Origin of the sequence: Arthrobacter sp. NPDC056691 (genome assembly GCF_042791415.1) — a bacterium.
Classification (GTDB): Bacteria; Actinomycetota; Actinomycetes; order Actinomycetales; family Micrococcaceae; genus Arthrobacter.
Map to the genome: position 1 here is coordinate 1 of NZ_JBHTXX010000024.1, position 55,970 is coordinate 55,970.

Annotated in this window: 51 protein-coding genes, 1 pseudogene and 2 riboswitches (1 of these 54 running past the window's edge); of the genes and pseudogenes, 21 read left to right on the forward strand and 31 right to left on the reverse strand. The window is 67.9% G+C overall.

Annotation, left to right across the window (positions count from 1 at the left end; all coding sequences use genetic code 11):
• Nucleotides 1-150: 150 nt before the first annotated feature.
• Nucleotides 151-471: a hypothetical protein gene (locus ACFRAU_RS17500; RefSeq protein ID WP_377994765.1), complete on the forward strand. Its 321-nt coding sequence runs from the start codon at nt 151-153 to the stop codon at nt 469-471.
• 49 nt (nt 472-520) lie between these two features.
• Nucleotides 521-1,483, forward strand: a complete 963-nt coding sequence (locus ACFRAU_RS17505) for a D-2-hydroxyacid dehydrogenase family protein (RefSeq protein ID WP_378000872.1) — start codon at nt 521-523, stop codon at nt 1,481-1,483.
• Nucleotides 1,484-1,562: 79 nt separating this feature from the next.
• On the opposite strand, the gene ACFRAU_RS17510 is transcribed toward ACFRAU_RS17505, so the two are convergent.
• The 8 genes from ACFRAU_RS17510 to ACFRAU_RS17545 all read right to left on the reverse strand — a co-directional run bounded on the left by ACFRAU_RS17510 (nt 1,563) and on the right by ACFRAU_RS17545 (nt 12,049).
• On the reverse strand, nt 1,563-3,248 hold the full coding sequence (locus ACFRAU_RS17510) for a DUF222 domain-containing protein (protein ID WP_378000873.1): 1,686 nt from the start codon (nt 3,246-3,248) through the stop codon (nt 1,563-1,565).
• Between the two features lie 349 nt (nt 3,249-3,597).
• Nucleotides 3,598-6,324: a PEP/pyruvate-binding domain-containing protein gene (locus ACFRAU_RS17515; RefSeq protein WP_378000874.1), complete on the reverse strand. Its 2,727-nt coding sequence runs from the start codon at nt 6,322-6,324 to the stop codon at nt 3,598-3,600.
• A gap of 153 nt (nt 6,325-6,477) precedes the next feature.
• Complete coding sequence (locus ACFRAU_RS17520) at nt 6,478-6,900, reverse strand: heat shock protein transcriptional repressor HspR (RefSeq protein ID WP_377994761.1); 423 nt, start codon at nt 6,898-6,900, stop codon at nt 6,478-6,480.
• Nucleotides 6,901-6,915: 15 nt separating this feature from the next.
• Nucleotides 6,916-7,893, reverse strand: coding sequence for a DnaJ C-terminal domain-containing protein (locus tag ACFRAU_RS17525; RefSeq protein WP_377994760.1), 978 nt, complete (start codon nt 7,891-7,893; stop codon nt 6,916-6,918).
• A 94-nt stretch (nt 7,894-7,987) separates the two neighbouring features.
• Nucleotides 7,988-8,644 (reverse strand): nucleotide exchange factor GrpE, encoded by a 657-nt coding sequence (locus tag ACFRAU_RS17530; protein WP_377994759.1) that lies wholly within the window; start codon nt 8,642-8,644, stop codon nt 7,988-7,990.
• 2 nt (nt 8,645-8,646) lie between these two features.
• Nucleotides 8,647-10,518 (reverse strand): molecular chaperone DnaK, encoded by a 1,872-nt coding sequence (gene dnaK, locus ACFRAU_RS17535; RefSeq protein ID WP_378000875.1) that lies wholly within the window; start codon nt 10,516-10,518, stop codon nt 8,647-8,649.
• Between the two features lie 237 nt (nt 10,519-10,755).
• On the reverse strand, nt 10,756-11,199 hold the full coding sequence (locus ACFRAU_RS17540; RefSeq protein WP_377994757.1) for a hypothetical protein: 444 nt from the start codon (nt 11,197-11,199) through the stop codon (nt 10,756-10,758).
• 127 nt (nt 11,200-11,326) lie between these two features.
• Nucleotides 11,327-12,049, reverse strand: coding sequence for a TetR/AcrR family transcriptional regulator (locus ACFRAU_RS17545; RefSeq protein WP_378000876.1), 723 nt, complete (start codon nt 12,047-12,049; stop codon nt 11,327-11,329).
• A 144-nt stretch (nt 12,050-12,193) separates the two neighbouring features.
• Between ACFRAU_RS17545 and ACFRAU_RS17550 the strand changes: the two genes are divergently transcribed.
• A complete protein-coding gene (locus tag ACFRAU_RS17550; RefSeq protein WP_378000877.1) occupies nt 12,194-13,174 on the forward strand; it encodes an NAD-dependent epimerase/dehydratase family protein in 981 nt (326 codons plus the stop codon).
• Here the strand turns inward: ACFRAU_RS17550 and ACFRAU_RS17555 are convergent.
• Complete coding sequence (locus ACFRAU_RS17555; protein WP_378000878.1) at nt 13,171-15,351, reverse strand: MMPL family transporter; 2,181 nt, start codon at nt 15,349-15,351, stop codon at nt 13,171-13,173. The two genes, ACFRAU_RS17550 and ACFRAU_RS17555, sit on opposite strands and share 4 nt — an antisense overlap.
• A gap of 157 nt (nt 15,352-15,508) precedes the next feature.
• Between ACFRAU_RS17555 and ACFRAU_RS17560 the strand changes: the two genes are divergently transcribed.
• The 5 genes and pseudogenes from ACFRAU_RS17560 to pabB all read left to right on the forward strand — a co-directional run bounded on the left by ACFRAU_RS17560 (nt 15,509) and on the right by pabB (nt 20,518).
• Nucleotides 15,509-16,024 carry a MarR family winged helix-turn-helix transcriptional regulator gene (locus ACFRAU_RS17560; RefSeq protein ID WP_378000879.1) on the forward strand — a complete coding sequence of 172 codons (516 nt, stop codon included), beginning with the start codon at nt 15,509-15,511 and terminating at the stop codon, nt 16,022-16,024.
• Nucleotides 16,025-16,075: 51 nt separating this feature from the next.
• Nucleotides 16,076-16,891, forward strand: a complete 816-nt coding sequence (locus tag ACFRAU_RS17565; protein ID WP_377994753.1) for a methyltransferase domain-containing protein — start codon at nt 16,076-16,078, stop codon at nt 16,889-16,891.
• A gap of 143 nt (nt 16,892-17,034) precedes the next feature.
• On the forward strand, nt 17,035-17,658 hold the full coding sequence (locus ACFRAU_RS17570) for a LysE family transporter (RefSeq protein WP_378000880.1): 624 nt from the start codon (nt 17,035-17,037) through the stop codon (nt 17,656-17,658).
• A 116-nt stretch (nt 17,659-17,774) separates the two neighbouring features.
• Nucleotides 17,775-18,308: pseudogene (locus tag ACFRAU_RS17575) on the forward strand (low molecular weight protein-tyrosine-phosphatase); the annotation flags it as partial.
• Between the two features lie 134 nt (nt 18,309-18,442).
• Entirely contained in the window at nt 18,443-20,518 is a 2,076-nt protein-coding gene (gene pabB / locus ACFRAU_RS17580) for an aminodeoxychorismate synthase component I (protein ID WP_378000881.1), read from the forward strand.
• A gap of 99 nt (nt 20,519-20,617) precedes the next feature.
• Here pabB and cls read toward each other — a convergent pair whose 3' ends face one another.
• Entirely contained in the window at nt 20,618-22,093 is a 1,476-nt protein-coding gene (cls, locus tag ACFRAU_RS17585) for a cardiolipin synthase (RefSeq protein ID WP_378000882.1), read from the reverse strand.
• A gap of 93 nt (nt 22,094-22,186) precedes the next feature.
• Here cls and ACFRAU_RS17590 point away from each other — a divergent pair, with 93 nt between their 5' ends.
• From ACFRAU_RS17590 to ACFRAU_RS17600, 3 genes are all read left to right on the forward strand, one after another.
• The gene (locus tag ACFRAU_RS17590) at nt 22,187-23,119 is read left to right on the forward strand and encodes an aminodeoxychorismate lyase (protein WP_378000883.1); all 933 of its coding nucleotides are present in this window, start codon (nt 22,187-22,189) and stop codon (nt 23,117-23,119) included.
• Between the two features lie 99 nt (nt 23,120-23,218).
• On the forward strand, nt 23,219-24,766 hold the full coding sequence (locus ACFRAU_RS17595) for an FAD-dependent oxidoreductase (RefSeq protein WP_378000884.1): 1,548 nt from the start codon (nt 23,219-23,221) through the stop codon (nt 24,764-24,766).
• Between the two features lie 251 nt (nt 24,767-25,017).
• On the forward strand, nt 25,018-26,019 hold the full coding sequence (locus ACFRAU_RS17600) for an EAL domain-containing protein (protein ID WP_378000885.1): 1,002 nt from the start codon (nt 25,018-25,020) through the stop codon (nt 26,017-26,019).
• Between the two features lie 53 nt (nt 26,020-26,072).
• Here ACFRAU_RS17600 and ACFRAU_RS17605 read toward each other — a convergent pair whose 3' ends face one another.
• Genes ACFRAU_RS17605 through ACFRAU_RS17615 form a run of 3 tightly spaced genes read right to left on the reverse strand, consistent with a single transcriptional unit; the run spans nt 26,073 to nt 30,124 of the window.
• Entirely contained in the window at nt 26,073-27,122 is a 1,050-nt protein-coding gene (locus ACFRAU_RS17605) for a PLP-dependent cysteine synthase family protein (RefSeq protein WP_378000886.1), read from the reverse strand.
• The gene (locus ACFRAU_RS17610; protein ID WP_378000887.1) at nt 27,119-28,825 is read right to left on the reverse strand and encodes an aromatic amino acid ammonia-lyase; all 1,707 of its coding nucleotides are present in this window, start codon (nt 28,823-28,825) and stop codon (nt 27,119-27,121) included. Before ACFRAU_RS17610 ends, ACFRAU_RS17605 begins: the two co-directional genes overlap by 4 nt.
• A 3-nt stretch (nt 28,826-28,828) precedes the next feature.
• The gene (locus ACFRAU_RS17615) at nt 28,829-30,124 is read right to left on the reverse strand and encodes an NtaA/DmoA family FMN-dependent monooxygenase (protein WP_378000888.1); all 1,296 of its coding nucleotides are present in this window, start codon (nt 30,122-30,124) and stop codon (nt 28,829-28,831) included.
• A gap of 197 nt (nt 30,125-30,321) precedes the next feature.
• A riboswitch (SAM riboswitch) is annotated at nt 30,322-30,437 on the forward strand.
• A 13-nt stretch (nt 30,438-30,450) separates the two neighbouring features.
• Between ACFRAU_RS17615 and ACFRAU_RS17620 the strand changes: the two genes are divergently transcribed.
• From ACFRAU_RS17620 to ACFRAU_RS17640, 5 genes are all read left to right on the forward strand, one after another.
• Nucleotides 30,451-30,759: a DUF1737 domain-containing protein gene (locus tag ACFRAU_RS17620; RefSeq protein ID WP_378000889.1), complete on the forward strand. Its 309-nt coding sequence runs from the start codon at nt 30,451-30,453 to the stop codon at nt 30,757-30,759.
• Nucleotides 30,756-31,166: a rhodanese-like domain-containing protein gene (locus tag ACFRAU_RS17625; RefSeq protein WP_377994742.1), complete on the forward strand. Its 411-nt coding sequence runs from the start codon at nt 30,756-30,758 to the stop codon at nt 31,164-31,166. The genes ACFRAU_RS17620 and ACFRAU_RS17625 overlap by 4 nt, the downstream gene beginning before the upstream one ends.
• 1 nt (nt 31,167) lies before the next feature.
• Nucleotides 31,168-32,376 (forward strand): O-succinylhomoserine sulfhydrylase, encoded by a 1,209-nt coding sequence (locus ACFRAU_RS17630; RefSeq protein WP_378000890.1) that lies wholly within the window; start codon nt 31,168-31,170, stop codon nt 32,374-32,376.
• 387 nt (nt 32,377-32,763) lie between these two features.
• A complete protein-coding gene (locus ACFRAU_RS17635) occupies nt 32,764-33,144 on the forward strand; it encodes a YegP family protein (protein WP_377994740.1) in 381 nt (126 codons plus the stop codon).
• Between the two features lie 54 nt (nt 33,145-33,198).
• Nucleotides 33,199-34,362, forward strand: coding sequence for an aminotransferase class V-fold PLP-dependent enzyme (locus ACFRAU_RS17640; protein ID WP_378000891.1), 1,164 nt, complete (start codon nt 33,199-33,201; stop codon nt 34,360-34,362).
• 38 nt (nt 34,363-34,400) lie between these two features.
• Here ACFRAU_RS17640 and egtD read toward each other — a convergent pair whose 3' ends face one another.
• From egtD to egtA, 4 genes are read right to left on the reverse strand one after another with little or no spacing between them, the layout of a single operon-like run.
• The gene (egtD, locus tag ACFRAU_RS17645) at nt 34,401-35,387 is read right to left on the reverse strand and encodes an L-histidine N(alpha)-methyltransferase (protein ID WP_377994738.1); all 987 of its coding nucleotides are present in this window, start codon (nt 35,385-35,387) and stop codon (nt 34,401-34,403) included.
• Complete coding sequence (gene egtC / locus ACFRAU_RS17650; protein ID WP_378000892.1) at nt 35,384-36,148, reverse strand: ergothioneine biosynthesis protein EgtC; 765 nt, start codon at nt 36,146-36,148, stop codon at nt 35,384-35,386. The genes egtD and egtC overlap by 4 nt, the downstream gene beginning before the upstream one ends.
• A gap of 3 nt (nt 36,149-36,151) precedes the next feature.
• Nucleotides 36,152-37,501 carry an ergothioneine biosynthesis protein EgtB gene (gene egtB / locus ACFRAU_RS17655; RefSeq protein ID WP_377994736.1) on the reverse strand — a complete coding sequence of 450 codons (1,350 nt, stop codon included), beginning with the start codon at nt 37,499-37,501 and terminating at the stop codon, nt 36,152-36,154.
• Nucleotides 37,491-38,783, reverse strand: a complete 1,293-nt coding sequence (egtA, locus tag ACFRAU_RS17660; RefSeq protein WP_378000893.1) for an ergothioneine biosynthesis glutamate--cysteine ligase EgtA — start codon at nt 38,781-38,783, stop codon at nt 37,491-37,493. Before egtA ends, egtB begins: the two co-directional genes overlap by 11 nt.
• 190 nt (nt 38,784-38,973) lie before the next feature.
• Between egtA and ACFRAU_RS17665 the strand changes: the two genes are divergently transcribed.
• Nucleotides 38,974-41,517 carry an AMP-binding protein gene (locus ACFRAU_RS17665; protein ID WP_378000894.1) on the forward strand — a complete coding sequence of 848 codons (2,544 nt, stop codon included), beginning with the start codon at nt 38,974-38,976 and terminating at the stop codon, nt 41,515-41,517.
• On the opposite strand, the gene ACFRAU_RS17670 is transcribed toward ACFRAU_RS17665, so the two are convergent.
• The 3 genes from ACFRAU_RS17670 to ACFRAU_RS17680 form a co-directional block, all read right to left on the reverse strand.
• Nucleotides 41,505-42,158: an aspartate/glutamate racemase family protein gene (locus ACFRAU_RS17670; RefSeq protein ID WP_378000895.1), complete on the reverse strand. Its 654-nt coding sequence runs from the start codon at nt 42,156-42,158 to the stop codon at nt 41,505-41,507. The genes ACFRAU_RS17665 and ACFRAU_RS17670 overlap by 13 nt on opposite strands.
• 215 nt (nt 42,159-42,373) lie before the next feature.
• Nucleotides 42,374-43,609 (reverse strand): glutamate--cysteine ligase, encoded by a 1,236-nt coding sequence (locus ACFRAU_RS17675; protein ID WP_378000896.1) that lies wholly within the window; start codon nt 43,607-43,609, stop codon nt 42,374-42,376.
• 121 nt (nt 43,610-43,730) lie between these two features.
• Nucleotides 43,731-45,254: a UDP-N-acetylglucosamine 1-carboxyvinyltransferase gene (locus ACFRAU_RS17680; protein ID WP_378000897.1), complete on the reverse strand. Its 1,524-nt coding sequence runs from the start codon at nt 45,252-45,254 to the stop codon at nt 43,731-43,733.
• 218 nt (nt 45,255-45,472) lie between these two features.
• On the opposite strand from ACFRAU_RS17680, the gene ACFRAU_RS17685 reads away from it, so the two are divergent.
• The gene (locus tag ACFRAU_RS17685; protein ID WP_378000898.1) at nt 45,473-46,501 is read left to right on the forward strand and encodes a hypothetical protein; all 1,029 of its coding nucleotides are present in this window, start codon (nt 45,473-45,475) and stop codon (nt 46,499-46,501) included.
• Between the two features lie 23 nt (nt 46,502-46,524).
• Nucleotides 46,525-47,022 (forward strand): GNAT family N-acetyltransferase, encoded by a 498-nt coding sequence (locus tag ACFRAU_RS17690; protein ID WP_378000899.1) that lies wholly within the window; start codon nt 46,525-46,527, stop codon nt 47,020-47,022.
• Nucleotides 47,023-47,026: 4 nt separating this feature from the next.
• Here the strand turns inward: ACFRAU_RS17690 and ACFRAU_RS17695 are convergent, their stop codons facing one another.
• Genes ACFRAU_RS17695 through ACFRAU_RS17705 form a run of 3 tightly spaced genes read right to left on the reverse strand, consistent with a single transcriptional unit; the run spans nt 47,027 to nt 50,111 of the window.
• Nucleotides 47,027-47,830: an energy-coupling factor transporter transmembrane component T family protein gene (locus ACFRAU_RS17695; protein ID WP_378000900.1), complete on the reverse strand. Its 804-nt coding sequence runs from the start codon at nt 47,828-47,830 to the stop codon at nt 47,027-47,029.
• Nucleotides 47,827-49,491 carry an ABC transporter ATP-binding protein gene (locus ACFRAU_RS17700; protein ID WP_378000901.1) on the reverse strand — a complete coding sequence of 555 codons (1,665 nt, stop codon included), beginning with the start codon at nt 49,489-49,491 and terminating at the stop codon, nt 47,827-47,829. Before ACFRAU_RS17700 ends, ACFRAU_RS17695 begins: the two co-directional genes overlap by 4 nt.
• Nucleotides 49,491-50,111, reverse strand: coding sequence for an ECF transporter S component (locus ACFRAU_RS17705; RefSeq protein ID WP_378000902.1), 621 nt, complete (start codon nt 50,109-50,111; stop codon nt 49,491-49,493). Before ACFRAU_RS17705 ends, ACFRAU_RS17700 begins: the two co-directional genes overlap by 1 nt.
• Before the next feature lie 72 nt (nt 50,112-50,183).
• Nucleotides 50,184-50,327: riboswitch (TPP riboswitch) on the reverse strand.
• A 119-nt stretch (nt 50,328-50,446) separates the two neighbouring features.
• On the opposite strand from ACFRAU_RS17705, the gene ACFRAU_RS17710 reads away from it, so the two are divergent.
• Nucleotides 50,447-50,998 carry a heme-degrading domain-containing protein gene (locus ACFRAU_RS17710; protein WP_378000903.1) on the forward strand — a complete coding sequence of 184 codons (552 nt, stop codon included), beginning with the start codon at nt 50,447-50,449 and terminating at the stop codon, nt 50,996-50,998.
• 57 nt (nt 50,999-51,055) lie between these two features.
• Nucleotides 51,056-51,319 carry a DUF4235 domain-containing protein gene (locus ACFRAU_RS17715; protein ID WP_378000904.1) on the forward strand — a complete coding sequence of 88 codons (264 nt, stop codon included), beginning with the start codon at nt 51,056-51,058 and terminating at the stop codon, nt 51,317-51,319.
• A gap of 15 nt (nt 51,320-51,334) precedes the next feature.
• Here ACFRAU_RS17715 and ACFRAU_RS17720 read toward each other — a convergent pair whose 3' ends face one another.
• From ACFRAU_RS17720 to ACFRAU_RS17755, 8 genes are all read right to left on the reverse strand, one after another.
• Nucleotides 51,335-51,541 (reverse strand): helix-turn-helix domain-containing protein, encoded by a 207-nt coding sequence (locus ACFRAU_RS17720; RefSeq protein WP_377994724.1) that lies wholly within the window; start codon nt 51,539-51,541, stop codon nt 51,335-51,337.
• Complete coding sequence (locus tag ACFRAU_RS17725; protein ID WP_378000905.1) at nt 51,541-52,020, reverse strand: DUF2975 domain-containing protein; 480 nt, start codon at nt 52,018-52,020, stop codon at nt 51,541-51,543. Before ACFRAU_RS17725 ends, ACFRAU_RS17720 begins: the two co-directional genes overlap by 1 nt.
• 90 nt (nt 52,021-52,110) lie before the next feature.
• On the reverse strand, nt 52,111-52,527 hold the full coding sequence (mnhG, locus tag ACFRAU_RS17730) for a monovalent cation/H(+) antiporter subunit G (protein ID WP_378000906.1): 417 nt from the start codon (nt 52,525-52,527) through the stop codon (nt 52,111-52,113).
• Nucleotides 52,517-52,795 carry a monovalent cation/H+ antiporter complex subunit F gene (locus ACFRAU_RS17735; RefSeq protein ID WP_314194345.1) on the reverse strand — a complete coding sequence of 93 codons (279 nt, stop codon included), beginning with the start codon at nt 52,793-52,795 and terminating at the stop codon, nt 52,517-52,519. Before ACFRAU_RS17735 ends, mnhG begins: the two co-directional genes overlap by 11 nt.
• The gene (locus tag ACFRAU_RS17740) at nt 52,792-53,337 is read right to left on the reverse strand and encodes a Na+/H+ antiporter subunit E (RefSeq protein ID WP_377994721.1); all 546 of its coding nucleotides are present in this window, start codon (nt 53,335-53,337) and stop codon (nt 52,792-52,794) included. Before ACFRAU_RS17740 ends, ACFRAU_RS17735 begins: the two co-directional genes overlap by 4 nt.
• Nucleotides 53,334-54,923 (reverse strand): Na+/H+ antiporter subunit D, encoded by a 1,590-nt coding sequence (locus tag ACFRAU_RS17745; RefSeq protein WP_377994720.1) that lies wholly within the window; start codon nt 54,921-54,923, stop codon nt 53,334-53,336. The genes ACFRAU_RS17740 and ACFRAU_RS17745 overlap by 4 nt, the downstream gene beginning before the upstream one ends.
• Nucleotides 54,920-55,525: a Na(+)/H(+) antiporter subunit C gene (locus ACFRAU_RS17750; protein ID WP_378000907.1), complete on the reverse strand. Its 606-nt coding sequence runs from the start codon at nt 55,523-55,525 to the stop codon at nt 54,920-54,922. Before ACFRAU_RS17750 ends, ACFRAU_RS17745 begins: the two co-directional genes overlap by 4 nt.
• Nucleotides 55,522-55,970, reverse strand: the final stretch of a protein-coding gene (locus tag ACFRAU_RS17755) for a Na+/H+ antiporter subunit A (protein WP_378000908.1). Its footprint extends 2,635 nt past the window's final position; only the last 449 of its 3,084 coding nucleotides appear in the window; the start codon falls outside the window, past its right edge; it ends in the stop codon at nt 55,522-55,524. Before ACFRAU_RS17755 ends, ACFRAU_RS17750 begins: the two co-directional genes overlap by 4 nt.

The window sequence follows — 55,970 nt, forward strand, 5'->3', positions numbered from 1 at the left end:
GCGCCCCGTGGCGGGGCCGCCCTCTCGCCCCCACTCCCCCCGGGGGGGGGGGGGGTCGGGCCCGGTGGGGTTCTGGAACCGGCCCCGCGGCATTTTCCGGACACCGGCCCGCGGCATTTTGACCCGAGGCATTTTGGAAGGACATCACTCATGACCGTTTGCGCCCCCGATCTCCGGGCCCGTTCACCATGGCCGGCCCGCCAACCCGTAACCAACTGGGCAACGCTCTCCCCCGCTGACGAGGTGGAGATCCGCCGCAACGGGTGCGCCGTCGCCGCAGGCTGCATCGACATGCGGGCTCCGGACGGCAGCGTCATCTGGCTTATCCAGGACGGCGGCCGGGGACGCGCGCTGTTTCTGCAGAACGACGGCGTGATGGTCTTCCGGCGCGCCCGGAGGACCATCACCGGCCCGGGCGGCACCCGGATTCCCGGCCGGGACGGCCAGACCCGCTGGGCCCGCCGGTCCTGACAATTGCCGACCGGCGCTGGCCGCGGCAACCGTCCGATACCGTAAAGCCATGAACCAGTACCGGCTAGCCATCCTGGACGACTACCAGGGAGTCGCGGAGGACTTCGCCCCGTGGAGCTCCCTGGCAGAGCGAGGCGTCGCCGTCACGGTGTTCGGCGGGCATTTTGGCTCGGAGGCCGAAACCGCAGCGGCCCTCGCGGACTTTGACATCGTCATCGCCATGCGGGAGCGCACGCCGTTTCCCCGCAGCGTCATCGGGCAGCTGCCGCAGCTGAAACTGCTCGTGACCACCGGCGCCGCCAATGCTGCCATCGATCTGGAAGCGGCAGCCGAGCACGGCGTTGTAGTGTGCGGAACGGGCGGCTCGCCCACAGCCGCGCCGGAACTGACATGGGCCTTGCTGCTGGCTTTCGCCCGGAACCTGACCGCGGAAGAGACGTCCCTGCGGGCCGGGCGCTGGCAACACGGCATCGGGTTCGAGCTCGCCGGCAAGACGCTCGGAATCGTTGGCCTCGGAAAGATCGGGAAGCGCATGGCCGCCTACGGCCGCGCCTTCGGGATGGACGTACTGGCCTGGAGCCAGAACCTGACGGAGGAAACGGCCGCAGCGGCCGGCGCCCGCAGGGTCAGCAAGGAAGAACTCTTCACGGAGTCCGACGTCGTCTCGCTGCACCTCCGCCTGTCGCCGCGCTCGGAGGGGACGGTTGGCGAACGGGAACTGCAGCTTCTCGGCCCGGAGGGCGTCCTCGTCAACACCGCCCGCGGCCCCCTCGTCGACCAAACGGCTCTCGTCTCAGCCCTGCAGGAGGGGTGGATCCGCGGTGTGGCCATTGACGTGTTCGACGAGGAACCGCTTCCGGCAGGGCACGCTTTGCTGGCCGCGCCCCGGACACTCCTGACGCCCCATCTGGGCTACGTCACACAGGAGAGTTACCGGGCATTCTTCGGCGGCGCATTCGAGGACGTCACGGCATGGCTGGACGGCTCCCCGATCAGGGTGCTCACGCCGTAGGAAGCTGACTGCCTGGGACTCTAGCCCCGGAGGCAGCCGAAACTGCGGTTGGGCGCGTCGGAATACGAAAGACACGCCCTCATGCAGCGCTTGGTGGAGACCAGTCGTGCAAGGGATCCAAGGGCAGGGGTGGGCCGAGGTTCTCGGGTCTGTCGAGGTCGAAGTTGCCTCGTTCGAGGCTGTCCGGGTCGAGGCTGTCGGGTTCGAGGCTGTCTGGCCAGTGGGGTGGTTCCCAGTCCTGGTATTCGGTGGGGTAGGACCGTCCGGCGGGTGAGATCCAGCCGGGCGGGCTCTCGCGGGTGGCGCCGACCGGTCTCCATGCTGTGGTGTGTTTCAGGCGGTGATGTTTGGGGCAGGGCTGGCCAAGATTGGCGACGCCGGTGGTGCCGCCGGCTGCCCAGGCCAGGATGTGGTCGGCGTCGTTGTCCAGGGAGTGGTTGTTGCAGCCCGGGAACGTGCACCGCGCATCGCGGAGCCGCAGCCATTGACGCATCGGCTTGGTGAGCCGGTAGCTGGTGCGTCCGATCTCCAGCGGAGCCCCGTCCCGCGGATCGGTCAGGACGCGCAGGAACGAGGTTGCACCGTCGGCGACGAGCCGGCGGGCCATGCTGGCGGGAATGGGCCCATACCCGTCCAGTGTGGCCGGTTCCTCGGTCAGTCCGAGCAGCGAAAAAACCGGAACCGTGACCAGGACCTGCGCCTTCGGGGACGGCACATCACCCACCGGCACACCACGAGCCGTCCCATCAGCAGCGGGCCCGTCCCCCGCGGCCCCAAGACCTGCGGCCCCAAGACCTGCGGCCCTAAGACTTGCGGCCCCAAGACTTGCGGCCCTAAGACTTGCGGGCCCAACACCTGCCGGCACTGGGCCGGCGAAGAATGCTGCTCCCGTGCCATCAATCCCCGAAACGGGACCGAGCATGCCGGTGGAGAAGACATCGGCCCGGAGCTGGCTCAGGGTCCGGGTCTCGGTCGGGCCGTGGGCTGCGCGTGCGGCGGCGGTGGAGCGGTTCCAGATCCCGGCGGCCTGGTCCGCGGGCAGGAACGCCGAGAGCCAGGCCATGCCGTCCCGGGCCGGCTGATACTCCAGGCGCCGGCCCTTCGCACTGTTGCGGTGCCGGGTTTCGATGCTGTCCTGATGATGCCGTTCCCGCCAATACCGTGCCTTGGCGCGGAACCTCGCCGGGGTCAGCTCCCCCGCCGGGCAACCCCGCGCCCGGTTGGGAGCATCCGCGTCCAGGAAGTGCGCCTCCAGAGCTGCTGCGGCTTCGGCTGACAGCCCGTCGGTTTCGTCGCACATGACCCGGGCGTGCTGCCAGGAAATGCTCCCCGTCCGCAAAGCTCCCAGTGTCAGCGGCAACTCCGTGCTCAGCATGCCCGATTCAACCAGCAACCGTGCCGCCGCACCCTCGCTGATGGTCAGCGCACCGGCCACCTCCGCCGTCACGGACATCTGCCGCACGGCAACGTCCTGCGGGCTTTCACCAGGTCCTGCCATCGCCGCATCCGCCGTGGCGTAACCGGCGGCAAACTGCACCTTCACCGCCGCAAGCCGGGCCTCCATCCCGGCCACCCCGGTCAGGCCGTCCAGGAACGCAGCCGCCTGCTCCCCAAGCGGGTCAACGTGATGCGGCAACGGATCAGCGCCCGCCGGGGCAGGATCAAGAACAGCCGCGCCAGCGGCCCTCCGGAGCTCGGCGGCCAACGCCAAGGCAGAGGCACCAATAGCCTCCAACACCTCCGCAGCAGCCGTGCCGTTATCCATACCCACAGTATGAGAGGGGGCACTGACATTCTTAACCGCGCCAGCGGAGGACCCCCGGCTGAGCAAGCCATCGCCGTCGTTCCCTGTCACAGAAGCCAACACGCCGGCACCCGGCCCTGCGGCCCGGTGTGCGGTGCGTCCCCCGAAAGCTTCCATAAACCCATTCTGATCCGGGGCACTGACATTCTTACCTGCAGTACCGCAGACCAGGGCCGCAACCGTACGCTCGTGCGCGTTCCCCACAAATCAGCCGTGGTAGCCTGCAACGCTGCCACTACCGCCGGTCGCCCACCGCCTCCGAGGGCCCCGGCCCCGCGTCAGCTGCCCGTGGCGGCAGTGACCCTGGACTTTAGGGAGCACGGGAACCGTCGAGCGTGACGGTTCCGGCGTCGCCGTCGACCTTAATCTGCTGTCCGCAGGTGACCCGCTGGGTGGCCACGCCCGTTCCCAGAACGGCGGGAATGCCGTACTCACGGGCGACAATCGAGCTGTGGCTCAGCGGGCCGCCTACGTCCGTGACCACCGCCGATGCCATCGCAAACAGCGGTGTCCACGCGGGGGTGGTCATGCGTGCCACGAGCACCTCGCCGGGACGCATGCTGGCGAAGTCGTCGGGGCCGTGCAGCAGCCTGGCCGGTGCGGTCACCTGTCCGGAGCTCGCGCCGACGCCGGTAATGACATCTCCGGCCTGCTGCCGCGTACGCGCGGGCATCATGCTGCCGAACGCGCGTTCCATCCACCGGCTCTCGGGCAGCAGCTGCGGGGCCGCGGCTTTTCGCTGGCCCCGCCACAGCATCTTGCGCTGTTCAACGGCTTCTGCCCGCACCGGCCGGTCCGTGCCGGTGATGGCCGCGCCGGGCGTTGCCAGCCCGAAGTCGATGGCATTGCGGAGTTCATCGAGGCGAAGCCAGAAGATGTCGGAGGGTGCGGCGATGACGCCCGAAGCCGTGAGCCGCTCCCCCAGTTCCAGCAGCATCCGGCGCATCAGTGGCCAGGCCAGGCCGACGTCGGCCAGTGCGTCCTCGCGCACAGGCGCCGCTTTCTGCGCCCACCGCAGCAGCCTGCGGAAAACCGGTCGACGGCGCGGCCCCAGTCTGGCGCTGATCAGCCGGGCCTGTTCCTCCCGCCGGTCGGCTGACAACTGCTGGCGCTGGTGCGGATCCTTGCCCTGGCCCCGCACGAAGTACCTCAGGGTCTCCAGCAGTGCCGACGGGTCATCGGCCGGCACAGGATTAACGAAATCAAGGTTGTAGACGGCGTGCCCGTAGCGGTCCAGGTGCCGCTGGAGGCGGGAACGCCACTGGTCCCACTGTTCCGGATCCACGCCCGCAACCCCGTCCCCGCTCCCGTACACGCCTGCCGGAGGCGTGCCGCTGCGGAGACCCTCGGCGATGGCGGCCGCTGATCCTTCCGTGACGGCGGCGGCGAGCTGCGGCCTCTCGCGGGTCCACACCGCAAGGTCATACAGGGATTTCTCCGCGCGGATGGGCTCGCTGTCGTAGCCGAGGAGGAAGACCTCCGCGGACGGGTCGCCGGGCCCGCGGACGAGCTTGTCGTAGTAGCCCCGGAGCATGATCTCGCTGGTGGCGGCGATCGGAATGATGGACTGCACCGCTGTGTAGTACGCGGCCCCGGCGTCCAGCAGCGCGGAAATGCCGTCCAGCAGCTCGGGGGCCGGACGGTCCGCCGGCGGTTTGGCCGCCCAGAACTTCACAAGCCCGCGGTACCTGGGGTGCGAATGTTCGCGCCAGCCCTTGATTCCCATATGGGCCTTGCCCCGGGCCAGTGCGCGCATCGCCGTCAGCGACTTGCCCATCACCCGCCGCATTCCGGCGTTGCTGTAGTAGTAGTACGCGTAGCCGTTGACGGTGGGAAGCGACACGTCCCCTGGCCGCACCACGTTACTGCTTCCGACCGCCTCGGCCAGCAGGGCTTTCAGGGACCGGGTCACCGAGCCGTCGATGAGGTCGGCGAACAGGGGCGACAACGGGTCCGGCAGCTGCTCGACGATGCTGGCACGGAAGTACATCCCGTCCGGATAGGGCAGCGGCCATTCCGTCGGTGCGTCGGCCGAAGGCTCGGGCAGTGCGGTGATCGGACGTGCCTGCAGGATGAAGAATTCCCCTGCGGCCTGCGCCCACTCTATGTCCTGGGGCACCCCGAAGTGCTTCGCTATGGCCGCTCCCTGGCGGGCCAGCGCGGCCGCCGCATCATCGCCGAGCACGGGCGCCCGGCGTTTCTCTTCGGCAACAGGCTGCTCAGTAGTGCCGGTTCGGCCATAGACCGTCATCACGTCTTTGTCCGCCGTCCGGCGCTGCTCCACGCGCCCCGTCGCAGCATCCACCACGACGTCGTCCGTGGAAACGGCCCCGCTGACCACGGACTCGCCCAGCCCCCAGGCGGCGCTGATCACCGACTGGTCCCGGCGGCCGGTAGCAGGGTTGGCGGTGAACAGCACGCCGGCGGCCCCGGCGTCGACCATCTCCTGAATCACCACGGCGAGGCGCACAGCGGCCGGGTCGAAGCCGTTCCGTGAGCGGTATGCCATGGCGCGGGCGTTCCACAACGACGCCCAGCAGTCAATGACTGCGGCGGCCACGGCATCCGGCCCGGTGACGTTCAGGTAAGTGTCCTGCTGGCCCGCGAAGCTGGCCGAGGCGAGGTCCTCCGCCGTGGCCGAGGACCGCACCGCCACCCGTGCTGCGTCGCCGCTGGACTCCGCTCCGGCCTCGTCGCCTGCTCCGGCCGCCGTCTGGTTGCCCAGCCGCCCGTAGGCAGCGAGGAGTTCTCCGCCAATCTCCTCCGGCATCCTGCTCTCGGCGAACAACGCGCGGATCTGCAGGGCGGCAGCGTTATAGTCGTTGTTCGAAGCGCCGGCGGGGAGGGCGGCAAGTTCAAGGATGCGGCCGGCGATCCCGTTGGCGTTGACGAAGTCCTGGTAGGCCGCCGTGGTGAGCACGAAGCCCGGCGGCACCGGAAAACCGGCCCGGGCCAGCTCACCGAGGTTGGCACCCTTGCCGCCTGCCTCGTCCAGATCGCTGCGTCCCAGCTGGTCAAAATCCTTGATGTAGGTCACGGCCCTGCGTCCCTTCTGCCCGGGAGCCTGGGCCGCGGCATTGCGGCTGGTGACCCCGTTCCGGCGCTGCACCCTATTTTGGCACCGCATCCGATTCTGGCAATGGGAAGGCCATCCGCGCTTGGCCGGAGGCGCTTGGCTGGAGGCAGCTTGCTAGCTGTCGCCGCGCGGCCGCCACACCACTACGGCCTGCGAACGGGGCCGGGGGCGCTGGCCGCGCGCCAGGCTCACCACGTCGCCGGCGGTGCCGGCGGCGAAGATCCGGGAATCCAGGGGATCACGACGGCGGGCCAGTTCCTCGGTCAGTTCACTCACCCGGCGCTGCAGTGCAGCCACCTGGTTTTCGAGCTCCAGAATGCGCTTGATCCCCTCGAGCGAGACGCCCTCGTGGGACAGCCGCTGCACCTCGCGGAGCCGGTTGACGTCCTGCTGGGAGTAGCGCCGGGACTTGCCCGGCGCCCGGCTGGGCGAGACAATGCCCAGCCGGTCGTACTGGCGGAGTGTCTGCGGGTGCATGTCGGCAAGCTCGGCGGCCACCGAGATGACGAAGATCGGCTGATCGAAATTGATGTCCACGGCCGGCACCCGTCCCTAAAGCCGGGCCTTGGCTGCCAGGCCCTGGCGGACGTCCGCTCCGGTGGTGGCCGCTGCGAATGCTTTCACGGCCTCCTCGGCTTCCTTGCTCAGGTTCTGCGGCACGGCGACGTCGATGGTCACCAGCAGGTCCCCGGTGGCCTTCGATGTCTTGACGCCGCGGCCCTTGACCCGGAGCGTGCGCCCCGACGGGGTGCCGGCGGGAACACGGACCCGGACGTGTTCGCCGTCGATCGTGGGAACCTCGATGTCGGCGCCCAAAGCAGCCTCCGGGAAGCTGACCGGAACGTGGATCCGGAGGTTGTCGCCGTCGCGCGTGTAAAAGTCATGGGTCTTGACATTGACGGTGACCAGAAGGTCGCCGTTGCCCGCCGGGCCGTACTGGCCCTTGCCGCGGACGCGCACCTTCTGGCCGTCCTTGATGCCCGCGGGCACCCGGACGTCGATGACCTCGCCGTCCGGTTCGCGCAGCCCAATGGTGGTGCCGCGGATGGACCCGGCGAAGGAGATGCTGGTGCTCGCCGACCGGTCGGCACCCTTCTGCGGTGCGCGCTGGTAACCGGCAGGGCCGCCACCGAAGCCGCCGCCGAACAGGTCGGCGAACTCGGGCGGAACGCCGCCAGCGGTGCTGAACCCGCCGGAGTGGCGCCCGGCGCCGCCGGTGAACAGGCCGCCGAAGAGGTCCTCGAAGCCGCCGTTCGCCGTGCTCCCGGCACCGTGAGGCGCAAAACGTGCCCCGCCGCCCATGGCCCGGATGGCGTCATACTGCTGCCGCTCATCAGGATCGGACAGCACGGAGTACGCCTCGGAGATGTCCTTGAACTTCTTCTCCGCGGCAGCGTCCCCGGAGTTCGTATCCGGGTGGTACTGCCGCGCAAGCTTCCGGTATGCCTTCTTGATGTCGGCGTCGGAAGCGTCCTTGGCAACACCAAGGATCTTGTAGAAGTCCTTGTCCACCCAGTCCTGGCTAGCCAATGGCGTTTCCTTTCAAATCTCTGTGCCGAGATGGCAGTTCGCGGCAATGTTCTTGCGAATCACTGCCGCGAACTGCCATCTCGATGGGGTAATGCTACGCCGGGACAGCGACGATGACCTGGGCCGCGCGGAGGACCCGTTCACCTGACTTGTAGCCGGAGCGGAGAACCTGGCTGACGGTGTCAACCTCGATGTCATCGCCGGGCTGCTGGATAAGGGCCTCGTGGATGGTCGGGTCGAACTCCACGCCGGTCTCGTCGATGCGGGTCAGGCCGTACGTCTTCAGCGCGTTCTCCAGCTTGGCGGCGATCGCGGCGAACGGGCCGTCCGCGAGGTCACCGTGCTGGCGGGCGGCGTCGACGTCGTCCAGCACCGGGAGCAGGGAGTTCAGGACGCCGATGACGGCCATCTCCCCTGCCACGGCGCGGTCGCGTTCGACCCGCTTGCGGTAGTTGACGTACTCGGCCTGCAGGCGGAGCAGGTCGTTCTTCAGCTCCGCCGCCGCGGCGGCCTCGGTCCCCTGCGCCACGGACTCCTCGGCGGGCACCTCGACCTGGTTGAGGATTTCCTCAGCCTGGGCGAGGGCGTCGCCGTCGGAATCCGCCGCGGAGGCTGCCGGCTCACCCTGCGGGTGGCGGGCTTCTCCGGTTACCGGGTCCACCTTGCGGTGGTCCCGGATGACCGGTTCGTCGCGGTTGCTGCCCTGGTCGCGGGAAGAGTTGTGCTCTTCTTCGTTACCGTGATGCGGCATGGTTACTTCTTCTCTTCTTCGTCGACGATCTCAGCGTCGACGATATCTTCATCCGAAGAACCCGTCTTGTCGCCGGCGGGGGCGCCTTCAGCACCTGCAGCGCCGGTGGCTCCGTCCGGGGAACCGGCCTGGGCGTAGATAGCCTCGCCGAGCTTGGTCTGGGAAGCCTGAAGCTTCTCAAACGCGGTCTTGACGGCGGCGTCGTCGGTGCCTTCGAGGGCCTTCTTGAGGGCGTCGACGTCGGCCTGGACCTCGGTCTTGACCTCTTCCGGCAGCTTGTCAGCGTTGTCGGCGATCAGCTTGTCCACGGAGTAGGCGAGCTGCTCGGCGGTGTTGCGAGTGTCAGTGGCCTCGCGGCGGGCCTTGTCCTCGGCTGCGTGCTCCTCGGCGTCCTTGACCATGCGGTCGATGTCTTCCTTGGAGAGCGCGGTGCCGCCGGTGATGGTCATGGACTGTTCCTTGCCGGTACCCTTGTCCTTCGCGGAGACGTGCACGATGCCGTTGGCGTCGATGTCGAAGGTGACCTCGACCTGCGGGACGCCGCGCGGGGCCGGCGCGATGCCGGTCAGCTCGAACGTGCCCAGCGGCTTGTTGTCGCGGGTGAACTCGCGCTCGCCCTGGAAGACCTGGATGGCCACGGACGGCTGGTTGTCGTCAGCCGTGGTGAAGGTCTCGGACCGCTTGGTGGGGATGGCCGTGTTGCGCTCGATCAGGTGCGTCATGACACCGCCCTTGGTTTCGATGCCCAGGGACAGCGGGGTGACGTCGATCAGGAGAACGTCCTTGCGCTCACCCTTCAGCACGCCGGCCTGCAGGGCTGCGCCAACGGCCACAACCTCGTCCGGGTTGACGCCCTTGTTGGGCTCCTTGCCTCCGGCCAGCTCCTTGACCAGTTCGGAGACAGCGGGCATGCGGGTGGAGCCGCCGACGAGCACGATGTGGTCGATGTCGGAAAGCTTGATGCCCGCTTCCTTGATGACGTCGTGGAACGGCTTCTTGGTGCGCTCGAGCAGATCCTTGGTCAGGTCCTGGAACTTGGCGCGGGTCAGCTGCTCGTCCAGGTGCACCGGGCCGTCCGGGGTGACGGAGAGGTACTGGAGCGAGACGTTGGTGCTCGTGGAGGAGGAGAGTTCCTTCTTGGCCTGCTCGGCAGCTTCGCGGAGGCGCTGCAGGGCGATCTTGTCCTTGGACAGGTCGATGCCCTTGACCTTGAGCTGGTTCAGCAGGTACTCAACGACGCGGTTGTCCCAGTCGTCGCCGCCGAGGCGGTTGTCACCGGCGGTGGCGCGCACCTGGATGGTGGAGAAGTCGTCTTCATCCTTGCCGACTTCCAGCAGGGAGACGTCGAACGTGCCGCCACCGAGGTCGAAGACCAGGATGAGTTCGTCTTCCTTGCCCTTGTCCAGGCCGTAGGCCAGGGCTGCCGCGGTGGGCTCGTTGACGATGCGCAGGACGTTCAGGCCGGCAATCTCGCCGGCTTCCTTCGTGGCCTGGCGCTCGGCGTCGTTGAAGTAGGCCGGAACGGTGATCACAGCGTCGGTGACCTTTTCGCCAAGGTAGGACTCGGCGTCGTTCTTCAGCTTCATGAGGACACGGGCGGAGATTTCCTGGGCCGTGTACTTCTTGTCGTCGATGGGTACGGACCAGTCGGTGCCCATGTGGCGCTTGACGGAAGCGATGGTGCGGTCGATGTTGTTGACGGCCTGGCGCTTGGCGATTTCGCCGACCAGGACTTCGCCGGACTTGGAGAACGCAACGACCGACGGCGTGGTGCGGCCACCCTCGGCGTTGGCAATAACGGTGGGCTCGCCACCTTCGAGAACGGAGACGACGGAGTTGGTGGTTCCGAGGTCGATACCTACTGCACGTGACATGTGTTGCTTCCTTCTTTCCGTGGAAACTTGGGGTCGCCCACTTCCTTGAGCGGTCTGCACTCAACTTTACTCAGCGCGGAATTTAAGTCAATCCAAACTTGAGTCAGATGCACTCAACTTTGCCTTCGAGCCTCCCCAAAACAGAGAAGAACCCCCGATTGCCCCGCGGGATATCCGCGTAAAACCAGGGGTTCTTCGATAAATGGCGGGCGAATTTCGCCCAGCGTGAACCTGCGCCTAGCCGCCCGGGGAGGTGCCGCCGTCGTCATTCCGCGGCGCGTTGACCTGGCCGCCGAGCAGTTCGTCCTTCAACTCTTCGGCGGCACCGCCTTCCGGGGCCGTGCCGGCAGCGCCGTAGTCACCCTCGGGATATTCGCCTTCCTCGTCTCCGGGCAACTCCTGCCCAACGGCGCCGGCCCGGCCATAGTCACCTTCCGGATACTCGCCCTCTTCCGCCTCGGCGGCAGGTGCCACCGTCCCCGCGTCGCCGTAGTCCCCCACCTGGTATTCGCCTTCCGGCTCGGCGACGGGCTCGCCTCCGGCCACGCCGGCGTCGCCGTAATCGCCTTCCACGTACTGGCCGCCACCCTCCTCAAGCCGGCCACCGTCCCCCTCGAGTGCCGGATTCCTGGAACCGGTATGGGCCTTTCCGTCGGCGCCGGACTCACTGTTTTCAGTCATCGGTTGATCACTCCTTCGAAAGGACTGTGCGCGCCTGGTCCGGGCGCACTGGAAGTCTACTCAGCGGGCGCGGACAGCAACAGGGGCCGGAGGGGGCAGCGTGAACAGCGGGGCCAATCCGGACGTACTACAGGCCGGCGAGATCCGCCAGCACGGCTATGTGGTGCTCGAACAGTTCATCCGGCGCGGTAAACGTGCCGGCACCGTACTGCCCGAACACTTCAAAACTGACGGCTCCGAAAAGGGAAGTCCACACGAGGGTGCCCCGGGCCAGGAGTGCGTCCGGAACTGCCAGGTGCAGCTCCGCGCGGATCGCCTGCAGGTCCGCAGCCAGCGCAGGCGCCAGCGCCCTGCCTTCGGGCGCGGCAAAGCTGGCCGCCCGGTACGCCGCATCCAGAATCCCCACCAGCCCGATCACCACCCGGGTGCCCGGGCCGGTGGTCCGCTCCGCGGGCGCCTGGTAACCGGGCACCGGACTGCCGAACAGGAGGGCGTAGCGTGCGGGTTCGCGGAGCGCCCAGCCCCGGACGGCACGGGCCAGTGCAGCGAAGCGGCCCCTGAAGTCTCCGTCGGCGACGGCTCCGACGGCGGCATCCACCTGGTCGCCAAGCTCGTCATAGGCATCCACCAGCAGGAGAGTCAGGAGTTCATCCCGGCTTTCGACGTAGCGGTACACAGCTGACGAGACCACGCCCAGGTCGCGGGCAACGGCGCGGAGCGAGAGGGCAGCAGCACCATGCTGCGCCAGGTGCTGCCGGCCAAGCCGGACGATATCGGCAATGGTCTGCGCCCGGGCACGTTCCCGCGGCGTGCGAAACTTCCCGCTGGCGGTCGGAGAGATGGCTGGCATCCGCCCAGCATGGCACGAATCAGAGCAGTGTCAACAATTGAGAGCAGTGCTCTTGACTTTAATGCCAGCCGGCCGCACTCTTAATTCGAGAGCAGTGCTCTCAAGGGCCGGCCGTCAGGGTCACAACAGCAAAGGAGAACGTCAATGTCAGGTCTTTATGTGGTCACCGGTGCGGGCCCTGTGGGCTGGACGGTGGCAGAGCAGCTGGCAGAGCGGGGCGAGCGCGTCCGGGTCCTCACCCGCTCCGGCAACGGCCCCGACCATCCGCAGATCGAAAAGCTGAAGGCGGATGTGTCCAACCCGGGTCTGCTGGGGGACGCTTTCGAGGGCGCGGCGGCGGTCTTCCACTGCGTCCACGCTTCCGCCTACAGCGCCGCGGCCTGGGAGCGGGAGCTTCCGGGCGCCGAACAGGCGGTCCTGGCGGTAGCAGGCGAGGCGGGCGCCGTCGTCGTTTTTCCCGAAAGCCTTTACTCGTACAGCGAGCCCGGCCAGGTAATGACGGAGCAAAGCCCGCGGGAGGCGCGCGGCGGCAAACGCGGCGTCCGCTCGGCACTGCTGCGGGCCCGGGCGGCAAGCGCCACGGACACCGTATCCGTGGTGGCGGGCGATTTTTTCGGCCCCCGTGTCCGGATGGCCCACGCCGGCGAGCGCATGGTGCCCGCCGTCCTCGCACGTCGGCCGCTGCAGATGGCGGGAAGCGCGGACCAGCTGCATTCCTTCACGTACGTTCCCGATCTTGCCGCGGCCATGATCGGGGCCGCGGGGAAGCCCGGGCTGTGGAACCGGGTTCTGCACGCGCCCACCAACCCGCCACTCACGCAGCGCCAGATCGCTCAAGCCTTCGCCGCCGCTGCCGACGTACCGCCAGGGAAGGTCCACACGGTGCCGGGCTGGGTCCTGCGCACCCTGGGGCTGTTCTCCGCCGACATGCGGGAGCTCGGCGAAATGCTCTACCAGTTCCAGCGGCCGTTCGTGATGGATTCGAGGGCCAGCGAAGAGCATCTGGGCCTACTCCCGACTCCCCTGCACGAGGCTGCCAAGGCGACCGTGGAGTGGTGGCGCTCAGAGCTCGCCGCGGGTCCGGACACGGGACGAGCCCCGGCGGGGATGCCCGCGGGAAGCTAGCGGATGAAAACTTCCGCGGGGCCTTCCAGTCTGCTGGCTTCCGGCGCATCTTGCCGGCAGAGTTTGCCCGGCCACCAGATGCGCCGGCCCAGGTCATAGGCCAGTGCGGGAACCAGGAGCGAGCGAACCAGAACGGTGTCCAGCAGCACGCCGAAGGCCACGATGAAGGCCAGCTGCACCAGGAACATGATGGGGATGACGCCCAGGGCCGCAAACGTGGCGGCAAGGACCACCCCGGCGGACGTGATCACCCCGCCGGTCACACCGAGGCCGCGCAGAATCCCCGGCCGGGTCCCGTGCTTCAGCGACTCCTCGCGGACCCGGCTCATCAGGAAGATGTTGTAGTCCACACCCAGTGCCACCAGGAACACGAAGCCGAACAGGGGCACTGTGGCGTCGGCTCCGGGAAAGCCAAGGATGTTGTTGAACACGATGGCGGAAACGCCCATGGCGGCCGCATAGGACAGAACCACCGAGGCAATCAGCAGGACCGGCGCGAGCACGGACCGCAGCAGCACCATGAGGATGAGCAGAATGACGGCGAGAACCACCGGGATGATCGTGGCGAGGTCACGCTGCGCCGTGGTGTTGGTGTCCAGGGCGGTGGCGGTCACGCCGCCCACCAGGGCGCCGGGGTCCACCCGCTTCACGCTGTCCCGCATCATTGCCACAGCATTCTCCGCAGCGTCAGAATCGGCGGCGAAGTCGAGGGTGGCGTTGAGGAGCACCCTGCCGTCGCGCACGGCCGGGCTCGCAGGCGTTCCCGGGGCTCCGGTGATGGGCACGCTGCCCTCGGCCAGGAGATAGGCGGTCCCCACGCCGTCGGTGGCCTTGACCGTTTCGAGGACCTGCCCGGCGTTCCCCTGGCTGGACACGATGACCACAGGGCTGCCGCTGCCGGCGTCGAAATGGCGTGCCAGGGCATCCTGCCCGTCCACGGCGTTGGACTCGCTGAGGATGACGGCGGTCTGCGGCACGCCGTTGGCTTTCAGCTGCAGGATTCCGGCCGAGGCCACGGCCAGCAGGAGCACGGACGCCACCCACACCGCGCGGGGACGCCGGGACACCAGGGTCCCGGCGGCACGCCAGAGCCCACGCTGGCCTTCCAGCCCGGTGGTCAGCTCCGGCTCACGCGCTTCTTCAGGCAGCAGCCTGGGCCGGAACGGCCAGAATGCGGCACGCCCCAGGAGCGCCGCAAAGGCCGGGAGCAGGGTGAGCGCCGCGAAAAGGGAGCACACGATGCCCGCAGCCGCCACCGGGCCCAGCGCCTTGTTGGAGTTGAGGTCGGAAAACAGCAGGCACAGGAGGGCGATGGCAACCGTGGCGCCAGAGGCCAGGATCGGGGCGAAGGACGCCCGCCAGGCGGCGAGCGCGGCGGCGGTGCGGTTGGCCGTGTGCTCGAGTGCCTCACGGAAGCGGGCCACGTAGAGCAGTGCGTAGTCGGTGGCTGCGCCGATCACCAGGATGGAGAGGATGCCCTGGCTCTGGCCGTTGAGCTGGATCCAGCCCGCCTTCGCCATGCCGAACACCAGCAGGATGGCGGCGCACAGCGCAAACACCGACGTCAGCAGCACGGCGAAGGGCAGGAGCACAGACCGGTAGACCACAAGCAGGATGACAAACACCGCGGCCAGCGCCACGAGCAGCAGGATGCCGTCGATGCCGGCGAAGGCCCCCGTAAGGTCAGCCGCGAGCCCGGCAGGTCCCGTGACGAACGTCTGCGTGCCGTCTGGCGCGGCCGCCCGGACCTCGTCGCGCAGTTCTGCGACGGCGCCCGCCGGCTCAGATGCGGCAACGGACACGATGTACTGCACGGCCTGCCGGTCCTGGGACGGCACCGGCCCCACCACCGCGCTGCCCAGCCGCAGGCCTTCCAGCCTGGTTTTCAGGGCGGCCGCCTCACCCAGTTGGGCAGGGGTGAGCGCGCTACCGCTTTCTATCACGACGACGGCGGGAACCTCGCCGGAGTCCTGAAACTTCTGTTGCCACTCCCGGGCCTCGGTGGCTTCCGCCCCGGCCGGAAGGAAAGACGCCTGGTCATTGGACGAGACCTCATCCAGCCTGCCGAACGTGGGCCCGCCCACCCCGGCGATGGCAACCCAGCCGACGACGAGGACCAGCGGAATGAGCCACCGGAACCAGAACCGTGGGCTCGAGGTGCGGACTGCCTGGATCATGGGGAAGACCTCCTGGGCGTGACAGCCACTCGGGCCGTCATCGATGATTGTTCCAGCATAAACTATCTCCATCATAGAGATACATAGCCCCTACAAAGGGGTCAGCGATGCCTGGGCTGTAAACTCCGGAAGGCAACATTGAGGAGAGGAGGCGGCTGTGGCCGAGAAGCCTGGCACCCCACAGCAACACGGCGGACCTGCCCCCTCCGCCCTAGGGACGCAGCACCCCCTGGTCCGGCTGCTTCAGGAGTTCACCCTGGAGGCCAACCGCTACGTTGACGCCGCCGGCGGGCGGAATGACATGCACCGGACGGACCTAAACGCCCTTGCCGCCGTCATGCGGCACTCGGCCAGTGGCGACGTCGTGACCCCGGGAACCCTGCGGAAGGAACTCAACCTCAGTTCCCCGGCCACCACGGCGCTCATCGACCGGCTGTGCGGGTCCGGGCATCTGGTCCGCGTGCGCGAAGGCCAGGACCGGCGGCAGGTCCAGCTCCGGATGACGGAGAAGGCGTACCGCGACGGTTCCGCCATGTTCCTGCCCCTTGCCCGCCACATGGGCAGCGCCATGGCCGGGTTCACGGCGCAGGAGCTCGAGACAGCCGCCCGGTTCATGGTTGCCATGGTCGCAGCCACGGTCGAGGCCAGCCACGAGGTCGCCGGCAAGCCATAACGCACCTTCCTGGTACCTCCCCGAGATGCGGAGAAGGAGTAGCGTTTCCCTATGAGCGCGCAGCAGCCGGAAGATGTCTACACTCACGGCCACCACGAGTCCGTGGTCCGGGCCCATGCCTCGCGGACGGCGGAGAATTCGGCCGCATTCATCATCCCCCACCTCACCCAGGGCGTATCGGTGCTCGACGTCGGGTGCGGGCCGGGCAGCATCACCTGTGACTTCGCGCTTCTGGTCGCCCCCGGGAAGGTGACGGGGCTGGACCGCTCCCCCGACGTGATCACCCACGCCCGCGAGCTGGCGGCCGACCGCGGCGTCGAGAACGTGGAGTTCGTGGCGGGCAACATCTACGATCTCGATTTCGAGGACGACACCTTCGATGTGGTCCACGCCCACCAGGTCCTGCAGCACCTGACCGACCCCGTCGAGGCACTGCGGGAAATGCGGCGGGTGGCCAGGCCCGGCGGCATCGTTGCGGTCCGCGACGCGGATTTCCACGGCATGAGCTGGTATCCCGCCATCCCGGAGCTCGACGAGTGGATGGAGCTCTACCAGCGGATCGCCCGCCGGAACGGCGCCGAGCCCGATGCCGGCCGCCGGCTCGTCTCGTGGGCCCAGGCGGCAGGCTTCACGGACGTGGCGCCCACCAGCAGCAACTGGCTCTACGCCACCGGGCAACAGCGCCGCTGGCAGGCCAGGGTGTGGGGCGAACGCGTGCTGCATTCGGCCTTCGCGGAGCAGGCCCTCGAGTACGGCTTCGCGCAGGAGGCCGACCTCACGCGCATTTCGGCCGGCTGGCACCGCTGGGGCTCCACCGACGACGGCTGGTTCCTCATCCCCAACGGCGAGATCATCGCCCGGGCCTAGACGCCGGGTCCAATTACGCACTCCCGGGCGCCGGCCTCGTCGAAATTGCCAAAACCGGCCGCTCAATGCCCATGCCAGGCGGCCATTTTTGGCAAATCGCGCCGGCGGAACGGCCCACTCCCCGGACCGACTAAACTTGATGGGTGCAATTCTCCCTGTGGCTGGCCCTCGCGGGCGCCGGCGTCCTCATCAGCTTTACGCCCGGTGCGGGCGCCATCAACACCATGAGCAACTCGCTGACCGCCGGGTTCAAGCGCTCCATCTGGGGCATCCTGGGGCAACAGGCCGCCCTGATCCTGCACGTCCTCGTCGTGGCCCTCGGCGTCGGCGTCCTGGTTGCCGGCTCTCCCGTTGCCTTCAACGCCATCCGCTACGCCGGAGCGGCCTACCTCGTGTACCTGGGCATCAGGCAGTTCCTGCGCAAGCCGGACCTGGACCAGGAGAAGGTGGCCGCGCTCCGGAACGAGCCTGCCTGGTCCATGTTCCGCCGGGGACTGTGGGTCAACCTGCTCAACCCCAAGGCCATCGTGTTCTTCCTGGCCTTCATGCCGCAGTTCATCCGGCCCACCAACCCGCTGCTGCCCCAGTACGCCGTGCTCGCGGCAACAGTGGTTCTCATCGACGTCCTCGTCATGTGGTTCTTCTTCGCGGCGGCGGCAAAATCGTTCCAGCGCTTTACCCACAATGCCCACGGACAAACCGTCCTCAACAGGGTTTTCGGCATCCTGTTCGTCGCAGTGGGCGTATTGCTGGCGTTCATTCACTAGTCCTGGCCGGGCGCCGTGGCAATCTTGTGACAGGAATATTCACAAACTTTACGAAGCCTGCAGATAATAAGGGCCCTTACTAGCCAAGCGGGACTGGCATCGTCCATGCTTAGGCAATGAACTCAACGACGAGCCCATACCGCGTCATCACAGTCTGCACCGGCAACATCTGCCGTTCTCCCATGGCGGAGCTGATGCTGAGTGCCGCCTTCGCGGAGGCCGGGCTCGCCGACGTCGTCATCGTTGATTCCGCGGGCACCACCGCCTACGAGGCCGGACGCCCCATCGACCCCCGGGCAGCACGGAAACTCACCACCCACCACCTTCTGTCGGACCGGCACATCGCACGGGAATGGCAATCCGAATGGTTCAGCGAGCGCCAGCTGATATTGGCGCTGGACGTGGACCACTACGGCTGGCTCCGGGCCTCTGCCCCGGACGACGAGTCACTGTCGAGGGTCCGCATGCTCCGCAGTTTCGACCCGGACATGGAGGACGGCGATCCGCTGGAACAGGGCATCGAAGACCCCTGGTACGGCGGGCATGCCGACTTCGAGGCGGTGTGGGACCAGGTCCAGGCGGCCGTCCCGGGCATCGTCCGCTACGTGCAGGACGCACTCGCGGCCGGGGAGCACGACGCCGGCACCGAGGCGGCCACGGGCCCGGCCCCGGTCCGGATGGATGAGCGGCGGGCCCGCAACGGCAAGCGCCATGGCCGCGGAACCGAGATCAGCCCGCTTCACAACGTCCAGGTTCAGGAGAGCCAGCAGGTACGCTCTATTTCATGACCCCCGCACCTGTGATCATCGCCATTGACGGGCGGTCCGGCGCAGGGAAAACCACTTTGGCCATTGAGCTCGCGGCGAGGCTGCGGAACCACCACAAGGTCTCGCTGTTCCATCTGGAGGACATCTATCCCGGCTGGGACGGGCTGTCCGCCGGCATCGAACGCTACGTCACCACGGTGCTGGCGCCACTGAGCCGCGGCGAAGCGGCCACGTGGGTCAGCTGGGACTGGAAAAACCATAACGACGGCGAGCCACGGGTCACGCTGCCCGCGGAGATCGTGATCGTCGAGGGCGTGGGGGCTGGTGCCGCCGCAGCCAGGCCGCTTCTGGACGCCGTCATCTGGGCGGACTCCCCCGACGGCGAGCGCCGCAGCCGCGCCCTGGCACGTGACGGCGAGACGTACGGGCCATTCTGGGACCAGTGGGCCGGCCAGGAGGCGGAACTCCTGGCCGCGGACGACATCCCGCAGCACGCCCACGTCCGGGTCTTCAACCGCGCGGACGGCACCGCCCCCGCGGACGCCCTGCAGGCCCTCACCTACCTCCCCGCACTCACCACCGCCCTGGTTCCCGAACTCTCTTCCCGGCGGGGCCTGCGTCTGGTGTCTGAGCGCATCGACGCCGGCCCCGATCCCGCCGCACTTTTTCAGGCGCTGTACGGGACGTCCCCGAACGCGGTGTGGCTGGATTCCTCCCTGCGTTCGGCGGGCGCGGCCGGTTCCGGCAGGGAGACTCCCGCGGCGGCGCGCAGCCGCTTCAGTATTTTGGCGGACGACGGCGGCACGTTCGGCCAGTCTGTCCTGCACAGTTCCGGGATCACCCGGATCACCGCCGGGTGCGCCACGGCCAATGTGTCCGGACCGTTCTTCCGCTGGCTGGAGACGGTATGGGGACGAAGAGCGGTGCGCGGACCGGAGGACTACCCGTGCGAGTTCACGCTGGGCTGGCTGGGCTACCTCGGCTACGAGCTGAAGCGGGAAACCGGCGGGCGGGACGTCCGCTCGGACACGCCCGATGCGGCGCTGGTCTTTGCCGGCCGGGGCGTGGTCCTGGACCACACCGACAACACTGTGTGGCTGCTTGCCCTGGACGCGCCGGATGCCGCGGACTGGCTCGGCCGCGCCCGCGATGCGGTGACCGCCGCACCCGAAGCGGGCGGCAGCAACGGCGTCGTACTTCCGGCGGCCCAAGCCGCGGCGGCCGCCCATAACGCAGCGCCGGCATTTGCCGGGCGGGACAGCGAGGCGAGCTACAAGCGCAAGATCGCCGATGCCCAGCACCAGATCGCCGAGGGGAATTCCTACGAGGTGTGCCTCACCACCACCCTCGAAGCGGAGGTGCGGGCGCTCGACCCGTGGGCCGCGTACCTTGCCCTGCGCCGGCGGAACCCGGCGCCGTTTGCCAGCTACCTGCGCTTCGGCGGGCTCACGGTGGCCAGCACGTCGCCGGAGCGATTCCTGCGGATAGCGTCCGACGGCGGCATGCGCGCCGAGCCGATCAAGGGAACCCGCCGCCGGGCTGCTGACCCGGACACCGATGCTGCCCTCCGCCACGACCTGGCCACGTCCCTCAAGGACCGGGCGGAAAACATCATGATCGTGGACCTGCTCCGGAACGACCTCAGCCACTTCGCCGAGCCGGGGTCGGTCACTGTCAGCCGGCTGTGCGAGATCGAAAGCTACGCCACGGTGCACCAGCTGGTGAGCACCATCGACGCCGTTCTCCTGCCGGGGTCACCACGGGCCGAAGCCGTGGCCGCGTGCTTCCCGGCAGGGTCAATGACAGGCGCGCCGAAGATCAGCACCATGGCCATTCTCGACAGGCTCGAGGAGGGTCCGCGCGGTGTTTATTCCGGTGCGATCGGGTACTTCTCGCTGAACGGGGCCACGGATCTGGCGGTGGCCATCCGCACCCTGGTGGTGCAGGACGGCGGGGAAGGCGGAAAGGTGCGGTTAAGCCTCGGCGTCGGCGGCGCCATCACGGCCGACTCTGTGGCGCAGGACGAGTACGAGGAGATCCGCACCAAGGCCTACGGCGTCCTCTCCACCCTTGGCTCCCCCTTCCCCAACTGAGTTTTTGTCCACTTGTCGCGAGTTAAAGGGCCTTTAAGTCGCGACAAGTGGACAAAAACTCCATAGGTGGGGTGGTTGTTGGCCGGCTCTAATGAGGGACTATTGGACCGTGGCCGTGAGGCGGGCCACGTTGTCCACGTATCTGGCCGCGAGGGGCCGGCGCATCCAGTCCTCCAGCCGGAGTTCGTGAGAGATGTCGCGGTAGGTGTCCTCCACGGCGCGCATGCTGTTGACGGTGTCGGCCCCCAGGAGCATCACGGAGACCTCCAGGTTCAGGGAGAAGGACCGCATGTCCATGTTGCTGGAGCCCAGAACCGCCACTTCGTCGTCGATGGTGAAGTGCTTGGCATGGAGCACGAACGGCGCCTTGTAGAGGTAGATCCGGACGCCGGCGCGCAGCAGGGCCTCGTAGTACGACTGCTGGGCGTGGTGGACCAGGAACTGGTCGCCCTTCTCGGAGACGAACAGTTCCACGTCCACGCCGCGCTGCGCCGCGGTGGTGATGGCGTAGAGCAGGGAATCGTCCGGTACGAAGTAAGGGCTGCAGACGGAAATCCGGTGCTGCGCGGAGTAGATCAGTGTGTTGAAGAGCCGGAGGTTGTTCTCGGTGGTGAAGCCGGGGCCGCTGGGTACCACCTGGGCCGTGACGCCGCCCGGCGACGGCTCGGCAGAGAGCTGCAGCTGGTCCTCGAGCGACTCGTCGGTCTCGCTGAGCCAGTCGGTGGCAAAGACGACATTGAGCGTGGGAACGATTGGGCCCCGCAGGCACGCCATCAGTTCGACCCACTCCCGGCCGGCTTTGCGGTGCTTGGGGTTGTTGTAGGAGGGTTCGATCAGGTTCTGCGACCCCGTGAACGCGACTTCGCCGTCGATCACCATGATCTTGCGGTGGTTGCGCAGGTCCGGCCGGCGCCATTGGCCGTGGATGGGCAGCAGCGGCAGCATCCGCCGCCACTGGATGTTGCCGGCCTTGAGCCGCTTCAGCAGGTTGTTGTACCCCTTCACGCGCAAGGTTCCGATGTGGTCGAAGAGCACACGGACCTGGACGCCGCGGTCCGCAGCCTCCTCCAGAGCCGTGAGGAGGTCGTCCGTGACGTGGTCCGTGCTCATGATGTAGAACTCGGCGTTAACGAAGCGCTTGGCCTTTCGCACGGCCTCGGTCATGGCGCGGATGGAGTCCGGATAGCCGGGAATCAGCTCCACCTGGTTGCCGTCCACGAGCGGGATCGACCCGAGCCGGCGGTTGAGTTCGGCGGCGGACTGGACCCATTCCGGCCCCGAATACTCGCTGGCGACGTCGGAAAGCGCCGCGCTGCCGGCCCGGACGCGCTCATTGACCAGCTGCTGCTGTTCGGTGCGGCGGCGCGACAGCCTGAAGTTGCCAAACAGCAGGAACAGGATCAGGCCCAGGGCAGGCACAAAGAAGATACCCAGCAGCCAGGCCATGGCCGTGGTGGGCCGCCGGTTGCCCGGGATGATGCCCACGGCCAGGACCCTGATGACCAGATCCGCGCCGCTGAGCAGCAGGATCAGCCACGCCGGCAGTGTTTCCGCCAGCGGAAATGGCCACAGCACAGTTGGAACCCCCGTTATTTCTTACCCTCACAGCCATTCCGTATGGAGCGGTGAGGCCAGCCTATCGGGCACCCGCCGCACTAAGCTGGTGGCATGACCTCTCGTACCTCCCACACAGTGCTGGTGTTCCTGGATCCGGAGTATCGGAACGGCCGGCTCGCCGACCCCGAAAAGCCGCAGCTGATGGCCACGGACCTGGGCGCCACCCGCGGTGACGGGGTCTTCGAGTCAATGCTCGCCGTCGCAGGCCACACGCGGAAGATCCAGGCCCACCTGGACCGGCTGGCCCGCTCGGCGCAGGCGCTGGACCTTGAGATTCCGGGACAGGACGACTGGCGCCGCGCGGTGGAGACGGGCGTCGCGGCGTTCCGCTCCGACAACCCGGCAGCCTCCCCGGAACTGGACGAGGCCGTGGTCAAGCTCATCGTCACCCGCGGCATCGAGGGCGCGTTCGCCCCCACCTGCTGGGTACAGGTCTCCCCCGTCGCCGCGGCCGGCCGGCGCCAGCGCGAGACCGGCATCGACGTCATCCTCCTTGACCGCGGCTACGACAGCGACGCGGCCGAGCGTGCCCCGTGGCTGCTGCTCGGCGCGAAGACCCTGTCCTACGCGGTGAACATGGCCGCGCTGCGCCATGCCCACAAGCAGGGCGCGGACGACGTCATCTTCACGTCCTCGGACGGCCGCGTGCTGGAGGGCCCCACGTCCACAGTGCTGCTGGCTAACGTGGAGAAGAACGACGGCGAAACAACAGTTAAGCGCCTCGTCACGCCGCAACTGGACAGCGGCATCCTCCCGGGAACGTCACAGGGCGCCCTGTTCGCCGCCGCCAAGGCCGCCGGCTGGGAACTGGGCTACGGCCCTCTGAAGCCCCAGGACCTGGCCGACGCCGACGCCGTCTGGCTGATTTCCAGCATCCGCCTCCTGGCGCCGGTCAACCACATCGACGGCCGCGAAATCGGCACGCCGGCACTGCGCAAGCAGCTGACCGCCGAACTGAACGAACTGTTCGCCGGAATCGAGTAGCGCAGGGCCTGACGGGCGTTCCCTGCCGGGGCATTCCCAGCCGCCGGCGGCGGGGGTATGGTCTGCCTCAGGAGGCGATCGCATGCGGTATCCAGCGTCATGAACGGGTCCAGCGCCGGCAGGCCGGTATCCCTCTGGGTGGCCACGGCCGGTACCACCACCTACCCCTCCCTGGACACCGACGTCGAGGTTGACGTGGCCGTCATCGGCGGCGGCATCGCGGGACTGACCGCAGGGCTTGCCCTCAAACGCGCCGGGCAGACGGTGGCGGTGGTCGAGGCCGGCAGGGTGGGCACCGGCGTCACGGGTCACACCACAGGCAAGGTCACGTCGCTGCACCGCCTCGCCTACACGGAGCTGGCCGGCAAGCACGGCGACGCCACGGCCGGCACATACGGTCAGGCCAACCAGGCAGCGATCGGGCACATAGCCCGCACCGTCGCAGAGGAGGGCATCGACTGCGGCTTCCGCCGGGTTGCCAACTACACCTACGCGGAATCGGAGGCGGGCCTGGAGCTGGTGCGGGCAGAAGCCGAACGCGCCGCCCGGCTGGGGCTTCCTTCGACGTTCACCAGCGAGGTGCCGCTCCCGTTTCCGGTCAGGGGCGCGGTGCGCTTCGATGACCAGGCGCAGTTCCATTCCATCCGGTACCTGCAGGGCCTGGCCAGCAGCGTTGACGGCGGCGGGAGCTTTGTGTTCGAGGACTCCCGGGCATTGTCGTTCCGGGACGGCTCCCCCGCCCTGGTCACCACGGAGAGCGGTTCTGTCCGGGCACGGGAAGTCATTGTGGCCACGAATGTGCCCTTCGGCGACGCTGGCCGGTTCGACGCGCGGTGCTACCTGCACCGTTCGTACATCGTCGCCAGCCGCATCGAAGGACCACCTACGGATGCCACCTTCATCGGCGCCGACGAACCCATGCGGTCGATTCTGACGGTTGCCGTGGACGGTGCGGCCTTCGTGCTCACCGGCGGTGAGGGCCACAGGGCATCCGACGGCGGGGATCCCGCCGAGCGGTATGGCCGGCTCGCTGCCTTCGCCCGCGACCGCCTCGGCGCGGGTGACCTCGCTTTTCGCTGGTCCACGCAGGATGAAATGCCGGTGGACGGACTGCCTTACGTGGGGCTCCTGACGCCCGAGGCGAAGCACGTCCATGTGATCACCGGACTGCGGAAATGGGGACTCACCAACGGCACCGCCGCGGCCCTCATGCTCGCCGACGCGTTGTGCGGCCGCGCCAACCCGTGGGCGGCGGTCTTCGACAGCCGCCGGGGCGCACCGGCGTCTGGCTTGCCGGCGTCGGACATTCCCTTACCGCCAGTGGCCGGCACGGCCACCCCAGCCGTCCCGCCTTCCCGCGGCATCGCACTTCCACCGCCTGGTGCGGGAGCTGTGGTGGACGTCGACGGCGACCCCGTGGCCGTCTACACCGATCGTGGCGGCCAGGTGCGCGCTGTCACTGCGATCTGCACCCATCTGGGCTGCACCGTGGGGTTCAACGCCGCCGACGTGAGCTGGGACTGTCCCTGCCACGGTTCCCGCTTCGCGATCGACGGGGCGGTCATCCAGGGCCCGGCCACCAGGGACCTGGCTGCCCGGAACCTGCCCGATATGGGCCAGGAGCCCGGGGCCGGCCAGCTTCAGTAACGAATCGGAACCGTTCGAAAAAATGGAGGACAAGCCGGTCCCCGGCGTTGTACTGTTCTTCCACGGCCTACTGCCCGTACCTCGCGCGGGGGTAATGGCACATGGCCTGGTTCCGGGCTCAGCCGGAATGTGTACGTATAAAGGAATAGCCGATGTCTTGGGACGAGAATTCCCTTCCCGCACGGACAAACTCACTACCCACGGGCTGGGGGGCCCAGGCAGCGCTGCCGGGGGACCTGGGGGAAATTTCTGTGCGCTGGCAAGCCCACCAGATCATCACCGAACTGCTCGCCGAATCAGATCCGGCCAGCCAGTGGACCCGCACCCGGCTGCGCGCCCTGCTCGAAGCCCATCCGGATAATCCCGAACACGTGCTGCTCGAGCACCTCACCGCCACCACAGAGCTGGCCAACGCCGAAAACGGCGCCATCCCGGTGGTGGTCGGGCAATCCCGGGCCGCGGCTGTGCCTGAGCCGGTGCCCTTCACCCGGCGCAGCAGGAACCGCATTGAAGCGATTCTTGCCGACAAGATGCTCATGACCGCTTTCCAGCCGATCCGCCGGCTTCCGGCGGGGAATGTGATCGGCGTCGAGGCCCTCACCCGGTTCGTCAGCGACGACGGTGCCAGCGCGGACCACTGGTTCACTGAGGCAGAGTCCGTGGGGCTGGGCACCGACCTTGAACTCGCAGCCTTGCACGGGGCCCTGTCCGCGGCGCAGGCCGTGCCCGACCCCATGTTCATCGCCCTGAACCTGACACCGGCAACGTGCGCGGACCCCAGGATCCCGGGACTGCTGGAACATTCCCAGCTGGCCATGGACCGGATCGTCATTGACCTGAACGGCCCGGTCCCCCTCGACCAGTACCCGTCACTGACACCAGCCATCGCCCCGCTGCGGCGCCGCGGGCTGCGCATCGCCGTGAACGGCGCCGAAGTGGGCTTCACGTCCATGGACCAGGTCCTTGAGCTTCACCCGGACATCATCAAGCTGGACCGGAGTTTCATCGCGGGCATCGAGGACTCCCCGGGCCAGCGGCTGAGGGCCGCCGCCATGGGTGAACTCGCCCGGCACGTTGGTGCCGTCATCGGCGCCCAGGGCGTGGAGACGCCGGAGGAACTGCAGGCCGTGACCGAACTCGGCATGGCTGCCGCGCAGGGCTACCTGCTGGGCAGGCCCTCCGTCCACCCGCTGGACTGGAATGCCTGGATCCGTTCCGAAAGCGAGACGGCCGCCAGCGGCCCGGCCTCCTGAATGGTTTCCGACGGCGCTGGTCCCCTGGGGACGACCCGCTGGTATGAGTTGGGCTAGTCTTCCGCGAGGTCAGTGGCAAGCCGGATGTGGTTGTCCGCCAGCCACACCGGGTTGAAGGCCTTGCTCTGGTAATTGCTGCCGGTGTCCGGGGCGATTGCCACCACCACTGACCCGTGCGGTGCCGCCCTGGCCACCCGGAGCGCCGCCGCCACCGTCAGTCCCGACGACGGCCCGAGGGACAGTCCTTCGTCGTTGAGCAGCCGGTGCAGCGTGGTGTACACCTCGTCGTTGGGAATCCGCAGGAACCGGTCCAGCAGGCCGCGGTCAAAGACCTTCGGCCAGTCGGGCTTGGGCCAGGAGTTGCCCACCCCGTCCACCAGGATCTGGCCCGGATGCCCGCCGCTGTACACCGAGCCGTAGGGGTCCGCGCCGATCACCTCCACGTGGCCGCCGGATTTCTCCTTGAGGTACCGGCCGTTCCCGGTGATGGTGCCCCCGGTGCCCACGCCCGCGACGAAGTGCGTCACCCGGCCGGCTGTCTGCGCCCAGATTTCCGGTGCCGTCCCCTCATAGTGCGCCCGTGGGTTGGCCGGGTTGTCGAACTGCAGCGGCCGCCACGCGCCGGGGATTTCGGCCGTGATCCGGGCCGCGACCGCCCGCGCGTTCTCCGGTGAGTCCGACGGCGCACTCCAGTCCGTAAACACCACCCGCGCCCCGTACCGGTTCAGGGCCTCCAGCTTCTCCGACGAAATGGAATCACCGGTGACCACCACCACCGGATGGCCTGTCAGTGCACCGATCAGCGCGAGCCCGATTCCGGTGTTCCCTGAGGTGCTTTCCACGATGGTCCCGCCGGGCTGCAGTTCGCCGCTGCGCTCGGCCGCCCGGACCATGCTCAGCGCGGTCCGGTCCTTGATGGACCCGCCTGGATTCTCCGATTCGAGCTTGACGAAGACAGCGCTCCCCAGCCCGCGGCTCAGCACTTCCAGCGGAACCAATGGTGTGTTCCCGACGCGCGCCAGCACAGCATCAGCATCCATGCCCGGATCCATAATCGGCGCCACATGCCGTGGCCGGTGGCCGCTTCCTGTCAGCGTGGTCATGCTTCTCCTCCGCCATCATCCGGATGGCGGTCATCCGGGCCACCCGGATTCGGGCCATCGTCATTCGGTCCGCCCGCATCCGGCGTGCGTAATGCAGGCAGTCCTGCCAGCAAATCCCCCAGCGCAGTCCGCGCACTTTCCACCAGCACCGCCGCCGGCAGGTGCCCGGCCAGCAGCTCCGACAGCCTCGCCACCACGGCGCCGGTGCCTGCTCCGAGCTGCCGGATTTCCGGCTCCCGCAGGTCCGTGTCCTGCGCCTCCGCCAAAAGGTAGGAGGCCGTCAGGGCCTCAATGGTGAGGAGCTTGGCCGCGGCCTCCACCGAGCGCTCCAGCTGCTGAAGGGCCAGCGGGGCCAGCGTGGCGTGGTCCTCCACGTCCGCGGACAGGGTGGGCGCACCGAGCGTGGCAGGCGCCGCCAGGAACTTCAGCTCCGCCAGCAGGCTCGCGGCCGAGTACCAGAGCAGTCCCGGCAGGTCCTCGGATGCGAGCGGCGTGCCGGCCCGGGCCGCCTCGAGGTTGAGCTGCCGGATCAGGCGCTGCGGCGGGTAGAGCTTGGCGGTCCGCCGCTCGCTGCTGATTCCCACGTGCGCCAGTCCCAGCCGCAGCGCCTCGAACGCCAAGGCGAGCTGCATCGGCTGGAAGTTTCCGCCTGACACCATCCGGCCCGAGGCTATGTCCGTTAGCGGATTGTCGCCCCTGCCGTTGAGCTCCACCTCGAGCGCCTCGGCCAGGGCCGTGACCTGGGCACGGAACGCACCGTGCGTCTGCGGCGCCGCGCGAAAGGACAGGGCATCCTGGACTGACACCTGCCGCCGCGGGTCCTCCAGCCAGCCTCCGCGCACCAGGCGCCGGACGTTGGCCGCCGAGACGCGCTGGCCGTCCACAGCCTTGGCCGACTGCACAGCAGGCGAGAACGCGCTCAGGTTCCCGCCGCCGTCGTACCGTGCGGTGGCCTCAAGCGAGAGCGCCAGGGCGGTGTCCGCCATATCGGCGAGCCTCCGGATGCGGCGGAGTTCCAGCGCGCCGGTGCCGATCGAATAGGAGTTGGCGCTGACCAGCGCCAGGGCCTCGCCCGGCGCCAGGACCAGCGGTTCCAGCCCGGCTGCGGTGAGCGCTTCCGCGCCGTCCTGCAGGCCGCCGTCGGCAGTTAGCGCCTGTCCCTCCCCGATGGCGACGGCGGCAACCGCCGCCAGCTGGGTGAGGTCCGACGAACCGACGGACCCGTCGCGCGGAACGGCCGGCAGCACGGCCCTGTTCAGCAGTTCGGCATAGAACCGGGCAGTTTCCGGTCGCACCCCCGAGCCTCCCCGGGTGAACCCGATGAGCCTGGCCAGGATGAGGGCACGGACTTCATCCCGGCCCAGCAACGCGCCGACGCCGCTGTGGTGGTAGCGCACCACCTGCAGCTGGAAGTCGAGGATGGATTCCTGCTCCACAGCCGTGTCCCGTCCGGAGCCAAGCAGGGTGTTGAGGCCATAGACCCGGTCACCGGAATCGATGGCTGCCTGAACCACCTCGCGGGACAGGCCCACGAGCTCGAGGGCTTCGGCGCTGAGGACCACCTCCACCGCGGGATCGGCGGCCGCCGCGGCCACGTCGTCGGCCCGGATGTGGGCCGTGCCGATCAGGAACGTGCCGCGCCGGACGCCCGGCAGGAGTCCGTCGGATCCTCCGGCCCCCGCCCTTGCACCGGCCCCTGCCATGGCCTAGAAGTCCAGCAGGTTCCGGCGGAAGCCGCCGTCGCCATAGCTCGTCCGCAGCAAACCCCGACGGCGGAGCACCGGCGCCAGCCTGTCCAGCACGCCGTGAATGGTGGCCGGGTCCACGAAGCCGGAGAAGAGGAACCCGTCGCCGCCCACCGCGGCCCCGGTTTCCTCAAGGTAGTCGGCGATTTCTTCCGCGGTGCCAATGATGCTGTCACCGGCGCCGCCGCTGCGGGCCCGCAGGATCTGCCGCAGGGTGGAACCCGGCGGCGCGGCCTTGGAGAAGTGCTCCAGGGTGCCCTGGTTGCTGTTGGTGCTGAGTTCGGGGAGGGGCGCGTCGAGGTCGAACTGCCTGAAGTCGATGACGGACAGGTAGGAGATCGAGTTGAGCTGGCTGTCGATGTCCCGCTGGGTGAGCTCCCGCCGGGCAGCCCTCAACTCCTCGGCCTCGGCCCTGGAACTGGTCACGGTGGGCTTGAGGACAAACAGCACCTTGACGTCGTCGGGGTTCCGGCCGGCCCCGGCGGCTTCGGCGCGGATGGAGTCCCGGTACGCTTTCATGCCGTCCACGCCGCGGGCCAGGGCAATGGCAACATCCGCGTTCGCCCCGGCGAAGGCCTTGCCCCGGGGCGATGCCCCGGCCTGCACCAGCACCGGCTCCTCCGGCAGCGGTGCCGTGTTCAGCGGTCCCCGGACCTTGAAGAACTCGCCGTCGTGGTGGATCGGCCGGACTTTCGTGTGGTCCGCGAAGATGCCTGCCCGGGTGTCCTCCAGGATGGCGTCCGGTTCCCAGCTGCGCCAGAGCTTGCGGACGACGTCCACGAACTCCTCGGCCTTCTCGTAACGGAGGTCGTGCTCGATCTGCTGGTCCAGTCCGTAGTTCTGCGCGGCGAGGTCGCTGCCGGAGGTCACCACGTTCCAGCCCAGCTGCCCGTTGGAGAAGTGCTGCAGGGTTGCCAGCAGCCGGGCCGCGGTGAAGGGCGGATAGAAGGAGGCGCTGATGGTGGGCACGATGCCCAGGTGCTCCGTGGCGGAGAGCAGGTACGGCACCAGCGCCAGCGGATCGTGCTTCGGCGCAAAGGACGCCTGCGCCAGCGAGACCTCCGCGCTGCCCCCGTAAGTGTCGGGGACGGTGAGCGAGTCCTCGATGATGAACAGGTCCAGCCCCGCCCGCTCGAACTCCCGGACCGCATGCTGATAGGGGGCCGGCTTCTTCCAGTCATAGCCGATTCCGTAGCCGGGCGTGCCCCAGCCCTGAACCCCGAAGCCATGGCCCACAAACCATCCAAAGTGCAGCATGGGAGTCACTGTATTCGCGGTCGAATCATTCACTGTGGCCTGGTTTCATCCGGCGTTACGGCGGTTCATCTTCCGTCATTATCCTCCCGGCCACCGGCTTTGTAACCGCAACGCGGCGTCACACCGGGCCCGATGCGTTACGGAACATGACGGCGGCGGCGGTGCGCGCCGCCGTCGTCAGTGTTACGTTTTTGGGGAGTAATGAGTACCGGCATGAAGCCCTGACTGGCCGGTCGGCAACCCTCCATTCCACGGCGGGGTGCCTCAGGTGAATACTCGGCATATCGACCACTTCGAGCTGCAAGCGTGAGAAAAGGAGATCCGTCGTGTCAGACGCCCCCGCCGTTGCAACGCTGCCGTCCCAGCAGGATAAACCTGAGGAAAAGCTGTCCTACCGCCTGATCACGGGGCCGGACAACCGCGAGTTCTGTGAGCGCATCACGGCGGCCCTGGCCGAGGGATACGTGCTGCACGGCAGCCCCGCAGCCACCTTCAACGGCACCAGCGTCATCGTGGCCCAGGCCGTCATCCTGCCCGCCGCCATCGCCACCGCAGATGCGGCCGTCGCCACCGCAGTGGACCGGCTGGACTTCGACGAGGACCTCACCGCCCAGGCTTTCGAGGGGCACGCATGAGCTACGCCGGAGACCTCACCCCCCAGGACGCCTGGGCAAAGCTCGAGGAAGGCGCCGTCCTGGTGGATGTGCGCACCGAGGGCGAATGGGCGCACATCGGCATTCCGGACACCAAGGCCACGGAGAACGATCCGCTCTTCATCCAGTGGACCTTTCCCGGCGGCATTCCCAACCCCGACTTCGTCGAGCAGCTGAAGCAGCAGGCGCCCGAGGACACCCGGGTGGAGCTGCTGTTCCTGTGCCGCTCCGGCCAGCGCTCCATCGCTGCCGCCACCGCCGCCACGCAGGCCGGCTTCACGGCCTACAACGTTCTCGAAGGCTTCGAGGGTGAGCCTGACCGCTACGGTGAGCGCACCGTGAACGGCTGGAAGAACCGTGGCCTGCCGACAAACCTGGGAAAGAACTAAGTTGACCTTTAATCACGACGCCGCCGGCTGGAGCCCCGATACCCAGGCCGTCCGCGGCGGGCTTGACCGCACCAATTTCCAAGAGACCACCGAACCGGTCTTCCTCAACTCGGGGTTCGTCTACGAGTCGGCAGCAGCCGCCGAGCGCGCCTTCACCGGCGAGGACGAGCGCTTCGTCTACTCGCGCTACGGCAACCCGTCCGTGGCCACCTTCCAGGAGCGCCTCCGCCTGCTCGAAGGCACCGAGGCGTGCTTTGCGACGGCGTCCGGCATGTCCGCCGTGTTCACCGCCCTGGGCGCCCTGCTCGGCGCCGGGGACCGCGTGGTGGCCAGCCGTTCCCTGTTCGGCTCCTGCTTCGTCATCCTCAACGAAATCCTGCCGCGCTGGGGCGTGGAGACGGTGTTCGTGGACGGGCCGGACCTCGAGCAGTGGCGGGCCGCCCTCTCGGTGCCCACCACGGCCGTATTCTTCGAATCCCCGTCCAACCCCATGCAGGAAATCGTGGACATCGCCGCTGTCAGCGAACTCGCCCACGCCGCCGGCGCCAAGGTGGTGGCGGACAACGTCTTCGCCACCCCGCTGCTGCAGCGCTGCGGAGACCTCGGCGCAGACGTGATCGTCTACTCCGGCACCAAGCACATCGACGGCCAGGGCCGCGTGATGGGCGGCGCCATCCTGGGCACCAAGGAATTCATCGACGGACCGGTCAAGCAGCTCATGCGCCACACCGGACCGGCGCTCTCCGCGTTCAATGCCTGGGTTCTCACCAAAGGCCTGGAGACAATGGCGCTCCGGGTGAACCACTCCTCCGCCACGGCGCTGCGCCTGGCCGAATGGCTGGAAACGCAGCCGGCCGTCAACTGGGTCAAGTACCCGCTACTCAAGTCGCACCCGCAGTTCGAACTGGCGGCCAGGCAGATGAAGGCCGGCGGAACGGTCCTCACGCTGGAACTTGCGACGACGGCAGGCCAGTCGGGCAAGGAAGCCGCCTTTGCGCTGCTGGACGCCTTGAGGATCATCGACATCTCCAACAACCTGGGCGACGCCAAGTCGCTGATCACCCACCCCGCCACCACCACGCACCGGGCCATGGGGCCGGAAGGGCGCGCCGCGATCGGGCTCAGCGACGGAGTGGTGCGGCTGTCCGTGGGCCTGGAGGACGCGGATGACCTCATCGCCGACCTTGAACAGGCGATCAAGCAGATCTGACGCTGCCGGATCCCTCCCTTTGGGATCCGGCCCTTCGGGGCCTTCTCTTCGAGCCTTTCCTTCGGGCCTTCCCTTCGGGATCTGACTGCTTTCTTACCTTCAATGGCGGGCTGTGAACGTGCGTTGCGCTGCACGTACCTTCGTTTCGGCCGTCCTTGAGAACGGGGGGTGCGGCACGGTTTAGTGGGGTGTACAGACAGGGTTTACCCAGGGTTTACACGGATGGTCTTGTTAGGCTCCATGTGCACTGGGCAGACTCTAATAACACCGATGAACCGATCAAACCCCTGTCGGTTCAGCACCCCACCCAAGGACAGACGCAGCGATGCGTTCGGGGCCACGGCCGCGAAGACGCTGCGTGCAGCCTCCCTGACCGGAAGGACCGCCATGGCCGGAGTATTTGAAGTTTTTGTTGATGCAGAATCCCAGTTCCGGTTCCGGCTGAAGGCCCCCGATGGAACGGTGCTGGCAATCTCCGCTCCCTTTGAGGACAAGCGCGCGGCTGCGGCCGGGATCGCCGACGTACGCGAATGCGCCGGGACGGGCCTCATCACGGACCTTTCCGCGGCGACGCCGCAGGTTCAGGGATCCGTACCGGCGGCTGCTGCTGCCCAGGTACCCGCCCAGGCTCTTCCGGCGCGGGCCGACCACGGCAGGCAGGGATTCGGAAAGAAGCGCACGCCGTCGGAAGCTGCCGGCGCCCGCGGCGCGGGGCACTGGAGGCCGACGGCCCCGGCCGCCCCTGCACGCTGGACCGGCGCGGCCTGACGCAAAGGGTGCAGATCTGGGCGCAGCCCTGCCGTGTGAGGCAGGATGTGGGCTATGCCAATCGATGTCGACGAGGTGCGCAGGCAGACCCGCGGGCTCCGCAACGTAGTCCATTTCAATAACGCCGGAAGTTCCCTCATGCCCGGCCCTGTTGTGGACACCGTCGTCGGCCATCTGCGCCGCGAAGAGGACATCGGCGGTTATGAAGCGGCAGAGGAAGCCGACGACAGGCTTGAAAACGTCTATTCCTCGGTGGCTCGGCTGCTCGGAGCCCGGCCGGAGGAGGTAGCCCTTGCCGAGAACGGCAGCCGGGCGTGGGCGGCGGCGGTCTACAGCTTTCCCTTCACTCCCCGCGGGCGGCTGCTGATCGGCAGCACCGAATATGCCGGCAATGTCCTCGCACTGCGGCAGCTTGCGGAGCGCAACGACCTTGAGATTGTTGTTCTGCGAGATGATGTGCACGGACAGGTCGACGTGGAACACCTGCAGCTGGAACTGGAGCGCGGAAACGTCGCCATGGTGGCCCTGACCCATGTCCCCATGGCGAATGGCCTGGTCAACCCGGCGGCCGAGGTCGGCAAGCGTTGCCGTGCCGCCGGGGTGATGTTTGTGCTCGACGCGTGCCAGTCAGTGGGCCAGGTGCCTCTGGACGTGCAGGCTTTGGGCTGCGACGTTCTGGCGGGCACCGGACGGAAGTTTCTGCGCGGCCCGCGGGGTACGGCGTTCCTGTACGTGCGTGCAGCACTCCTCGACCGGCTGGAACCATCCATGCTGGACGGGCACTCCGCCCGTCCAGCCGGGTCCTCCGGCTTTGAAGTCCGCAGCGATGCCCGGCGCTTCGAGAGCTGGGAGAGCAATGCCGCCGGAAGGCTGGGGCTGGGACGTGCCGTCGATTACGCCCTGGACTTGGGCCTGGACGCCGTGCAGGAGCGTGTGGCCGGGCTGGCTGACCGGCTGCGGACTGAACTGGCGTCAGTACGGGGCGTTACCGTCCACGACCGCGGGATCACCCGTTGCGGCATCGTCACCTTCACGGTGGCCGGCAGCGATGCTGGCGGCATCAGGCGCCTGCTGGCAGACCACCGGATCAACGTCTCGGTGGCGCCCCGCTCCTTCCCCGCGGGGACACCGCCGGAGGCCGAAATGGTGGTGCGGGCCTCCGTCCACTACTACAACACGGAAGCCGAAGTGCAGCGCCTGGTAGGCCTCCTTCAATAGAAGCCCGCCGGTATCGGCGGGTCCCTCCGGCGGTCAGCTCAGGTGGCTTCTGCCAGCGTCATGGCAAAGCGCCCCTGCCGGTCAGTCCACTGCCCTGCGACGGAGAACCCGGCTGATTCCAGCTCGTTGACCACTCCTTCAAGCCGGAATTTGGCGGAAATCTCGGTGCGCAGTTCCTCCCCCTCGTGGAAACGGACTTCCATGCCCACCCCCGGCAGCCGGACCAGCATGGGCTTGCTGGCGCGCAGCCGCATTTCGATCCACTCCTCCTGGGGCATCCACACGGCCACATGTTCGAAGGCCATCACATCAAAATCACCGCCCAGCTGGGTGTTGAGAACCCGGAGGACGTTCCTGTTGAAGTCAGCGGTGACCCCCTCGGCGTCGGCATATGCCGGAACCAGGACGTCGGGCGACTTCACCAGGTCAGTGCCGAGCAGCAGCGAGCCGCCATCTCCGTGAAGCAGTTCCCGCACTCCGGAGAGGAAGCGGGCCCTGGCGGCCGGCTCAAAATTACCGATGGTGCCGCCCAGGAATGCCACCATGCGGCGTCCCTCCCGGGGAAGCACATGTAACTGGGTTTCGAAATCCGCTGCTACGGCGTCGAGCGCAAGGCCGGGGAATGCGGGCGCCAATTCGTTTCGCGCGTCCAGCAGTGCGCTGTCGCTGACATCCACGGCAACGTAGCGCCGAAGATGTCCCGCCTGGCCCAGGGCCGCAAGCAGCAGCGGGGTCTTCCTGGAGGATCCGGACCCGAGCTCGATGAGAGTCTCTGCCGGGCTCGCGGCAGCCATCTCGCCGGCAAAGAGCTCAAGCACTTCACGTTCGGCGCGGGTTGGGTAGTACTCCGGCAGACCCGTGATGCGCTCAAAGAGCTCGCTGCCCAGCTTGTCGTAGAACCACTTGGGCGGCAGCGTCTTCGGCGACGTGCCGAGCCCTGCCAGCACGTCGCTGTGCAGGCTTCGCTCCAAGTGGTCCGGGGGCAGATGGTGAATGATGTCGGAGCGGCCGGAAGAGAGGCTCATGGTGCTACCTGTTCCTTCGTGAGGTTGTGAATTGGGCGTACGTCGACGTGGCTGGCCGTCGCGGTCAGAACGCAGTTGTCCGGCACCTCGTGCCAGCCGGGGCCGTCGTCGAACGGCTCACTCGCCACCACCACGTTCCCGGAACCCATCCGCCAAAAGAGGGTGTCACCGGCGGCCGTGGCCGCTATGCCCGTCCCGTCGGTCAGCAGAAAGTTCAGGCGGCCACCGGCAACGGCGGAGACATCCTTGACCACTCGCGCCAGGGCCTCCGCGGCAGAATCCCCGGCGTCCAGCCGTTCCTGGACGAGAGCCCACAGCAGCGCGGAATCGGCCTGGGCCTCAAGCGCCAGCAGGCGCGACGCCGGAAGCGAGGCAGCCAGTGCCGCCACAGCATCCGGCCAGCCCTCGACCCGTCCGTTGTGGCTGAAAAGCCAGGGCCCCCGGGCATAGGGCGCAGCGGCCGACTCCTCGGGCGACATTCCCGGGGTGGCCGACCGGACGGCCGCCAGCACGGCTGCACTGGAAGTAACCCTGGCAACGTCCGCGAAGGACCTGTCAGCCCAGATCGGTATGGAACGGCGGTAGCGTGCCGGCACGGGATCACCGGGCGCGTACCAGCCGACACCGAAACCATCCGCGTTTACGGTCCCGTACCGCTGGCGCCGGGGAGCCCAGGACTGTGTCAGGAGACCGTTACCGGGAGTGAGCAGCAGTTCCGCCAGCGGAACCGGAACCCCGAGATAGGCAAGATGGCGGCACATCCGCTAACGCCCGCCGGTCCCGGCTGCGTCACGCGCCGTGCGGAATCCGGAAAATATCTGGCGCCGGATCGGATAATCCCAATTTCGGAACGTCCCTCGGCAGGCGGCAGGATCGACCGCCCAGGACCCTCCCCGGAGCACCTTGTAGTCAGATCCGAAAAACACTTCGCTGTATTCCCGGTACGGGAAGGCGGTGAAACCCGGATGGGGACCGAAGTCCCCGGAAACCCATTCCCAGACATCACCGATGAGCTGCCGCACCCCCAGGGGCGAGGCACCTGCCGGATAGGAACCGGCGGGGGCTGGGCCGAGCGCCGCTCCGCCCAGGTTCGCGTGCTGCGGGGCGGGATCCTCATCACCCCAGGGGTAGCGCCGGGAACGGCCGGACGAGGGGTCGTGGCGCGCCGCCTTTTCCCATTCGGCTTCGGTTGGCAGCCGCCGCCCGGCCCAGCGGGCGTACGCATCCGCTTCGTACCAGCACACGTGCTGCACCGGCTCATCGTCTGGTACCGCTTCGACGACGCCAAACCGGGTTCTTGCCCACCTGTCGCCGTCACGTTCCCAGTACTTCGGGGCCACCAGTCCGGCTTCCCTGCAATGGTCCCAGCCTTGCTCCGTCCACCAGCGCGGATTCCGGTAGCCGCCGTCGTCGATAAAGCACCGGTAGGCGCCGTTGGTGACCGGAAGCGTATCAATCCAGTAAGCGGGCACATCCACGGAATGGGCCGGGCGTTCATTGTCCAGGGCCCACGGCTCCAGCGAGGTTCCCATGGTGAACGGTCCCGCAGGCACCAGCACCTCCTTCGGCAGCGCATCCGCGTCCCCCGGCAGGACACCGGCCGCAAACGGTTGGCCGTGCAGGACCGGCGCTCCGACCCGGAGCTGGTGGGTGGCCAGCATGGTTTCGTCATGCTGCTGCTCGTGCTGGATGATCATCCCGAAAGCGAAACCACGGTCTATCAGCGGGGAGCCCTCCAAGGGGCTCCGGTCAAGGACATCGAGCGCTTTGTCGCGGACCTGGGCGATGTACTTCCGGGACTCCTGCGGTGAGAGCAGCGGAAGCGTTGGCCGGCGGCTGCGCGGATGCTGGAAGGCGTCGTACATCTCGTCAATGTCGCACCGCAGCGGCTCCATTTTGCCGACGTCGCGCACCAGCCATAGTTCCTCCTGGCTGCCAACGTGCGCCAGGTCCCAGACCAGCGGCGACATCAGCGGCGAGTGCTGCTTCAGCAGGTCTTCCTCGTCACACTCGGTTAGCGCGTGGGTGCGGTTCCTGGCCCTTTCCAGACCGGCGGCGATGAAGGTCTTGAGGGTTGCGGGGTCGGCGGGTGCGCCGGGGTGGTCACTTTGCATAATCGCCATCCTCCTTGTGCTGCGGCCAGGCAAAGCAGCTGCCGGTCTGTGCCCATAGGTCCAGCCGTTCCTCCGCCGGGCATCGGCCCCGCGCCGTGTAGCGCTCAATGAAGTCCTCGGTCCGGGCCCGCGTTGCAGCATCCGCCCCCAGCCTGGGCAAGGCCGTCAGGGCGGCCTCGGCGCAGGCCAGGGCAGCCGAGGCGAGCACCGCATTCGTCAATCCGTCGCGGGCAGCCGTCCTCATGGCATCAGGCAGCGAGGCAGTCGGGGCGCAGGCGTTGGCTGCCAGATCGGCGGCCCGTTCATCATCCACGAGCGCCACGACCATCGCCGTGACAGCCTCCCAGTCATGGCCGGCCTGGGCATCAATGGCCCTGATTTCCATGAATCCGCGTGGCCTGACCGGCGGAAAAAGCGTTGTCAGGTGGTAATCCAGATCGCGGAGGGTTGCGGGCCTGGGACCCGCGCCATGGAGCCAGTCCCGCATCGTCAGTCCCCGTGGCGCGTCCCAGGAGGATTCCCGCGAGGGGATGCACAGCACCAGTGCGTCGAGGGCGTAGCGCGCCCAGGCCAGCCGAGGGTCCCCGGACGGAGGGACCACTGCGGTCCTGGTGGGGTCAATGGCCAGCCACGTGCGTTGCCGGTTGCTGCGCCACCCGCTGGGCCGGCCGTGAAGGAAAGGTGAATTGGCGAACATGGCTGCCAGGACCGGCAGAAGCGTGTGCAGCCGGGACCAGCGCTGCGCTGCGCCAGTGGACGCTGGAGCGTCAAGTCCGGCTTCCAGTGAAACCTGGAGTGAAGCTGTGGAGCACATCATCGTTCGTCCGGCGGGGCCAGAAGCGTTGAAGTGCCGCTCCATGGACGCGTACCGCGGGTGCTCCAGGGACCGTACTGCCGGCCGGTCCGGGTCAAGAGCCAACGAACCGAAGCAGAGGCCGGCGTCCGAGAGCCGGGTCTCGACGGCTGCGAGGTCTGCCCGGGTTGCCGCTACGAGGGCGGGAAGACCTGGCGCGCAGGCGGAGCTGACCTCCAGCTGGCCGCCCGGTTCAAAGCTGATCACACCGCCGCCGGGCAACCGCCCTTCCGATGCCGCCATGGCCGCTTTGACGCGTGCAGCCGCGACCGGCATCCGGGGGTCAAGGGCGTCGTGTACCAGTCGCTCGACCTCCACGCCGGCAGCACCTGGCGGTCCCGTCTTAAAGCACACGGAGGCCACATAGACCTCGGCCTCAGCCTCAGAAAGCGGTCGGATGTCACGCCCGGCCTGTATCGAGGAGTTCACTCGGCACCCCTTCCGACTTGTCTTCAGGCGGCAAGCTAAACAGCCCCTTTTCGGCCCTGTCAACGATCCGGCCCCTAGCAACCAGTTCTGTGACGGCGGAGCCCGCAGGCGTTCCTGCCGGATGTCCAGGAAAATTCATAAACACTACTGCGGCTTTACTTAGGTAAGCCTTAACTAATATCCTCTTCCGGTGACCACGCAGCTTGATTTCGCGCGGGTGCCCTTCGCCGCCGATCTAGCAGGCCACGGGGACAGGCCCGCCATTCTTACCGACAATCTCACTCTCACCTACCGGGAACTGGCCAGCAGGGTTGACGCCCTGGCCCTCCGGCTGGGCACCCAGCGGCGCCTGGTGGCACTGGCGGCGGCGAACGACGTCGACTCGCTGGTGGCCTACCTCGCCGCCCTGGTTGCGGGCCACGCGCTGATCCTGCTCCCTGAAGACAAGCCGGCGGCACTCGAGTCCCTGGTGGCCGCGTACGACCCCGACGTCGTGCTGCGCTCCTCCCACGGTCAGACACTGTTCGAGGAACGCCGGGCCGGCACCAGGCACGAACTCCATCCGTACCTGGCGCTTCTGCTCAGCACTTCCGGATCGACCGGCTCACCCAAGCTGGTGCGGCTGTCCGCCGCCAATCTGCAGGCCAACGCGGAGTCGATTGCCGAGTACCTGGACATCGCCCAGGCAGACCGCGCCGCCACCACGCTGCCGATGTCCTACTGCTACGGGCTGTCCGTGATCAACAGCCACCTGCTGCGGGGCGCGGGACTGGTGCTCACCGACCTTTCCGTTGTTGATCCCTGCTTCTGGGAGCTTTTCCGCACTGGCGGGGCGACGTCGTTCGCAGCCGTGCCCTACACCTTTGAACTGCTGGAACGGGTCGGCTTTACCGGGATGGACCTCCCCGGCCTGCGGTATGTGACACAGGCCGGTGGCCGGCTCGCCCCCGAGCGGGTGCAGAGTTACGCCGAGCTCGGCCGCCGGAAGGGCTGGGAACTGTTCGTCATGTACGGCCAGACGGAGGCCACCGCCCGGATGGCCTACCTTCCGCCCGGGCTGGCCGCCGAGCACCCCGGCGCCATCGGTGTCCCGGTGCCGGGCGGCGCCTTCCGCATCGAGCCGGTGCCCGGCCTCGAGCACGGCGAGCTCGTCTACACCGGGCCCAATGTCATGCTCGGCTACGCGGAGACCCCGGAGGATCTTGCCGCCGGCCGCACGGTCCACGAACTCCGCACCGGCGATCTGGCCAGACGGCACCCGGCAGGCGTCTACGAAGTGGTGGGGCGGCGCAGCCGTTTCGTCAAGATCGTTGGACTCCGGGTGGACCTCGGCCAGGTGGAGCGCATCCTGGCCGACCTCGGCGTTGAAGCCGCAAGCGCGGGCACGGACCAGGGCCTGGTTGTCGCAGTCGAGGGCAGCCACGACACCCAGTTGCTGGCCAAGGTCCTCGCCCAAGGCATCGGACTGCCCCGCACGGCACTGGAGCTGCACGCCGTCGAACATCTCCCCCGCCTGGCCACCGGAAAGGTGGACTACCCGGCGGTCCTCGCATTGTCACAGACCGCCATCCCACAACCGGAGCCGGCCGCCGGCGGACCGGACGGCGTGCGGCGGATCTTCCGCGACACCCTGGAGCGTGAGGACATCCGCGACGGCGACACGTTCGTCTCGCTCGGCGGTGACTCGCTGTCCTACGTGGCCACGTCGGTCAGGCTGGAACAGTTGCGGGGCCACCTCCCGGCGGATTGGCACGTGACGCCTGTCCGGGACCTGGAACAGCGGCGGGATAGGAATTCCGCCGGAAGGATGCGGCGGTTCTTTGCGCCGCTCGAAACCGGCATCGTGCTCAGGGCAGTGGCGATCGTCCTCATCGTCAGCACCCACGTGGGGCTGATGAAATGGCCCGGGATGGCCCACGTGCTCATGGCCGTGGCCGGGTACAACTTTGCCCGGTTCCAGCTCGGCGGGGAACGGCTTCCCCGGCTCAGGCGGCAGCTCACCAGCCTCGCCCGGGTGGCGCTGCCCAGCATGGCGTTCATCGGAGCCGCCTACCTGATCACCGACAGGTACACCCTGGCCAATGTCCTGCTCCTCAACTCCATCGTTGGCCCGGAGGAAGTGACCACGCAGTGGCATTTCTGGTTCATCGAGGTGCTGGTCTACATCCTGCTGGGCATGGCGGCACTTCTGGCCATCCCCTGGGCGGACCGGGCCGAGCGGCGGTTTCCGCTGCTCTTTCCGCTTGCCCTCACTGGCCTGGCACTGCTTGGGCGCTATGACATCGTCGACCCCGGCATTCCGCACCCGTCGCCAACCCTGTGGCTGTTTGCCCTGGGGTGGGCCATTGCCCGCACCCGGACGGTGGTTCAGCGGTGTACAGCATCAGTCCTCGCGGTGCTCACGGTCCCCGGCTACTTCTTCGGGGATACCCACCGGGAGCTGACGCTTATTGTCGGAATCCTGCTGCTCACCTGGCTGCCCGCCATCCCCGTGCCCCGGGGGCTGCAGCGCCTGGTGGTCCTTCTGGCCAGCGCTTCCCTGTATGCGTACCTCGTGCACTGGCTGGTCTACCCGCTGCTGGATGCCATCAGCCCGGCACTCGCCGTGGCAGCATCCCTGGCGGCCGGGATAGCGTACTGGGCGCTGTGCACCCGGGTCATGGGCCTGTTGAGCGGGCGCAGCTGGAGGTCACTCCGGTCCAGGCTCAGGCGGCCGAAGGCTCAAACCGCGTGAAGCTCGCGGGAGGCCACGGCTGAGATGAGCATGGAGCCGGCAGCCGTGACGGGGTCAATCACGGGAATCCCGAGCCTGCGCCGCAGGACGTCCGCCATGCCGATGCTCGTCAGCCCCGTGCTGGCCTCCACAATGACATCGGCTCCGGCGTCCACGAGCATGTGGGCGGCTGCCAGCGCGTCGAAGATGCCGGTCGGCAGCAGGAAGCCGTCGGGCGTCTCCACGCTCTCGGGTCCGTCGATCAGGAGCATGCGGTCGCCGAGCGCCTCCGAAACGGGACCCGGAACTGAGTGCTTGAGGCCCAGCACGCCCACCCGGCCACCGAAAGCGAGGGCCGCCGCAGCCGCTGCGGAGCCGGCGCCGATCACGGGGATGTTCAGCAGGGCCCGCACCTCCGGAAGGCCGGGATCGGCGGCGCAGCTGATGACCAGCGCGTCCACGTCCGGAGCCAGGTCCAGCGCGAGTTCCACCACCTTGGGCACCGCACGCTGCAAAGAGTCGGCGTCATGGACTCCGGAGGGCTGGTCCGGAATGCACCGGGTTGTCACGTCGAAGCCGAAGGTCTCGCTGAGCAGCTTTCCGTGCGAGTTGAGCAGTCGACGGTCCGTGGTGGTCAAAGCCCTGATGATTCCTACGCGCATGGTCCGTTCCTTCCCCCGTGGGGTTCTTGTGGTTCCACCCTAACCAGCCGACATTTCAGGCGGTTTGCCGGAAATTGACCATTGGAAACATCCCCGCCCCACCACCCCGAACGTACAGTTGGGCCCCTAAAACGCGCGCGCAGGGGCCGCAAGTATACGTTCGCGCTCGTGCGGCTCGTGGGGTTGGGGGTGCGTGGGGTTGGGGGTGCGCGGGGTCAGTGCTGGCGGACGCGCAGCAGCTCCGGGGCGTCATCGGCGTCGGGTCCGACGTACCCCTCGCCTCCCTTGTGGGTGGCCCGCACGGCGTGCGCGACGACGGCACCCAGCCCGCCGTCGTCGGGATCTGCCTTGTCCATCACCACCTGCCGGACGTTGCGCTGCTCGGCAGCGCCGGTGCCGCGCGCGAAAATCTCCTCGATGCCCTGCCGGGCCAGGTCCAGCTCACCGTTCTCGGCCAGCACCGGCTCCAGGTATTCGACCAGCGAACGCACCACGTCTTCGGCGGGCGCCGGCCGGAAGCTGCCAAAGTCCAGCAGTTCACCGCGCAGCCCGAAGTTGCTGGCCTGCCATGCAGCCATCCGCAGCAGCACTGTGGGCACGGGCGCCGGCTCCACACCCTCACGCCATTCCCGGCACGCCGATTCCACGAGCGCACGCACCAGAATGGCGATCAGCGCGGCGTCCTCGGCGCGGAGGCAGACGTCAGCCACCCGCACCTCCACGGTGGGATGGTTCCTGGAGAGGCGTGCGTCGAAGTAGATCATGCCCTCGTCCAGCACCACGCCGCTGTCCAGCAGCCGGGTCACCACGCGGCGGTAGGAGGACACGCTGCCGTAAATGGCTGACGGGCCCGACGACGGCCAGCGGTTCCACGCCTGGGTCCGGTAGCTCTCGAAGCCGGTTTCCAGGCCGTTCCAGAACGGGGAGTTGGCGCTGAGCGCGATCAGGACCGCCAGTTTGTCCCGGATCCTGTCCAGCACGGCCACGCCCTCGTCCGGGGACTCGATGTAGGTGTGGACGTGGAAGCCGCAGGTGAGCTGCTCCTGGGCGGTCAGGCCGAACCGTTCCAGCATCTTGGCGTAGCGCGGATCCGGCGTGGTGTGGCTGGACAGGGCCAGCGGTGAGGTGGCCAGGGCGGCTATCCGCGCACCGTGGCCCTGCGCGGCCTCGTCGGCCAGCTCCCTGCCGGCGCGGATCTGGCGCAGCAGTTCCGTGTGGTCGAGGCAGGGGCGTGTCTGCGTCTCGATCTGCTCAAGCTTGAGCTCGGCGCTCAAGCCCATTTCGTCGTCGTCGCACTTGGTTTCGGCCTTTTTCTTCACCAGCCGGGGCTTGCCCGGGGCGTCGTCGGCGGCGAGTTTACGGCCCGCCAGCAGGGCATCGGCGAGCGCCAGCGGTTCCCCGCTGTCCGGATCAACGATCAGGAGCTCTTCCTCCACGCCAAAAGTCCGCATGCCTACATTGTGCGCCAGGCCAGCGAAAACGTCCCCGACATGACGAAGCGCGAACTGGCAGATAACACCCTCAAATTCGCTCGGAGGGGTCGTTATCTGCCAGTTCGCGCTTGGTGGAGCGTCAGTCCTGGAAGTACTCGATCTTGGCGCCGATGGTGTTGAGCCGCTCGGCCAGGTCCTCGTAGCCGCGCTCAATGACGTAGATGTTGCGCAGTTCGGACACTCCGCGGGCCGCCAGCATGGCCAGCAGCAGGCAGGCCGCGGGGCGCAGGGCAGGCGGGCAGCCCACCTCCGCGGCACGCCAGCGCGTGGGGCCGTTGACATAAATCCGGTGCGGGTCCAGCAGCTGCACGCGGGCGCCCAGCTTGTTCAGCTCCGTGAGGTAGATGGCGCGGTTCTCGTAGACCCAGTCGTGGATCATGGTCTGGCCCTCGGCGTTGCCGGCGATCACCGCGAAGAACGGCAGGTTATCGATGTTCAGTCCCGGGAACGGCATCGGGTGGATCTTGTCCTCCGGTGCACGCAGTTCGGAGGGCTTGGTGGTCACGTCCACCAGCCGGGTGCGCCCGTTGCGGGCCATGTACTCACCGGAGACCTCCAGTTGCTGGCCCATCTGCTCCAGCGTCGCCAGCTCGATCTCCATGAATTCGATGGGCACGCGGCGGATGGTCACCTCGGAGTTGGTGACGATGCCGGCGGTAATAAGGCTCATCGCCTCGATGGGGTCTTCCGAGGGGAAGTACTCGATGTCGACGTCGATGGTCGGCTTGCCCGTGATCTTCAGGGTGGTGGTTCCGACGCCGTCGATCTCCACGCCCAGCCGCTGCAGGTAAAAGCAGAGGTCCTGGACCATGTAGTTCGGGCTGGCGTTGCGGATGACCGTGGAGCCGCAGCGGTGGGCGGCGGCCATGATGGCGTTTTCGGTGACGGTGTCGCCGCGCTCGGTGAGCACGAAGGAGCGGTCGAGGCCGTCTGTGGGCGGTGCCTGCACGGAGTAGAAGCCTGAGCTGGCCTCCACGGACAGGCCGAACTGCCGCAGTGCCTGCATGTGCGGCTCCACGGTGCGGATGCCCAGATCGCAGCCGCCGGCGTAAGGCAGCCGGTATTCGCCGGTCTCATCAAGCAGCGGGCCCAGGAGCATGATGACGCTCCGGGTGCGGCGTGCGGCCTCCACGTCCATGGACCCGAGGTCAAGGTCCGCGGGGCGGCGCAGCCGGAGGTCGTTGTCGTTCAGCCAGGTGCATTCGACGCCAATGCTGCTCAGGACCTCAACGATGCGGTTGACTTCCTCAATGCGGGCCAGCCGGCGCAGCGTGGTGGTGCCGCGGTTGATGAGGCTGGCGCAGAGCAGGGCGACCCCGGCGTTCTTGCTGGTGTTGACGTCAACGGAGCCGGAGAGCGTCCGGCCGCCCTCCACGCGGAGGTGGGTCATCTGCGATTTTCCGAGCTGGACGATGCTGCGGCCAAAGATCGTCTCCAGCCGCTGGATCATTTTCAGGCTCAGGTTCTGTTTGCCCTGTTCCATGCGGGCCACGGCGCTCTGGCTGGTGCCAAGTTCTGCCGCGAGCTGGCCCTGGGTCCACCCCTTTTGCCCGCGTGCCTCGCGGAGCACAAGACCGACGTGTTCTGCTGCTTCTTGAGTCATGGAGACGAATATATCAGCTATGAGCTATTCGGTCGCACTTAGCGGGCAATCGAGCCGCCGAATCCCCTTGATGTACCCGTTACACGCATAAACATTCAGTAACGGGCCGCAACCGCGTGACAACATCCGTGTACTTGCCGGCGCAGCAGGTCAATAGCCCGGCGCCAGCCTTGACCCGACGCGTATCCGGGAGCAAGCTAGCGGTACCTGTTGCGGCCATGAGGGAACGGGAGGCCGCCCTGTCCATCTTCAGCTCCGCAGTGTTGACCAGGAAGCGCCCGGCGGGGCGCCGGGCTTCAGCGCTGCTGTCCTTCATGGTCGCCACTGCCGTGGGTTTCATCCCGGGCCCAAGGCTCGACGACGGCGCTCCGCCGGCACCCGATTCAACCGTCGCCCAGGCGTCACCGGGGGCTTCCGCCATTTCCGGAGGCACTGCGCAGGCGCAGCCGCCGGCGTCCCGGCAGTCGGCGCAGCCGGTGGACCGGCAGCCCGCACAGCAGGCGCCAGGTTCCGCTCCGCCCCGCCCTGGCAACGAAACCCCTGGCAATGAAACCCTGCTGGGCAACGATGTCTCCTGGCCACAGTGCAATGACGTCCTGCCTGACGACCCCGCGTTCGCAATTGTCGGGGTCAACAACGGCCTGGCGAACACCACGAACCCGTGCCTCCACCAGCAGCTTGACTGGGCGGATGGCTCGGCGGGCGGAACCGGCCAGCCGCGCCTGGCGCTCTACGTGAACACGGCCAACCCGGGACTGCGGGGCACCTGGTGGCCGACGAACAACGAATACGGCGGCGAGGCCGTGGCCAACCCCTACGGCACCTGCCAGGGGCAGGAGGACGCCGCCTGCGCCTACATGTACGGGTACGCCAAGGCTTTCGACGACGCCTACCTCCGCACCATCTCCGAGCCCGGGACGTACCTCTGGTGGCTGGACGTGGAGACGGGCAACAGCTGGTCAGGCGACAGGAACGCGAACCGGGCGGACCTCGAAGGCATGGCGGACTTCTTCCACAGCATCGGCGCCAGGGTGGGCATCTACTCCTCCGCCCGGCAGTGGGGACAGATTGTGGGCGAAGTGGGCTCAGCCAGCAGCCTCTATTCCCTGCCAAGCTGGCTTGCCGGGGCGCACACCGCCGCCGATGCCAGGGACATGTGTTCCGCGGCGCCCCTCACCCCGGGCGGCAACGTGGCCCTCACCCAGTTCGTAGCCGACGGTTTCGACCACGACCACTCCTGCATCTGAAGTGCAGCACTAGACTCGGCCGCATGGATCACACCTGCCGCGTGCGCCTGGCCGCACCCGAAGACGCTGCGGACCTGGCCCTGCTCCATCTGGAATGCTGGCGCGAAACCTACGCGCACCTGCTCTCACCGGGTTTCATGGCCCGTCAGGGTACGGAAGGGCGGCTGGCGATGTGGCGGCAGCTGTTGGACGGTCCGCACGCAGGCCACCAGTTCGTAGCGGCCGACGGCGGCAAACTGGTGGGCTTTGCCGGCTCGCTTCCACCCGAGGACGGGGTGCGGCAGCAGGCCGAGCTCTGGGGCATCTATCTCCTCGCCTCCCACCATGGCAGGGGGCTGGGCCAGGCATTGCTCGACGCCGCGATCGGGAACGAACCGGCTGGGCTGTGGGTCGCCGAGGACAACCCGCGCGCCCAGGCCTTCTACCGGCGCAACGGCTTCGTGTTCACCGGCGCCAGGGACACGATCGAGGACTGGGAAGGGCTGGCCGAGGTCCGGATGGCGCGGCCGGGACGGCTATAGGCTCCTAGGAGCCCTCCAGCCACACCATGTGCCAAGTGCCGGCCCAGAGCGCGGCAGCCACGGCGCTGGCGGCGATGAGCACCCCGCCCAGCACCACCCAGACGTCCAGCACACTGTAGGTGGACACGCGCGCCCAGGTCCGGCTGGCTCCGCCGAATCCGCGGGCCTCCATGGTCACGGCAAGCCGGGTGGCGCGGCGGATGGCCTGGACGAGGAGGCCGAAGCTCTGCCCCAGGGTGGCGCGCATCCGCTGCCAGGGGTTCCCGCGCGATCCGACGCCGCGGGCGCGCCGGGCCATGCCGATGGTCTGCCATTCCTCGGCCATGAGCCCGACCAGCCGCATCGCCGCCAGGGTCCCGAGCACGAAACGGTGCGGCAGCCGCGCCTTCTGCGCGAGGGCGTCAGCCAGGTCGGTGGGGTCGGTGCAGCTCATCAGAAGCACCGCGGGCAGGGCGATGGCCAGGCCCCGCAGCAGGAAACCCAGCCCCAGCTGAAGGGAACCTTCGCTCATGGACCAGAGTCCGACGTCGAGCAGTATCCTTCCGCTGTCCGGCGCCAGGATGGAGGTGCTCCAGCCGCCCACGGCGGCAGCCAGGATCAGCGGCCACCCGCGCTGCCAAAGCAGTGAAATCGTCAACCCGGCCAGCGGAAAGACCAGCAGCTCGCACACGAGCGCCACCGAGGCGGACATCCAGTCGATGGACAGCGCCAGGGCAAAGGTGACCAGGAAGACCGCGGCGAATTTGGCCAGCGGATTGGCCCGGGTCAGCACCGCGCGGTTTCCTTCGAGTGTCAGTGCTTCCCTCATGTCGTCGCCTGTTCTGCTGCCGGCCCGGCTGGTCTGGACCCGACGGGTCCGGGTCCGCGCCTGCTGCCGGAGCCCAGCCGCAGCTCGGTGCCGCCGAGCACGTGGGTGAACTCCTCGTCGTGGGTCACGGACACCACGGCCGTGCCGGCGTCGAGCAGTTCGGAAAGGAACGAGGCAAGCTCCGCCCAGGTGTTGGCGTCCTGACCGAAGGTGGGCTCGTCCAGGACCAGCACCTGCGGGTGCGCCGCCAGGACGGTGGCAACAGAGAGCCGGCGTTTCTCGCCGCCGGACAGGGTGTACGGGTTGGCGTCCACCAGATGGGTGAGCCGCAGGCGCTCCAGCAGCTCGTCGACGCGCTCTTCACCGTGGCCCAGATGGCGCGGCCCGAAGAGCAGCTCGTCCAGGACGCGGCCGGTAACGAACTGGTGCTCGGGCTCCTGGAATACCGTGCCGATCCGGGAGATCAGCTGCTCGGCCTTCCACTTGTAGGGGTCGATGCCCGCGCCGGCGCTCAGCTCAACGGTCGCGGAGACCTTGCCGTCCACGGCCGGCAGCAGCCCGGCGAGGGTCAACGCAAAGGTGGACTTGCCGGCGCCGTTGGGACCGGTGACGGTCAGCGCCTCACCGGCCCGGACGTGCGCCGTGACGTCCCGCAGAACCGGCTCGGGCGGCACGGAGCGGAAGCCGCGGCGCCGGGGTCGTTCCCGCGAGACGGCGAGCTTTTCAGTGGCCAGAAGTAATTGGCCACTGAAAAGCCCGCCGGCACTCCCGGAGGCTGGCGCAAGACCGGAGGCCGGCGGCACGGTCCCGGCGGAACGGCGCCGCGTTTCAGGAATGTAGCCCGGGACCCACACGCCGGCGGCGGTGAGCATCCCGCGGGCCTGTTCGAGGACCTCGTCCGGCGTCCCGTCGATCAGTACCGCGCCGTTCGTGGCGGACCCCGGCTGCAGCACCACGATGCGGTCCACCAGGTCTTTCCACGCGGCAACCCGGTGCTCCACGACCACCAGGGTGGCTCCGGTCTTGTCGAGGCAGCGGCCCACGGCGTCCCGGACTTCCAGGACGCCTGCGGGGTCGAGGTTCGCGGTCGGCTCGTCCAGCAGGATCAGCCCCGGACGCATCGCCAGGATGCCTGCAAGCGCCAGGCGCTGCTTCTGGCCGCCGGACAGGACCGACGTCGGGTGGTTCAGCGGCAGGTGGGACAGTCCGACGTCGTCCAGTGCCTCGTGCACGCGGCGCCAGATCTCGTCGCGAGGTACGGAGAGGTTTTCGGCGCCGAAGGCGACGTCGTCGCCCAGCCGGGAAAGGACCACCTGGGTTTCCGGATCCTGCTGCATGAGGCCGGCGCGGCCTCGCTGTGCACGCGGCGGTGCTCCGTCGATGAGCAGCTCACCGCTCTCGTCAGCATCGTCGCGGTCGGTTGCACCGCCGTCGTCCGCCGGGCTGCCGCCCGAGTCACTGTCCCCCAGCACACCGGCCAGGGCGTGCAGCAGCGTGGACTTGCCGGCCCCGGACGGGCCCAGCAGCAGGACCCGTTCGCCGGGCCGGATGTCCAGGTCCAGGGCGTGGACGGCGGGTTTGGTGCGGCCGGCGTGGCGCCAGCCCCAGCCGCGGGCGTGTACCGCGGCGGGGCGGACGCCGCCGTCGTGTTGTCCGGGCATTAGGAGAAGACGGGCTCCGTGGCTGCCTTGCGGGACGCAAAGGAACTCAGTACGCCGGTCTTGGCCAGGCCGCGGGTGGCGATCCAGGACAGGGCACCGGCGATGACCGCGCCGGAGATGGCACAGAACACGATGTACGCGAGCTTGTCGCCGGAGGTGTAGGCGATGTTCCAGCCCCACGGTGCGAAGGAGTCGTTCAGGCCGCAGAACAGGCCCGCGCCGGCACCCGCAAGCAGCGAAGCCGGGAGGTTGAACTTCCGGTACACCAGGGCGGCGAACACGAGCTCCGCGCCCAGGCCCTGGAGGACACCGGAGATCAGCACCGTGGTGCCGTACTGCGAGCCCATGATGAGCTCGCCGGTGGCCGCCACCGTTTCGCAGAACAGGGCCGCGCCGGGCTTGCGGATGATGAGCATGCCCAGCACCGCCGGGATCATCCAGCCGCCGGCGTACAGGCCGCTCAGGGGCGGGTAGACGGCGTTGACGGGGGTGGAGATGAGGTTGGCGCCCTGGGACCAGGCCCAGAAGATCACGCCGCCGGCAACGGCGATGAGCGCCGCTACCACGATGTCCGCCACGCGCCAGTTGTAACTGGTCTTCTTGATTGCTGCAGTTGTCATGATGGTCCTCCTGAGGAACAGGAGGGGAAAGCGTTCCCCCGGCTGCCGGTGGCTGGGCCACCTGCTGCCGGGCGCTCTGAGAACTCGACTCCCTTGCGCCGGTACTAGCCGGATCAGGTTCGAGGGTCTGCGGCTGTCCGCACTCTCAGCGCCCATCCACGGTTGCGCTGGCAACTGCCTTTGCATCCCGACGGCGGCGCTCCCCTGTCGTGATAAATCTGCCCTTGTGGGCTGGTCCAGTTTACACCTCGGCGGGCCCGGAATCCCGGGGCCGCCGTCACAATCCAGAAGCCTTGCCGCACCGCCGGAACAGCCGCCCGGAGTACATTGGGGCCATGACGCTACAGGACTCCGGCAGCACTGCCCTGCCCGCCTTTGACCCCGATTCCGCCGAGGACCAGCCGGCGGGATCCCTGGCAGCCCTGATCGGTCAGATCGAGGGTGAAATCGCCGAACTGCAGTTCCCGAGGTTCAGCAAGGACGATGCCCTGGCGCTCGGCCTGGAACTGGTTGAACGCGGCAAGGAGGACCGGCTGCCCATCGCCATCGATATCACCAAGGGCGAACAGGTCCTGTTCCACGTGGCACTCGAGGGTGCCACCCCGGACAACGAGGGCTGGGTCCGGGCCAAGCAGCGGACTGCCGTGCGCTACGAGGAGCCGTCGCTGCTGGTGGGTCTTCGCGGCAGGGCAGGCGGCGGACGGATCGAGGAGAACGCCTGGTTCGACCAGTCCACCTACGCCGCCCACGGCGGAGCCTTCCCCATCTATGTTCGGGATGTGGGAGCGGTGGCCGTGGTCACGGTCTCCGGGCTGCCGCAGAAAGCGGACCACGACCTCGTGGTGCAGGCATTGCGGGAAATCCACCGGTCCATGCGGAGGGGCTAGCGTTTGATGCGGATAGGCTAGGGAAAGACCAGTGTTCACCACGCGAGGAGTTCCGGAATGAGTCTCTTGATCAAACTGCTTGGCACGGGCATCAGCCTGCTGGCAGGGTTCGCCGGCACCAAGGCCGTCGATACCATCTGGGAAAAGGTCACGGGGCAGAAGCCTCCCAAGGGTGACAAGGACGATGTCCCCACGACGCTGCGTACGGCCCTGACGTTTGCCCTCGTCTCCGCGTCGGTCAGCGCGGTCATCCAGGTACTGGCCAACCGCGGCACCCAGCGGGCCATCACCCGCTTCGCCAAGACCCAGGACATCGTCTAGGCACCGGCCCGGCCGTCAGTCCTCGACCCACTCGAGCAGGTCGCCGGGCTGGCAGCGGAGCACCCTGCACATCGCCTCCAGCGTGCTGAAGCGCACGGCCTTAGCCCGCCCGTTCTTCAGCACGGCCACATTTGCCGGCGTGAGCCCGACCCGGTCGGCGAACTCCCCCACGCTCATCTTTCGTTTGGCCAGTTCGACGTCGATACGCACCACGATGGGCATCAGATCACTGCTTCCATGTCGGTCCGCAGTGCCGTGGCCTGCCGCAGCAGCGCGCGCATCACCACCATGAGCAGCCCGATGACGGCGCCGCCGACCAGCATCAGCGTCAGCAGCATGGGCACCCCGGGATCATCCGCGTTCAGCACGATGAAGACGAAGACGCCGGCCAGGAGGACCCACGCGGTGAGCACTGCCCACACGATTGCGTCCACCCAGGCCAGGGCTGCCTTGCTGAAGATGCGGTCCCGCCTGACCATGGTGAGGAGTTTCCAGGTGCTCACGATCACCACCTGCACGCAGGCCACCTCCACCACGGCGAAGACCGTCAGCGGCCACCTCAGATACGCATCGGCCGGATTCTGCTCCGCCATGTAGGCAAATTGCCCGGGCAGGGACAGGGTCTGGAACACCACCAGCAGGCCGAAGGCCATGACCAGCAGGACCCGAAGCGCGGTGACCGCCAGGTTTGTCATATTCATGGATCGAGTATCGCTGGTTTACTATCGAATTTCAATCGACTACGACGGCGGGTACCCGCGTCCCTGCTTCGACGGGCTCAACCAGCGGACTTAGCCGGCGGGGCGGTTACCGCCGTCGTCCGCTTCCGATTCCCGGGCCGCCTTGGCGGCCTTCACCACCACGGCCTCCAGCTCATCGGTGCTGAGCAGCTCCTTATGGAGGTGCTTGGTGCGGTAGCCGGCGCGTCCCACCATATGGGCAGAGACCGGCACCGTGAGCAGCTGGAAGATCCATGCCACCAGCAGCACCGGCCACACCCACCACGTGCGCAGTTGCAGCCCCACCGCCGCCAGCAGCAGGAACAGACCAAGCACCTGGGGCTTCGTGGCGGCGTGCATGCGGCTCATCAGGTCCGGGAAGCGGAGCAGGCCGAGGGCGGCGGCCAGGGACATCAGCGCGCCCACCACCATGAACACGGCCGAAACAGCGTCGATCACCGCATCCACGGCGTTCGGTTCAGGACTCATTGGGCTGCTCCCGCCGGTCTGCCACGAAACGGGCCACTGTTACCGAGCCGATGAACCCGATCACGGACACGGCCACCACCAGCATCAGGTTGTTCAGGTGCCGGTTCACGGCCATGTCGATGCACAGGGCCGCGCCGAGGATGGCCAGCAGCACGTCCGCCGCGAGGACCCGGTCCAGAAGTGACGGGCCGCGGGCGATGCGGATGATCGCACCCGCCGCCGCGAGGGCCAGCGCCACAGCCGTGACGGTGAGGACCAACTCCATCATGCGCCTACCTCCTGCTTCAGTGCGGCAAGCTCTTCCTTCGTTCCCATGATCCGGATGAGCCCCGCCTCGGTGTCGCGGACTTCCTTGCGCAGTTTGAGGACATCCTCCCCGTTCCGGACGTTCAGTCCGTGGATGTAGAGCGTGGACGTGGACCTGTCCACCTCCACCACCAGCGACCCCGGGATCAGGGAGATCACGTGGCCGGTCGCCGTCACCATCAGGTCCGAATGGCTGCGCAACGGAACGGCGACGACGGCGTTGGTCACCTTGGGCCCCTGGGCCACCGCCAGGTAGAACACCTGGCAGCTGGCGGCCACCACCCGGCCGAGGAACACCACCGCGAACGGAACGGCCCGCAGCACGTTGAAACGGCCGCTCAGCTCCACCGGCGGCAGGTAGAAAAGGCGCGCCACGGCAATCGCCAGCAGGGCGCCGAAGAGCAGATTGCCGGGGCTGAAGTCCTGCCAGAGGGCTCCCCAGACGATGACCAGCCAGACCAGCAGCGGCAGTTCCTGCCGCAGGGACACCCTCTTTCGGCTCATTTTCCGCCCCCGCTCAGCGCCAGCGCCGGGACGGGCGCGCCGTCACCAAGCACCGCCTGGATATAGGCGGACCTGTCCAGCATGGCCGCGGCCGACTGGTCCGCCACGCGGAAGAGCGGACCGGCGAAGACTGTGAGAGCCACACCCAGCACCACCAGGCCCAGCGTGGACCCCACCATGGTGCGCGGCAGGAGGCGCACCGCCGTCGCGCCGCCATCCGGGGCGGGAACGGCGAGGAGCACCGGATCGGGGTGCTCCGCGTCTTCGGCCTTGCGCCAGAACGCACGGTTCCACACGCGGGCAACGGCCAGCAGCGTCAGCAGGCTGGTCAGCACGCCGCCGATCACCAGGGCGTAGGCCAGCGGGGTGCCCAGGCCGATGCCGGCCTGCATCAGGCCAAGCTTGCCCAGGAAGCCCGAGAACGGCGGGATGCCCGCGAGATTCATGGCCGGAACGAAGAACAACAGGGCCAGCAGCGGGGACAGTTTGGCCAGCCCGGCCAGCCGGTCCACGGAGGAGCTGCCGCCGCGGCGCTCTATCAGGCCGGTGACCAGGAAGAGGCTGGTCTGGATGGTGATGTGGTGCGCCACGTAGAACACAGCGGCAGCAAGGCCGGCGACGGAGGACATCGCCAGGCCGAACACCATGTAGCCGATATGGCTGACCAGGGTGAAGGACAGCAGACGCTTGATGTCGCTCTGCGCGAGCGCGCCCAGGATGCCCACCACCATGGTCAGCAGCGCCACCACCATCAGGGGTGTGTTGAGGCTGTCGCCGGGGAACAGCAGGGTTTCCGTGCGGACCATGGCGTAGACGCCCACCTTGGTGAGCAGGCCGGCGAACACGGCCGTGACCGGCGCCGGCGCGGTGGGGTACGAGTCCGGAAGCCAGAAGGACAGGGGGAACACCGCGGCCTTGATCCCGAAGGCCACCAGCAGCATCACGTGCAGGAGCGTCTTGGTTCCCTGGTCCAGTTCCGTGAGCTTGATGGCCAGGTCCGCCATGTTGATGGTGCCGGTGGCGCCGTAAACCATGGCGATGGCAATCAGGAACAGCACCGACGACACCACGGAGACCACCACATAGGTGACGCCCGCCCGGATGCGCGGGCCCGTGCCGCCGAGGGTCATCAGCACATAGCTTGCCGTCAGCAGGATCTCGAAACCGACGTAGAGGTTGAACAGGTCCCCGGAGAGGAACGCGTTGGAGACCCCGGCGACGAGGATCAGATACGTGGGGTGAAAGATCGACACCGGGGCGTCCTGGTCGCCGTCGGCCATGCCCTGGCCGGTGGCATACACGAGGACGGCGAGGCTCACCGCGGAGGACACCACGAGCATGAGCGATGAGAACTGGTCCACCACCAGGACGATTCCCCACGGCGGCACCCAGCCGCCAATGTTGACCGCCGCCGTGCCGCCGTTCCAGACCGACGCCAGGAGCAGGCACTCCAGCAGCAGGGTGAGCGAGAGCAGGGCGATGCTCACGGCCCGCTGCGCGCGGGAATGCCGGATCAGCACGAACGTCAGCGCCGCACCCAGGATGGGAAGTACGACGGCGAGCGGGGCAAGGCTTGCGAGGTTCACTTCGCCCCTCCATCGGTGTCAGTGTCTTTACCTGTGGCTGTGGTTGTGACTGTGTCTGTGGCTGTGTCTGTGTTGCCGGATCCCGGTTTCTCCTCCAGCGCCGCGTGTTCCGCCAGGAGGGGCCGGCCGCCTGCCTCGACAGTCGCCGTCGGCTCCGTCCCGGCGGAACCGTCCGGTCCGCCCATGGGCAAGGGGAACTCGGAGGTTTCCACGGGGATGACAGCGTCATCCTCGGCGTCGAAGCTGGGGGTCTCGGCCACGCGGCGGTCCTCGATGTCGTCCTGGATGTCGTCCTGGCGGGCAAGCACCCAGGTCCGGTAGATGATGCCCAGCATGAACGCGGTCACGGCGAAGGAAATGACGATGGACGTCAGGATCAGTGCCTGCGGCAGGGGGTCGCTGTAGGACACGGGGTCAGTGTCCTTGCTGAAGAAGGGCGCCAGCCCGGCGTAGCCGCCGGTGGCGAGGATCAGCAGGTTGGTGGCGTTGGCCAGCAGCATCAGCCCCAGCAGCACGCGCGTGAGGCTGCGTTCCAGGATCAGGTAGATGCCGCAGGCGTAGAGGGCGCCCATGACGGTCAGCAGGGTCAGGTTAACGGTCATGCGGTGCCGCCTCGGGTGGATCCGGCCGGGATGCCGCCGGGCACTTCTTCCGCGCCCTCATCGCCCTCCTGCGCATCCTGCGGCAGGGGGCGTTCCTCAAAGTGCTCGTCGATCTCGGCGCCAAGGCTGCGGAGCACATCCAGCACCAGGCCGACGACGACGATGTACACGCCGGTGTCGAAGATGGTGGAGGTGACGAATTTGATGTCGCCGAAGACCGGCAGCCAGAACTCGATGATGGCGCTCTGGAACACCTGACCGCCCAGCAGGACGGGGGCGGCCCCGGACAACGCGGCCGTGGCAAGGCCAATCCCGAGCAGGGTGCCAGCGCTGATGGGGGTGGCTTCCCGCAGTTCGAAGCGGCCGCCCGCAAGGTAGCGCAGCGTGAGGGCCAGCCCGGCCATGAGGCCGCCGGCGAAGCCGCCGCCGGGGAGGTTGTGCCCTG

Excerpts from the sequence above, each read along its gene's own strand:
- ACFRAU_RS17710 (WP_378000903.1), top strand. The coding sequence starts at position 50,447 with ATGACGCTACAGGACTCCGGCAGCACTGCCCTGCCCGCCTTTGACCCC.
- ACFRAU_RS17625 (WP_377994742.1), top strand. The coding sequence starts at position 30,756 with ATGAGCTACGCCGGAGACCTCACCCCCCAGGACGCCTGGGCAAAGCTC.
- ACFRAU_RS17545 (WP_378000876.1), bottom strand. The coding sequence starts at position 12,049 with ATGCCAGCCATCTCTCCGACCGCCAGCGGGAAGTTTCGCACGCCGCGG.
- egtC (WP_378000892.1), bottom strand. The coding sequence starts at position 36,148 with ATGTGCCGCCATCTTGCCTATCTCGGGGTTCCGGTTCCGCTGGCGGAA.
- ACFRAU_RS17605 (WP_378000886.1), bottom strand. The coding sequence starts at position 27,122 with ATGACCACGCTGACAGGAAGCGGCCACCGGCCACGGCATGTGGCGCCG.
- dnaK (WP_378000875.1), bottom strand. The coding sequence starts at position 10,518 with ATGTCACGTGCAGTAGGTATCGACCTCGGAACCACCAACTCCGTCGTC.
- ACFRAU_RS17635 (WP_377994740.1), top strand. The coding sequence starts at position 32,764 with ATGGCCGGAGTATTTGAAGTTTTTGTTGATGCAGAATCCCAGTTCCGG.
- egtD (WP_377994738.1), bottom strand. The coding sequence starts at position 35,387 with ATGAGCCTCTCTTCCGGCCGCTCCGACATCATTCACCATCTGCCCCCG.
- ACFRAU_RS17700 (WP_378000901.1), bottom strand. The coding sequence starts at position 49,491 with ATGCCCGGACAACACGACGGCGGCGTCCGCCCCGCCGCGGTACACGCC.
- ACFRAU_RS17675 (WP_378000896.1), bottom strand. The coding sequence starts at position 43,609 with ATGCGGACTTTTGGCGTGGAGGAAGAGCTCCTGATCGTTGATCCGGAC.
- ACFRAU_RS17750 (WP_378000907.1), bottom strand. The coding sequence starts at position 55,525 with ATGACCGTTAACCTGACCCTGCTGACCGTCATGGGCGCCCTCTACGCC.
- ACFRAU_RS17550 (WP_378000877.1), top strand. The coding sequence starts at position 12,194 with ATGTCAGGTCTTTATGTGGTCACCGGTGCGGGCCCTGTGGGCTGGACG.
- ACFRAU_RS17610 (WP_378000887.1), bottom strand. The coding sequence starts at position 28,825 with ATGGCAGGGGCCGGTGCAAGGGCGGGGGCCGGAGGATCCGACGGACTC.
- pabB (WP_378000881.1), top strand. The coding sequence starts at position 18,443 with ATGACCCCCGCACCTGTGATCATCGCCATTGACGGGCGGTCCGGCGCA.
- ACFRAU_RS17590 (WP_378000883.1), top strand. The coding sequence starts at position 22,187 with ATGACCTCTCGTACCTCCCACACAGTGCTGGTGTTCCTGGATCCGGAG.
- ACFRAU_RS17720 (WP_377994724.1), bottom strand. The coding sequence starts at position 51,541 with ATGCCCATCGTGGTGCGTATCGACGTCGAACTGGCCAAACGAAAGATG.
- ACFRAU_RS17685 (WP_378000898.1), top strand. The coding sequence starts at position 45,473 with ATGAGGGAACGGGAGGCCGCCCTGTCCATCTTCAGCTCCGCAGTGTTG.
- ACFRAU_RS17740 (WP_377994721.1), bottom strand. The coding sequence starts at position 53,337 with ATGAGCCGAAAGAGGGTGTCCCTGCGGCAGGAACTGCCGCTGCTGGTC.
- ACFRAU_RS17540 (WP_377994757.1), bottom strand. The coding sequence starts at position 11,199 with ATGACTGAAAACAGTGAGTCCGGCGCCGACGGAAAGGCCCATACCGGT.
- ACFRAU_RS17530 (WP_377994759.1), bottom strand. The coding sequence starts at position 8,644 with ATGCCGCATCACGGTAACGAAGAAGAGCACAACTCTTCCCGCGACCAG.
- ACFRAU_RS17670 (WP_378000895.1), bottom strand. The coding sequence starts at position 42,158 with ATGCGCGTAGGAATCATCAGGGCTTTGACCACCACGGACCGTCGACTG.
- ACFRAU_RS17565 (WP_377994753.1), top strand. The coding sequence starts at position 16,076 with ATGAGCGCGCAGCAGCCGGAAGATGTCTACACTCACGGCCACCACGAG.
- ACFRAU_RS17640 (WP_378000891.1), top strand. The coding sequence starts at position 33,199 with ATGCCAATCGATGTCGACGAGGTGCGCAGGCAGACCCGCGGGCTCCGC.
- ACFRAU_RS17555 (WP_378000878.1), bottom strand. The coding sequence starts at position 15,351 with ATGATCCAGGCAGTCCGCACCTCGAGCCCACGGTTCTGGTTCCGGTGG.
- ACFRAU_RS17500 (WP_377994765.1), top strand. The coding sequence starts at position 151 with ATGACCGTTTGCGCCCCCGATCTCCGGGCCCGTTCACCATGGCCGGCC.
- ACFRAU_RS17690 (WP_378000899.1), top strand. The coding sequence starts at position 46,525 with ATGGATCACACCTGCCGCGTGCGCCTGGCCGCACCCGAAGACGCTGCG.
- ACFRAU_RS17695 (WP_378000900.1), bottom strand. The coding sequence starts at position 47,830 with ATGAGGGAAGCACTGACACTCGAAGGAAACCGCGCGGTGCTGACCCGG.
- egtB (WP_377994736.1), bottom strand. The coding sequence starts at position 37,501 with ATGCAAAGTGACCACCCCGGCGCACCCGCCGACCCCGCAACCCTCAAG.
- ACFRAU_RS17725 (WP_378000905.1), bottom strand. The coding sequence starts at position 52,020 with ATGAATATGACAAACCTGGCGGTCACCGCGCTTCGGGTCCTGCTGGTC.
- ACFRAU_RS17680 (WP_378000897.1), bottom strand. The coding sequence starts at position 45,254 with ATGACTCAAGAAGCAGCAGAACACGTCGGTCTTGTGCTCCGCGAGGCA.
- ACFRAU_RS17595 (WP_378000884.1), top strand. The coding sequence starts at position 23,219 with ATGAACGGGTCCAGCGCCGGCAGGCCGGTATCCCTCTGGGTGGCCACG.
- ACFRAU_RS17715 (WP_378000904.1), top strand. The coding sequence starts at position 51,056 with ATGAGTCTCTTGATCAAACTGCTTGGCACGGGCATCAGCCTGCTGGCA.
- ACFRAU_RS17705 (WP_378000902.1), bottom strand. The coding sequence starts at position 50,111 with ATGACAACTGCAGCAATCAAGAAGACCAGTTACAACTGGCGCGTGGCG.
- ACFRAU_RS17735 (WP_314194345.1), bottom strand. The coding sequence starts at position 52,795 with ATGATGGAGTTGGTCCTCACCGTCACGGCTGTGGCGCTGGCCCTCGCG.
- mnhG (WP_378000906.1), bottom strand. The coding sequence starts at position 52,527 with ATGAGTCCTGAACCGAACGCCGTGGATGCGGTGATCGACGCTGTTTCG.
- ACFRAU_RS17505 (WP_378000872.1), top strand. The coding sequence starts at position 521 with ATGAACCAGTACCGGCTAGCCATCCTGGACGACTACCAGGGAGTCGCG.
- ACFRAU_RS17615 (WP_378000888.1), bottom strand. The coding sequence starts at position 30,124 with ATGCTGCACTTTGGATGGTTTGTGGGCCATGGCTTCGGGGTTCAGGGC.
- ACFRAU_RS17510 (WP_378000873.1), bottom strand. The coding sequence starts at position 3,248 with ATGGATAACGGCACGGCTGCTGCGGAGGTGTTGGAGGCTATTGGTGCC.